General features: G+C 35.1%; 44 protein-coding genes and 2 tRNA genes (1 of these 46 running past the window's edge). 18 read left to right on the top strand and 28 right to left on the bottom strand.

The window, feature by feature from the left end:
* Window positions 1–71 carry the 3' end of a sigma-70 family RNA polymerase sigma factor gene (locus tag H7F21_RS15705; RefSeq protein WP_185790266.1) on the top strand. 484 nt of this gene lie to the left of the window's left edge, so 71 of the gene's 555 nt are visible here — the last part of the coding sequence; its start codon lies off the left edge, out of view; its stop codon occupies window positions 69–71.
* Between the two features lie 3 nt (window positions 72–74).
* A complete protein-coding gene (locus tag H7F21_RS15700) occupies window positions 75–326 on the top strand; it encodes a hypothetical protein (protein WP_185790265.1) in 252 nt (83 codons plus the stop codon).
* Here H7F21_RS15700 and H7F21_RS15695 read toward each other — a convergent pair.
* Window positions 309–1,139 carry a UbiA prenyltransferase family protein gene (locus tag H7F21_RS15695; RefSeq protein ID WP_221892497.1) on the bottom strand — a complete coding sequence of 277 codons (831 nt, stop codon included), beginning with the start codon at window positions 1,137–1,139 and terminating at the stop codon, window positions 309–311. The genes H7F21_RS15700 and H7F21_RS15695 overlap by 18 nt on opposite strands.
* A 124-nt stretch (window positions 1,140–1,263) precedes the next feature.
* On the opposite strand from H7F21_RS15695, the gene gcvP reads away from it, so the two are divergent.
* The 4 genes from gcvP (at window position 1,264) to H7F21_RS15675 (ending at window position 6,725) form a co-directional block, all read left to right on the top strand.
* Entirely contained in the window at window positions 1,264–4,113 is a 2,850-nt protein-coding gene (gene gcvP, locus H7F21_RS15690; RefSeq protein WP_185790264.1) for an aminomethyl-transferring glycine dehydrogenase, read from the top strand.
* Between the two features lie 106 nt (window positions 4,114–4,219).
* Window positions 4,220–5,275 (top strand): 3-oxoacyl-ACP synthase III family protein, encoded by a 1,056-nt coding sequence (locus H7F21_RS15685; RefSeq protein ID WP_185790263.1) that lies wholly within the window; start codon window positions 4,220–4,222, stop codon window positions 5,273–5,275.
* 55 nt (window positions 5,276–5,330) lie between these two features.
* On the top strand, window positions 5,331–5,852 hold the full coding sequence (locus H7F21_RS15680) for a class I SAM-dependent methyltransferase (protein WP_185790262.1): 522 nt from the start codon (window positions 5,331–5,333) through the stop codon (window positions 5,850–5,852).
* Window positions 5,853–5,876: 24 nt separating this feature from the next.
* On the top strand, window positions 5,877–6,725 hold the full coding sequence (locus tag H7F21_RS15675) for a glycosyltransferase family 2 protein (RefSeq protein ID WP_185790261.1): 849 nt from the start codon (window positions 5,877–5,879) through the stop codon (window positions 6,723–6,725).
* A 12-nt stretch (window positions 6,726–6,737) separates the two neighbouring features.
* Here H7F21_RS15675 and H7F21_RS15670 read toward each other — a convergent pair whose 3' ends face one another.
* Complete coding sequence (locus H7F21_RS15670; protein ID WP_185790260.1) at window positions 6,738–7,520, bottom strand: tetratricopeptide repeat protein; 783 nt, start codon at window positions 7,518–7,520, stop codon at window positions 6,738–6,740.
* A gap of 1 nt (window position 7,521) precedes the next feature.
* On the bottom strand, window positions 7,522–8,085 hold the full coding sequence (locus H7F21_RS15665) for a sigma-70 family RNA polymerase sigma factor (RefSeq protein ID WP_185790259.1): 564 nt from the start codon (window positions 8,083–8,085) through the stop codon (window positions 7,522–7,524).
* A 95-nt stretch (window positions 8,086–8,180) separates the two neighbouring features.
* Between H7F21_RS15665 and H7F21_RS15660 the strand changes: the two genes are divergently transcribed.
* The 7 genes from H7F21_RS15660 to H7F21_RS15630 all read left to right on the top strand — a co-directional run bounded on the left by H7F21_RS15660 (window position 8,181) and on the right by H7F21_RS15630 (window position 17,976).
* The gene (locus H7F21_RS15660) at window positions 8,181–8,861 is read left to right on the top strand and encodes a hypothetical protein (protein ID WP_185790258.1); all 681 of its coding nucleotides are present in this window, start codon (window positions 8,181–8,183) and stop codon (window positions 8,859–8,861) included.
* 123 nt (window positions 8,862–8,984) lie between these two features.
* Entirely contained in the window at window positions 8,985–11,675 is a 2,691-nt protein-coding gene (locus H7F21_RS15655; protein ID WP_185790257.1) for a CHAT domain-containing protein, read from the top strand.
* Window positions 11,676–11,860: 185 nt separating this feature from the next.
* A complete protein-coding gene (locus H7F21_RS15650) occupies window positions 11,861–14,920 on the top strand; it encodes a T9SS type A sorting domain-containing protein (RefSeq protein ID WP_185790256.1) in 3,060 nt (1,019 codons plus the stop codon).
* A gap of 218 nt (window positions 14,921–15,138) precedes the next feature.
* Window positions 15,139–16,761, top strand: coding sequence for a vitamin K epoxide reductase family protein (locus tag H7F21_RS15645; protein WP_185790255.1), 1,623 nt, complete (start codon window positions 15,139–15,141; stop codon window positions 16,759–16,761).
* Between the two features lie 118 nt (window positions 16,762–16,879).
* Window positions 16,880–17,104, top strand: coding sequence for a hypothetical protein (locus H7F21_RS15640; RefSeq protein ID WP_185790254.1), 225 nt, complete (start codon window positions 16,880–16,882; stop codon window positions 17,102–17,104).
* A gap of 194 nt (window positions 17,105–17,298) precedes the next feature.
* Complete coding sequence (locus tag H7F21_RS15635) at window positions 17,299–17,544, top strand: hypothetical protein (RefSeq protein ID WP_185790253.1); 246 nt, start codon at window positions 17,299–17,301, stop codon at window positions 17,542–17,544.
* A gap of 237 nt (window positions 17,545–17,781) precedes the next feature.
* The gene (locus H7F21_RS15630) at window positions 17,782–17,976 is read left to right on the top strand and encodes a hypothetical protein (RefSeq protein ID WP_185790252.1); all 195 of its coding nucleotides are present in this window, start codon (window positions 17,782–17,784) and stop codon (window positions 17,974–17,976) included.
* Window positions 17,977–18,017: 41 nt separating this feature from the next.
* Here H7F21_RS15630 and pafA read toward each other — a convergent pair whose 3' ends face one another.
* Entirely contained in the window at window positions 18,018–19,685 is a 1,668-nt protein-coding gene (gene pafA, locus H7F21_RS15625) for an alkaline phosphatase PafA (RefSeq protein WP_185790251.1), read from the bottom strand.
* A 280-nt stretch (window positions 19,686–19,965) separates the two neighbouring features.
* On the opposite strand from pafA, the gene H7F21_RS15620 reads away from it, so the two are divergent.
* On the top strand, window positions 19,966–20,703 hold the full coding sequence (locus tag H7F21_RS15620) for an MlaE family ABC transporter permease (RefSeq protein ID WP_185790250.1): 738 nt from the start codon (window positions 19,966–19,968) through the stop codon (window positions 20,701–20,703).
* Window positions 20,703–21,470, top strand: coding sequence for an ABC transporter ATP-binding protein (locus H7F21_RS15615; RefSeq protein WP_185790249.1), 768 nt, complete (start codon window positions 20,703–20,705; stop codon window positions 21,468–21,470). The genes H7F21_RS15620 and H7F21_RS15615 overlap by 1 nt, the downstream gene beginning before the upstream one ends.
* Here H7F21_RS15615 and H7F21_RS15610 read toward each other — a convergent pair whose 3' ends face one another.
* The 15 genes from H7F21_RS15610 to porU all read right to left on the bottom strand — a co-directional run bounded on the left by H7F21_RS15610 (window position 21,471) and on the right by porU (window position 45,535).
* The gene (locus H7F21_RS15610; RefSeq protein ID WP_185790248.1) at window positions 21,471–22,952 is read right to left on the bottom strand and encodes a DUF389 domain-containing protein; all 1,482 of its coding nucleotides are present in this window, start codon (window positions 22,950–22,952) and stop codon (window positions 21,471–21,473) included.
* Between the two features lie 74 nt (window positions 22,953–23,026).
* Window positions 23,027–24,103 carry a mannose-1-phosphate guanylyltransferase gene (locus H7F21_RS15605; RefSeq protein ID WP_185790247.1) on the bottom strand — a complete coding sequence of 359 codons (1,077 nt, stop codon included), beginning with the start codon at window positions 24,101–24,103 and terminating at the stop codon, window positions 23,027–23,029.
* On the bottom strand, window positions 24,093–24,695 hold the full coding sequence (locus H7F21_RS15600) for a SprT-like domain-containing protein (protein WP_185790246.1): 603 nt from the start codon (window positions 24,693–24,695) through the stop codon (window positions 24,093–24,095). Before H7F21_RS15600 ends, H7F21_RS15605 begins: the two co-directional genes overlap by 11 nt.
* Before the next feature lie 30 nt (window positions 24,696–24,725).
* Window positions 24,726–28,772: an FG-GAP-like repeat-containing protein gene (locus tag H7F21_RS15595; RefSeq protein ID WP_185790245.1), complete on the bottom strand. Its 4,047-nt coding sequence runs from the start codon at window positions 28,770–28,772 to the stop codon at window positions 24,726–24,728.
* 28 nt (window positions 28,773–28,800) lie between these two features.
* Window positions 28,801–29,448 (bottom strand): HAD family hydrolase, encoded by a 648-nt coding sequence (locus tag H7F21_RS15590; RefSeq protein WP_185790244.1) that lies wholly within the window; start codon window positions 29,446–29,448, stop codon window positions 28,801–28,803.
* A 27-nt stretch (window positions 29,449–29,475) separates the two neighbouring features.
* Complete coding sequence (locus tag H7F21_RS15585) at window positions 29,476–31,524, bottom strand: OmpA family protein (protein ID WP_185790243.1); 2,049 nt, start codon at window positions 31,522–31,524, stop codon at window positions 29,476–29,478.
* Window position 31,525: 1 nt separating this feature from the next.
* A complete protein-coding gene (locus H7F21_RS15580; RefSeq protein WP_185790242.1) occupies window positions 31,526–32,437 on the bottom strand; it encodes a PorP/SprF family type IX secretion system membrane protein in 912 nt (303 codons plus the stop codon).
* 10 nt (window positions 32,438–32,447) lie between these two features.
* Window positions 32,448–35,219, bottom strand: coding sequence for a T9SS type B sorting domain-containing protein (locus tag H7F21_RS15575; protein ID WP_185790241.1), 2,772 nt, complete (start codon window positions 35,217–35,219; stop codon window positions 32,448–32,450).
* 103 nt (window positions 35,220–35,322) lie between these two features.
* Entirely contained in the window at window positions 35,323–36,006 is a 684-nt protein-coding gene (locus H7F21_RS15570) for an SDR family NAD(P)-dependent oxidoreductase (protein WP_185790240.1), read from the bottom strand.
* Window positions 35,999–36,982 (bottom strand): M28 family metallopeptidase, encoded by a 984-nt coding sequence (locus H7F21_RS15565; RefSeq protein WP_343067661.1) that lies wholly within the window; start codon window positions 36,980–36,982, stop codon window positions 35,999–36,001. Before H7F21_RS15565 ends, H7F21_RS15570 begins: the two co-directional genes overlap by 8 nt.
* A 91-nt stretch (window positions 36,983–37,073) precedes the next feature.
* Entirely contained in the window at window positions 37,074–38,717 is a 1,644-nt protein-coding gene (locus H7F21_RS15560) for a pyruvate dehydrogenase complex dihydrolipoamide acetyltransferase (protein WP_185790239.1), read from the bottom strand.
* 3 nt (window positions 38,718–38,720) lie between these two features.
* On the bottom strand, window positions 38,721–39,722 hold the full coding sequence (pdhA, locus tag H7F21_RS15555; RefSeq protein ID WP_185790238.1) for a pyruvate dehydrogenase (acetyl-transferring) E1 component subunit alpha: 1,002 nt from the start codon (window positions 39,720–39,722) through the stop codon (window positions 38,721–38,723).
* 112 nt (window positions 39,723–39,834) lie between these two features.
* Complete coding sequence (cdd, locus tag H7F21_RS15550) at window positions 39,835–40,317, bottom strand: cytidine deaminase (protein ID WP_185790237.1); 483 nt, start codon at window positions 40,315–40,317, stop codon at window positions 39,835–39,837.
* 78 nt (window positions 40,318–40,395) lie between these two features.
* Window positions 40,396–41,622 (bottom strand): type IX secretion system outer membrane channel protein PorV, encoded by a 1,227-nt coding sequence (porV, locus tag H7F21_RS15545; protein ID WP_185790236.1) that lies wholly within the window; start codon window positions 41,620–41,622, stop codon window positions 40,396–40,398.
* A 64-nt stretch (window positions 41,623–41,686) separates the two neighbouring features.
* The gene (gene porU, locus H7F21_RS15540; RefSeq protein ID WP_185790235.1) at window positions 41,687–45,535 is read right to left on the bottom strand and encodes a type IX secretion system sortase PorU; all 3,849 of its coding nucleotides are present in this window, start codon (window positions 45,533–45,535) and stop codon (window positions 41,687–41,689) included.
* Between the two features lie 325 nt (window positions 45,536–45,860).
* On the opposite strand from porU, the gene gldJ reads away from it, so the two are divergent.
* Together gldJ and H7F21_RS15530 are read left to right on the top strand one after the other, a co-directional pair.
* Window positions 45,861–47,546 carry a gliding motility lipoprotein GldJ gene (gene gldJ, locus H7F21_RS15535; RefSeq protein WP_185790234.1) on the top strand — a complete coding sequence of 562 codons (1,686 nt, stop codon included), beginning with the start codon at window positions 45,861–45,863 and terminating at the stop codon, window positions 47,544–47,546.
* A 66-nt stretch (window positions 47,547–47,612) separates the two neighbouring features.
* Window positions 47,613–48,893: a UDP-N-acetylmuramoyl-tripeptide--D-alanyl-D-alanine ligase gene (locus H7F21_RS15530; protein ID WP_185790233.1), complete on the top strand. Its 1,281-nt coding sequence runs from the start codon at window positions 47,613–47,615 to the stop codon at window positions 48,891–48,893.
* A 179-nt stretch (window positions 48,894–49,072) separates the two neighbouring features.
* Here H7F21_RS15530 and H7F21_RS15525 read toward each other — a convergent pair.
* The 9 genes from H7F21_RS15525 to H7F21_RS15485 form a co-directional block, all read right to left on the bottom strand.
* Window positions 49,073–49,147, bottom strand: a tRNA-Val gene (locus H7F21_RS15525).
* Between the two features lie 117 nt (window positions 49,148–49,264).
* A tRNA-Val gene (locus tag H7F21_RS15520) sits at window positions 49,265–49,339 on the bottom strand.
* Window positions 49,340–49,402: 63 nt separating this feature from the next.
* The gene (locus H7F21_RS15515; protein ID WP_185790232.1) at window positions 49,403–50,620 is read right to left on the bottom strand and encodes a bifunctional folylpolyglutamate synthase/dihydrofolate synthase; all 1,218 of its coding nucleotides are present in this window, start codon (window positions 50,618–50,620) and stop codon (window positions 49,403–49,405) included.
* A 3-nt stretch (window positions 50,621–50,623) separates the two neighbouring features.
* Window positions 50,624–51,472, bottom strand: a complete 849-nt coding sequence (locus H7F21_RS15510) for an energy transducer TonB (RefSeq protein WP_185790231.1) — start codon at window positions 51,470–51,472, stop codon at window positions 50,624–50,626.
* 44 nt (window positions 51,473–51,516) lie between these two features.
* Window positions 51,517–51,909, bottom strand: coding sequence for an ExbD/TolR family protein (locus H7F21_RS15505; protein WP_185790230.1), 393 nt, complete (start codon window positions 51,907–51,909; stop codon window positions 51,517–51,519).
* A gap of 1 nt (window position 51,910) precedes the next feature.
* Entirely contained in the window at window positions 51,911–52,606 is a 696-nt protein-coding gene (locus H7F21_RS15500) for a MotA/TolQ/ExbB proton channel family protein (protein ID WP_185790229.1), read from the bottom strand.
* Window positions 52,607–52,669: 63 nt separating this feature from the next.
* Window positions 52,670–54,061, bottom strand: a complete 1,392-nt coding sequence (gene nhaD / locus H7F21_RS15495) for a sodium:proton antiporter NhaD (protein ID WP_185790228.1) — start codon at window positions 54,059–54,061, stop codon at window positions 52,670–52,672.
* Window positions 54,062–54,073: 12 nt separating this feature from the next.
* Complete coding sequence (locus H7F21_RS15490) at window positions 54,074–55,300, bottom strand: Glu/Leu/Phe/Val dehydrogenase dimerization domain-containing protein (RefSeq protein ID WP_185790396.1); 1,227 nt, start codon at window positions 55,298–55,300, stop codon at window positions 54,074–54,076.
* Window positions 55,301–55,372: 72 nt separating this feature from the next.
* Entirely contained in the window at window positions 55,373–56,440 is a 1,068-nt protein-coding gene (locus tag H7F21_RS15485) for an anhydro-N-acetylmuramic acid kinase (protein WP_185790227.1), read from the bottom strand.
* A 91-nt stretch (window positions 56,441–56,531) separates the two neighbouring features.
* Here H7F21_RS15485 and H7F21_RS15480 point away from each other — a divergent pair.
* A partial coding sequence (locus H7F21_RS15480) for an acyl-CoA dehydrogenase (RefSeq protein WP_185790226.1) occupies window positions 56,532–57,671 on the top strand: 1,140 nt, incomplete at its 3' end.

Genomic DNA, 57,671 nt, shown 5'->3' with positions numbered 1-57,671 from the left:
CTAACCTTTGGGTTATCATCCATAGAGCACGTGCAGCCCTTGCAGGCTGTATGGAAAAAAATTGGTTTTAAAGTATGAGTAAATTGAAGTTAAGTTGTCAAGAAGCGAATCATGTTTGTGACAAGAATCAGTATAAAGAGGCTAACTTTTGGGAAAAAGTAAAGCTGAATATACATTTGATTTACTGTAAGGCCTGCCGGAAATATTCAGCCAACAACGGAAAATTGAGCAAACTCTTTAAAGTAAGTAAGGTCGAAGCCATGGACCACAATTCCAAAGAAAAGCTAAAATCTACTTTCGAAAAAGAGTTAGCCAAGCATCAATAAGCTTACTAACCAAATAACGGGGAGACTCTCTACCCAGAAAGCACTATAATATCTCGATTGATTCTTACGCGAAAACACTAAAAGCAATAGGGTTAAAACTAGCATGATTAACATTGACAGAATTGAATTCCCTGTTAGTTCATCTTTAAAATATTCCAAGAAAAAAAATACCATTAAAAGCATGACACCAATGATCTTGGTATTCTTAATACCTATTTTTTGGGGAATAGTTCCGAGTTTTAAACTATCATAATTTAAGTCCCTAATTTCAAAAGGTAACATCAACACTATAACCAACAAAAAGCATTGTAAACTTGCCAGTAAAACGTCCATAGTTAATGCCATACCATTGTCAACAAAAGGCAAAATTACTGTAGTAAAGGCCCAAACCAGAGCAATAACGTAAATTTTCATGCCACTAATCTCCCTCAAATTCATTTGACTATCCCTAAAATAACGCATCGGCAATATAGGAATAGCATATAAAAAGGTAATTAATCCAAATCCAGACAGAAAAAGCAATGTTTTAACACGAAGTTGAAAACCATAATAACACATGCCAATAAATGCAATAAACGAGAATATTTGAATAGCTCTAAGCCGGCCGGCCAAACTTCTATGATGAAATTTTGCAATACCAAAATACTTAACAAAATTATAGCCAGTAATGGTTGCATAAAACACGAAATACAACACATTAGCATCATAGGGCAATTCAAATTGAATCAGTGTGATCCACGTCATTGCATAAACCGCTAAAGCTACATGAATACTAGCATTAATATAAAAATCCAGAAGTCGCTTTAAAATCATGATAACACAAAAATAGGCAATGTGTTAATAACCCTTGATTATGGTTAAAAACTTTAGTTTTCCTTAACTAATTAAAATAGGTATTTCCGTATTTTTGCATATCAAAAAATTCATGAAATAGAGAATGGACACAACCTCTTTTGCACTTAGGCATATTGGCCCAAATTCAGACGAACAAAAAGCCATGTTAAACACCATTGGTGTTACAAGTATTGAACAATTAGTTTCTGAAACCATACCAGCTGGCATTCGTCTAGAAGAAGACCTAGAGCTCGATGCCGCTATGAGTGAGCAAGAATATTCCAACCACATCTACAAGCTGTCCCAACTTAACAAGGTTTATAAATCTTATATAGGTTTAGGCTATCATCCTTCGAATTTACCAGCTGTTATTCAGCGTAACATTTTGGAAAATCCAGGGTGGTATACAGCATATACGCCTTATCAAGCAGAAATTGCACAAGGACGTTTAGAAGCTCTGTTAAATTTCCAAACTATGGTCATTGACCTTACAGGTATGGAAATAGCAAATGCTTCTCTTCTAGACGAAAGTACTGCAGCTGCGGAAGCCATGAGCTTACTATTTGCTGTAAGGGACAGGGCACAAAAAAAAGCTGGAGTTAACAAGTTTTTCGTTTCAGACTTAGTACTACCGCAGACTATTGCACTTTTAGAAACCAGGGCAACTCCTATTGGCATAGAATTGGAAATAGGTAATGAAGCTGAATATAACCTATCTAATGAGTATTTTGGTGCATTACTCCAATATCCTGGAAAAAATGGTCAGATTACAGATATCAAATCATTTATTGAAAAAGCAAATGCCGAAAACATAAAAGTAGCAGTCGCTGCAGACATTTTAAGTCTTATCAAACTTGAAGCACCTGGTAAATTTGGTGCTGATGTTGTTGTTGGAACTACACAACGTTTTGGAATTCCTATGGGTTATGGCGGACCACATGCTGCTTATTTCGCAACTAAGGAGGCTTACAAGCGTGATGTTCCTGGTAGAATCATTGGTGTCACCAAAGATACTAACGGCAGCAGGGCATTACGAATGGCGTTGCAGACAAGAGAACAACATATTAAACGTGATAAAGCAACTTCCAATATCTGTACAGCACAGGTACTTTTGGCCGTAATGGCAGGAATGTACGCGGTGTATCACGGACCAAAAGGTTTAACGTTCATAGCTGACAAGGTGAAAAATACAGCATCCACACTTGTGAGTGCTTTGGAAAGTCTAGACCTAGAACAGGTGAATACACATTATTTTGATACGCTTCAAATTAAAGCAGATCCTGTAAAGGTGAAATATGAAGCTGAGAAAAGAGAAGTCAACTTTTACTATCCAGACAATAATACGGTAACCATTTCTGTAAATGAAACCACTTCCATTGCAGATCTAAATGAAATTGTTTCAATTTTCGAAGCCGTAACTGGTAAGAAAGGTGACAAAATTGCTTCAATATCTGAAGTTGATACTATTCCAAATGAATTAAAACGCCAATCAGAATTTTTAACGTTTGATGTTTTCAATACTTACCACTCAGAAACTGAGTTGATGCGCTATATCAAGCGTCTAGAGCGTAAGGATTTGGCACTGAATCATTCCATGATATCATTAGGCTCGTGTACAATGAAATTGAATGCAGCGGCCGAAATGTTGCCTTTAAGTTTGAGCAGTTGGGGAAATGTACATCCTTTTGTTCCAGAGGAGCAAGCTGCTGGCTATCAATTAATGCTCAATGCTCTAGAAAATCAGCTAACAGAAATAACCGGCTTTGCCGCAACTTCTTTGCAACCTAACTCAGGTGCTCAAGGCGAGTTCGCTGGTCTAATGGTTATTAAAGCCTATCATGAATCTCGTGGTGATCACCATAGAAATATCTGTTTAATTCCGTCTTCAGCCCACGGAACAAATCCTGCTAGTGCTGTTATGGCTGGCATGAAAGTCGTGGTGACCAAAGCATCTGAAAATGGGAATATCGACATTGATGATTTAAAAGAAAAGACAGAATTACATAAAGATAATCTAGCTGCTTTGATGGTAACTTATCCGTCGACTCACGGTGTTTTTGAATCTGCCATTAAAGAAATCACCGCTATTATTCATGAAAATGGTGGACAGGTTTATATGGATGGTGCCAATATGAATGCTCAAGTAGGTCTAACCAATCCTGGAAATATAGGTGCAGATGTTTGTCATCTTAACTTACATAAAACATTTGCTATTCCACATGGTGGTGGTGGACCTGGTGTTGGTCCAATTTGTGTTGCAGACCAATTAGTGCCATTTTTACCTGGCAATCCAATTATAAAAACTGGCGGGCATCAAGCGATTTCGGCGATTTCAGCAGCGCCATTTGGATCTTCCTTAGCCTGTATTATTTCATACGGTTACATAAAAATGTTAGGAGCCAAAGGCCTAAAAAAATCTACAGAAGTTGCTATTCTTAATGCCAATTATATCAAAGAACGCTTAGAGGGCTATTATGACACGCTTTATACAGGGGAGAATGGTAGAGCTGCTCATGAAATGATCATTGATTGTCGTGATTTCAAAACAAATGGTATCGAAGTCACAGATATTGCAAAGCGTTTAATGGACTATGGTTTCCATGCGCCTACCGTATCTTTCCCGGTAGCAGGGACTATGATGATAGAGCCTACCGAAAGTGAAAGTAAAGCTGAAATGGATCGATTCTGTGATGCTATGATTGCGATTAGAAAAGAGATTGACATGGCTTCAAAAGATGATGCAAATAATGTTTTGAAAAATGCACCACATACTATGGAGATGTTAACTTCAAATGAATGGTTATTACCCTACACGAGAGAAGAAGCTGCATTTCCTTTAGATTACGTTAGGGACAATAAATTTTGGCCAAGTGTGAGACGCGTTGACGATGCTTATGGAGATAGAAATCTTATATGCAGCTGTGCTCCCATTGAGGAATACATAGACGCATAATTTTACGCGTTGGACATCGTAAAAGAAACGTGCTTTCATTTTTAGTGAATCTAAAATATGGTTATCTTGCTTTTTAGTTTAAAACACAACTATAGAAATAGTATTTATGAATGTTAGAATAACCGGAACAGGCAGTTATATTCCAAGAGGTATAGAGACAAATCAAGATTTTCATGAGCATGAATTTCTAAATGCCGATGGATCTTCAATAGACTACCCAAATGAAGTTATTGTAGAAAAATTTAAGGCCATAACTGGTATCGATGAACGTCGTTATGTTGACAAGGAATTAACCTCATCTGATATTGGTTTTTTAGCGGCACAAAAGGCCATTGAAGATGCGAATATAGATCCTGAAGACATAGACTATATTATCTGCGCTCACAATTTTGGTGATGTTAGAGCAGACACTATTCAAAGTGATATTTTACCATGTTTGGCATCTAGAGTAAAACACAGTCTTAGAATTAAAAATCCTAAGTGCGTGGCATACGATATCTTATTTGGTTGTCCTGGTTGGGTGGAAGGTGTTATACAAGCAAAAGCATTCATTAAAGCAGGAATGGCAAAACGATGTTTGGTCATTGGCTCAGAAACTTTATCACGTGTAGTCGACAAACACGATAGGGACTCTATGATTTATAGTGATGGTGCGGGCGCAACAATTGTTGAAGCATCAGAAGAAGAAGGTATTATTGCTCATGAAACTGCAAGTTTTACCTATGATGAAGCTTATTACCTCTATTTCGGAAATTCTAACAATCAAGAGCTCTGCAAGGATACGCGCTATATAAAAATGCACGGCCGTAAAATCTATGAATTTGCATTGAATAACGTTCCGCTTGCTATGAAAAGCTGTTTGGATAATAGTGGTATTAGTATTTCTGAGGTTAAGAAAATATTGATTCACCAGGCTAACGAAAAGATGGATGAAGCCATCATAAAACGTTTCTACAGATTGTATAAAACACCAGTTCCCGAAGGTATTATGCCTATGAGTATCCATAAATTGGGAAATAGTTCAGTGGCCACCGTACCTACCCTTTATGATCTTATTATAAATAACAAGTTAGAAGGACATCGTATAAATAAAGGGGACATTATCATTTTTGCTAGTGTAGGTGCTGGTATGCATATTAACGCTATTGTTTATAGATATTAATCGATAAGTTTACTGCTGAAGTTTATCTTGAGCGAAGTCGAAAGACAGCAATATAATGTACGAAAAGACTTTTCCCAACAAGCGCTTTAAACTAACACTAGAATTTTTAAAGAAGCACGTCTCAACCTCAGAAACGATTTTAGATTTAGGTGTTAAAAATCCGTTTTCTGAAATTATGCTATCGGAAGGGTATACTGTTGAAAATACGACAGGAGAAGATTTGGATGAGGATCGCTCTGCTATTGAAAGTTCTTCGGCTGAAGTCGTCACTGCATTTGAAATTTTTGAACATTTACTTTCACCTTACGAAGTTCTAAAGTCCATAAAAGCCAACAAACTTGTAATTAGTGTGCCTATGAGGTTATGGTTTTCTTCTGCATATAGAAGTAAAACCGACAAATGGGATAGACACTATCACGAATTTGAAGATTGGCAGCTCGATTGGCTTTTAGAAAAAACAGGCTGGGTCATTAAGGACCGACAAAAGTGGACTAATGCTGTCAATAAAATTGGTATAAGACCCATCTTAAGACGATTTACAAACAGATATTACATCGTTTATGCCGAAAGAGTTTAAATTTGAATAAATATCCTTTCAATTTTGAACTTCTATATTATTATTCCCGCACATAACGAAGAAGATTACATAAGTAAAACCTTAGATTCTTTAACACAACAAACGTTGTTGCCAAAGCGAGTAGTTGTAGTCAACGATAATTCGTCAGATCATACAGCACCATTGGTTAAAGATTACGCCTTAAAGCACAAATGGATTTCGTTGGTTAACACGACCTCATCTGACAAACATTTACCTGGTTCAAAAATCATAAATGCCTTTAATAAAGGCTTTGATACTTTAGATAACAATTATGACATTATCTGTAAGTTTGATGCTGATCTTATTTTTCCTAATACCTATTTAGAAGCTATTGCTAACCATTTTAAAATTAATGATAGACTAGGTATGGCATCAGGTTTCTGCTATATTGAAAAAAATGGGAAATGGGTTTTAGAAAACCTCACCAATAAAGACCATATTAGAGGTGCACTTAAAGCTTACAAAAAAGAATGCTTTCAACAAATCGGCAGGCTCAAATTCTCTATGGGTTGGGATACTGTCGATGAACTTTTAGCAAAATATCATGGTTGGAAACTACTGACCGATGACTCATTACATGTTAAACATTTGAAACCTACAGGACAATCTTATAACAAAGCTTCAAAATATTTACAAGGAGAGGCAATGTATAAAATGCGTTATGGCCTTTGGATTACGCTGATTTCCGCGTTAAAATTGGCATATAAAAAGAGGAGTTTCAGACTATTTAAAGATTATATGTCTGGTTATTTTAAAGCAAAATCCAATACAACTGAATTCCTAGTTTCTATAGATGAGGGCAAGTATATAAGACGTTTACGTTGGAAAGGTATTTTGAATAAACTAACCTAGGAAAGGACACTTCTAAAGTTCTTTCAGCAGATCTCTGGCTTTCTTACTATTGAAGAAGTTTTCAGACACTATGGTTTCCAAAATACCCTCTGTTTCCAAGACCTTATCTTGTTTTAAGTATAACAAGGCTTTATACCAATAGCCTTTTTCGGCATCTAAAAGGTCACTAGTCACTAAGTCATTAAATGCTTGTTCTGCATTTTCATAATCCTCCAATTCCACATAAGATAATCCTTTATATATCAAGAGGTTACTTCTATTCTCGATTTGACTTTCAAACACATTGAATATGTCCAATGCATCTGCATACTGGCCTTTTTCAAAAAGCTCTTGTGCATTAGCCAATTTATTAGAACCATCACTTCTCGACACAAAAGATGGCAAATCATTTAGACCCACATACTCTTCATATAAGTCTTGATTGGAAATGTTTTGATTAAAGAACATTTGAAATCCTAATAGAACAATTATTGAAGCTGCAGCCAAATAATAAAAAAACCGCTTATTACCAGTATTCGTCTTTTTTGAATTGAACCCTGTACTAGTCTCAGCTAAAGTTTTTTTTAAATTTTTTATATCCTTAGAATTTAGAATTTCCAAATATTCATTGGCTTCATTGGTATTACGCTCTGCGAAACTCCAACTTTCTTCATCCAGAGCATCAAAAAGTTGTTTCTCCAATTGAAACTTCTCATTAAAGTCAATATCAGATTTAAGCCGCTTTAAAAAAGATTGCTCCTCGTCTTTAGACAACAGGCCTCTTAAATAATTATCTATTAAAATATCGTCTTTCATCTTACAATTCAGTCAGAGCTTTATATCGTTTATCGTTTCTAACTATTGCTTTTAAACTGTTTTTACATTTAAATACGCGCTGTCGGACCACAGTCTCAGAATTATAATTAAATCTTTCCATAATTTCTGCATAAGCTGTTTTCGCAAAAAATAACTTTAAAATCTGTTTACAATTCTCGGAAATTAAATCTAGACTTTCTGTAAATAATTCCCAGCGTTTTTGTTCTAAAACTGCTAAAGCAATGTCTTCATTATCATCCTTAAGTTCTAAATTGTCATTATTTGTTACCCTGATTTTGTTAGTATTTAGTTCTCTACGCCATAAATTTTTGCAGACCGTGAATAAATACGCTTCAAAACTCGTATTAATAATAAACTTCTCCTTTTTATAACGTACGGCTAATTGCAATAAAGCTTTCTGAAAAATATCTTCTGCATCTTGTTCCTGCCCTCTATTTTTTACTATAAAGGATCTAACTTTAAAAAAGTTAGCTTTATATATATCCTTAATAGCCTTAGAGTCATTTGCTATTAAGGCTTTTAAAAAGAAGGAATTATCTGTCACTCGTCGATTTTAATCTCATAAACAAAAATAAACTTTTATATTTATTGGGTAACAATGTTATTATTTTGGTAACTGGAGGTTAAAACAAATATATTATGAAAACAAAACAAATTAAATTTTTAAGTCTATTACTCATAGTATTGGCTTTCGGTTGCTCTTCTGAGGAAATGCAGACGAATCCTACCCAAGAAACTGAGTACGAATCTAAGAACCTAAAAACTGACGTAATATCTAACAAATCAAATCCAGATAATCCTCTAGATGGTCCATTAGAAACACAAGCTAACGCAATAGCAAAAACCTTAAATGGAGCACCTTCATTCACCGCAAATTCAACTACTCCATTACCTGGAAGCGACACAGATGTTTATTACTTGTATCTAAATATGGATACTATTGAAAACGAATATAATAGTGACCCAAACAATCCAAGTTATAATGGGCCATTTAATATTTACTATAGAAACTTAATGTCTAATCACTTTACGATATATCATGTTATCGAGAGTACAAATATGTCTTGTGGCAATGTGGAACGTTGGATTGTTGATTTGGCAGAATTTAACCAACATTTAGTTTCCATGGGCTTACCAGAAGTAGATGCTAATGGGAATGATTGGTATTGGCATCTGCAGAATCAAGGTGCAGGTGGAGGTGGAACTAGTACAACAATGCTTGATGTTAATGGTAATAGAGTAAAGCGCACACCTCCGCCCCCGCCTCCGTCCAACTTACCTCGATGGTTGGTTAATTATAATGATTGCTTTACTATGTAAAATTTAGTTTAAATTAAAAAAGGATAGGCTGTGACAGCCTATCCTTTTTTTTATATTTATACAATGAGAGTTTACTCCTTTAAATTACTAGCTTTAATTATTTTATCCATTCACTTAAATTGTTTGTCCCAAGCAACATCTCAAGAATTTACTCAAATAAAAAATTCTGATAGTTTGACCGCAGAAGAAAAGAACAATGAATTCTATAAGTTAATAAAAAAGCATAAACAACAAGGTGAAATCGATTTTTTAATAAACGATACTTTCGAAATTACAAGATGGCAATGGATACAACAAATGAACTGGGAAAACAACGCCATTGAACTTTGTAGAATGAATGTAGCACTGATGGATTCGCTAAAAATGAAAGACAGCATCTCCTATAGGCGCAATCTTTATGGCCTAGGGTACTATCAACTTTACAGTTATAGACTTGAGGATGCCTTGGTCACCTATAAACAATTGTTAGCTCTAAATGAGCAAGATGGTTATGTGCTGCGCGGAGCTCATGATATTGCCGAAATATATTTTATTACTGACCGGTACTATTTATCAAGAGACTATTTTAAGCTATCCCAGAAAATTGCTGAAAACCGCAATAATTTTATTTACGAGATAAAAAGTGTACTAGGCATTGCTCAGGCAAATAAATTAATAAACTCACCACAAAGTCTGGAAGAGGGCATAAATACCTTATCAGAGGTTATAAAAAAGGCAGAAGAAATGGATAGTGATCCATCTTCAGAATTAATTATTGATCTTACCTATTTTCATCAAATGTATATTCAACTCGGCAATCTTTATATCGATAGAATTGATTATGATTTTGAAAATGGCAAAAAACACCTCGACAAAGCACTAGAAATCGCATTAGAAATAAACAGTCCTGAACTTTTAAATAAAACTTATAATGACCTCGGCGTACTTTACCTGAAAGATGAAAAAAAAGAAGCGCAATTCTATTTGAAAAAAGCATTACGTTATGATGCAGGACCGAACATGAAATCTCTGGTTCACCGAAACTTGAGTAAGCATAATTTATTTTTCAAAAACTATGAAGAAGCTTTATATCATATTCAAAAATCATTAGGCACATTAATTAAAATAGATTCATCTAACTCTAAAAGTTTACCTACAAAATCAGACTTAATAAAGAGTGAGACAAAATTTCAACTAATTTCTGGTCTAATGCACAAGGCAAACATTTGGATTGAACTGAGCGAGCAAAATCTGAATAGTAAAGAATACCATAATGATATTTTCAAAACTTTGAATTTAGCCGATTTCTTAGCCGATCAAATCCGCTTGGAAAATATAGATAATCGGTCAAAATTATTTTGGAGAAAGACAGCTTCAGAAATTTATCTTAAAGCCACAAAAGCTAGCTTTTTATTAAACGAGCCTGAAAGAGCATTTTATTATATGGAGAAAAATAAAGCTCTGTTATTACTAGAAGATATCTCATTAAAATCAATTAGAAACAGCACTAAGGTTCCTGAAAACATAGCCAAACAAGAGCTAAAACTAAATAGCAATATCATCGAGCTCGAAAGACTAAGGGTTAAAAACAATTCAGACTCAATTCAACGTCATCTACTTTTAGCGAAAGAAAATTATAGTGAATTCTTAAATGATTTAAGCCCAGAGTACAAATTTTATTTTAAAACACTTGAACCAGCCAAAGTTATTGACTTTAATAACTTTAGAAAGGATTTCTTAAAAGCGCCTAAGGTCTACATAGAATATATAATACCAGAAGATGAAGATGACGAAGGCTATGGGCTTATCCTTACCTCATCTAAAACTCATCTTTTTGAAATAAAAGATTGTAAAGAACTTAAAGAATTAGTAATTGAATATCGTAATCTTATTGACACGCCTTTTAGAGATAAGGAATCCATAGAACGTTTTAAAAAGGTTTCAAACAGCTTATATCGGCTCTTGTTTCCGGATGAGATTAAGCCTTTTATAAAAGATAAGACGCTAACAATAGTCCCAGATTATTATCTACAAAACATTCCATTTGAGTCACTCACAACTTCTGACAAGGAATTAAGTTATCTTATTTATACCTACGAAATAAACTATTCCTACTCGTTAACTTTTTTAAGTGAGAACAGAAAAATTGAAAGAAACAATGCAAATAATATAGTAGCGATTGCTCCATTAGAATTTCCCGAAGGTCTAACGTCGTTACCAAATTCTAAAGAAGAATTACGCTTTATTGACCAAACGTTTGACGCCAAAATTCTTTTGAAAGAGAATGCTTCTAAAGCCAACTTTTTCAAAGAAACTAATAATTATAACGTTTTACATATTGCATCTCATGCTAATGCTAATGACAGTATAAGCCCATGGATTGCTTTATATGACCAAAAAGTAACTTTAGAAGACATTTATAAATTAAAAACTTCGGCAGAATTAGTAGTTCTTAGTGCATGTAATACATCATTGGGAGAGCTTCATCATGGTGAAGGTGTTATGAGTTTATCAAGAGGCTTCTTTAACTCGGGATCCCACAGTGTTATGCCTACACTTTGGGAGGTAAATGATAAAGCAACATTGAAGTTAGTGAATTCATTCTATACAAACTTGAGTCAAAATCAGGATAAGTCATTAGCACTTCATAATGCAAAACTTGAGTATTTAAAGACTAATTCATTGAGTAATGCCTCACCCTATTACTGGGCTTCCTTTATTTTAATAGGTGACACAGGAACAATAGAAATGAAACATAACTTCCCTGTCTTATGCTATTATCTCCTAGGGCTTTTATGTCTAATACTTGTCTTTTTTCTTTTCCGAAGAAAATAACTAAAAATTATTGGGTAACAAAAATTAGGTGTTGTGCACAGTAGAGAAATAATTAATCTCTATTTCTGTGAAATACATATTCTGTAATATAAAAAATCCATTAATTAAAGAAAGAGAATTTCCTTAATGTGATTGTTTCAACTAAAATCAGACAAAAAATATAACAATCATAAAGACATTCAATAATGAGAAATTTTCTGACTCTATTCACAATCATATCTTCTATTTGTTTTGGCTATAGCCAGACAAAAGATGAACTACAAGAACCTAACATAGATAGTATGTTAGTAAATATTGACAAAACCCATCTTACATCATCGTTCTTATATGAACGCACCACGCCTATTTCTAATTTAACCAGTTTCAATTCTGAAGATAAAAACATAGCTGTATTAAGCTATTTTGAGCAAGCACTTCAAGAACTCTATAAATCTTCAAATAAAAATAAGTTTATGTCATATAAAAATGCACGTAAATTCTACAAAAAAAGTGAAGATTTAACAACTGTAAATATTGGTGTAATATCTGCTAAACTGAACAGTATAAATTATAATCCGGTAGATGAATCAAAAGGTGCTTTACATTTTGAAAATAATACTTTTACTAGAAGAAATGATAACCCAGCATTTTTAGAGCACGACATTTTAGTAATCTCTCCATTATTAGACTTTGCTCATGGAAATGAACTGACTTATACATTCGATTCAAATTTATGGTTCGAAGATAATGTTGACGAAATCAAATCAATTTCAGCAAACTTTGGTACAAATCAAGATTATTTAATTTATGAGAATGGAAATTATCAGAGAAAATCTCTAAAAATTTCTTACGATGAAACTGGATATAAAACATTAAAGTTCGTAGTTACATATACAAATGGAACAAAAAAAACAACCTACGGAAAGCTTCATGTTAAATTAAAAAATCAATATCAACAATTAAGAAATGATCCATTAATTGAAAATGTCGAAGAATTTACTTGTACAATTCCGTTTCAAGGCTATGACGAGTCTGCTCCAATATGCGGAGAGATTGATTTTCGCATTTTCTACCATACCAACAATGGAAACACACAACCAACTTTATTAAAACCTATTGTAATTATTGATGGTTTTGACCCTGGGGACAAACGTAAAATACAAGATAGTGATTCAGATCTTCCAAATGACATGCATTTTTCAATAGAAGAGTTCATGGTATATGATAACGGTCAGCCACTAATTCCTACCTTAAGAAACCTTGGTTACGATGTAGTTTTAGTAAATCATCCTACTTATGAAAGAAATGGAGTAACAATTGATGGTGGTGCAGACTATATTGAACGTAATGCAATGAATCACATAGCACTATATAACTATCTTAATGGAAAATTAGAAGACAATAATAGTGATGAAGAATTGGTTATTGTCGGCCCTAGTATGGGAGGTCAAATTAGTAGATACGCTCTAGCTTACATGGAGAAATATAATATAGACCATAACACACGTTTGTGGGTGAGTGTTGATAGTCCTCATTTGGGAGCAAACATCCCTCTTGGAATACAATCTATGATAAATTTATTGGATGTTTTTGGAGATAGTGTTGCCGCTCAAGACTTTTACTATGACCAACTTAAATCAACTGCAGCAAATCAACAATTAATTGAACAACACAAATCTGGACATAGCTCAGATTATCAAAACGGAGGTTCACCGGTGTATCAAGAATATTACAGCAGGTTGTTTTCAAATGGTTTACCAGGTTCTAATGGATATCCGCAAAATTTAAGAAAAATTGCTATTGTCAATGGATCACTCAATGGAATAAATTTAGGCAGGGAAGGGACGGAAGACTTTAGGATTCATGGATTTGCCGATCAATTATGGTGGGATACTAAAATTGCCGAGATGAATACTAAATATATGCCTAAAAGTGGGCAGCATCAACAATTAGCTAGACTGTGGCGATTATTTAAACCTCTTAGAACAGCCAGTTATACAAATATTAATCCTAACGGAAGCATGGATAATGTTCCTGGAGGCTACTACAATAGCGAAGATCAAATACACGCAGCAGTGATGGGAGACAACCCTGACATATTTGGTTTTAATAATGGTATTAGCTTCGGAAATGTCTTAGGAGCTTATGGATTTGCCCTACTTGGTATTCATGGTGATCATTTTGAATCTAGAACAAATAAAAAGATACATTCATTTATACCTACAGTGAGCGCATTAGGTTTTTATAACAGTGATTTTAATTGGGGAAATAGTCTTAATAGAAACTTACTTTGTGACAATGAGATTCCTTTTGATAGTTATTTTGGCCCTAGTAGAAATGAAAGACATACCTCTTTTACAAAGGCAAGTAAAGATTGGCTTTTAGAAGAATTAGCAGAGAATCCACAAGACCCACATTTCCCTTTTGATGCTAGAAGATTATCTGGTAGTAGTTCTTTATGTTACTTTGAAGTAGAAACCTATAGTTTTGATGAATGTAAAGTCCCTGGCGATGTTGTTAACTGGGAAGTGTCTAATAGTTTACAAATGCTAGATAACACAGGAACAACCATAACAGTGAAAGCTACTAATCTTAGTAGTGTAGGTTGGATCAAAGCAACCTTTAATAATGGTATAGAAATTATTAAAGATCTTAGTTTAGGAGCACAACGTCCTATTATTTATGGCGAAGATGGAGAACAGGAAGCTACATTTTCTTTCTGCACAGACCATTATGGTAATATTAATTTCACAACACCATCAAGTGCCTTGGAATGGGACTGGAATATAGTATCAGGAGATTTTAATATGTTAGCAACTAATAATCGGGCGCAATTTTTTAGTTATAGACCTACCTCAGGTATTGTGACGGTTAGAGCAAGGGGCAATTGCGGATGGAGTGTGCCTACGTTCTTAGTAATTCAATTCACAAATTGCTCAGACGATGGTGGTTTTACCAACTTTAGAGTTGCTCAAAATCCGGTTAGAAGTGATATATTAGAAATTATAGAAACCGAAGAAAGACAGTCTAATCTTAATATAACTTCTCAGGATGAAAACAATGATAAAGGTAAAAATTCAAATACCATGGTTACTATGGAGTTTTACGACTTTAGCGGCAATTTGTTAAAAACCCAAAAAGACAATAGAAATCAATTGGATGGAAAATATAATTTAAACCTATCTAGATTTCCAAATGGTAAATACTTTATAAAAATAATACACGATAAAATTGAAGAAATCCATCAAGTAATTCTTGATAAATAAAATCATTTGACATAATGAAAAAGCCTCTTGAATTAATATACTCAAGAGGTTTTCTTTTAAGGAACTTGCTTAATGATTAATTATATTAACTTTTTAAGAATATGTTCATTCGTTGTTTTTTATTGCATATATGATTTTTATTTAATTACATTTTTTAAAAAAATGGGTAACAAAACTTTAATTAAGGAACAGTAAGGAAAACTAAAAATTTCTTTACCGTGAAAAATCCACTAAGTTTTCTTGTACAGCAATTACTAAAAGCAAATAAAATAACTGTAGATTTTGATGAATTGGATTTTCAAATTCAAAGCCATCCAACATATCCAAGCTTACATGCAGTAACTGGAGTCCTAGACCACTTCAATATTGAAAACTTAGCTTTAGATGTTCCTAAAACTATTGATACATTCAATCAGCTACCAACTACATTTTTAGCACAACTGGAAATTGATTCCCAAAAACAGTTTGTTGTTATTACTAAGATCAAAAATGGTTGCAAAATAACACTTAGCGAGACACAAAAGAAGACACTATCCGAATTCGAGTTTTTAAATCAGTTTACCGGCATATTATTGGCTGTAGAAAAAGATACGACTACAACAATGTCTAGTGAATCCCTATTAAATCCGAATCTACTCAAAGGTTTGGTCTTAACAACTCTCATTGCGTTCGCTTTGATGCTGATACTTTCTAAACCAAGTACAATTGACCTTGGTTTCTTATGTCTATCCATAATAGGAATCTATATATCCATAAGTGTTTTCAAGCAAGAACAAGGAGAAAGCAATATTCTTGTAGATGCGTTTTGTTCTAATCCAAGTGAAAAAAAGAGCTGTAATGCCGTTCTTAACTCTAAAGCTTCAACAGTCTACAAAAATTTGAAGCTTAGCGATCTCAGTATCACATACTTCACAGGCCTTGCTTTAGCCATTTCTTTTTTGTCATTAAGTAGCAAAGCAATCTTTATTCCTAAACTAATAAGTCTAATGGCATTACCGACAACCATTTATTCTATTTACTTCCAGTCCCTAGTTATAAAAAAATGGTGCTTTCTCTGCCTAAGCATTGTAGCAGTTATGTGGTGTCAAGCTTGTATTGCACTATTAAATTTCGAGCCAATATATAATTTAGAAAGTACACTGATCGTTGTACTTTCTTTTTCTTTTGTAAGCGTACTATGGCTATTGGCCTCAAGATTTTTCAAAGACAATAAAACACTCAAGAAAACCAAAGTTGATTACTATAAGTTTAAAAGAAACTTTGATTTATTCAGTAACCAATTAGACATAAACAAAACAATCAGTACGTATGTAGCATCCAAGAAAGAAATGATTTATGGCAATTCTAACAGTAACCTAAATATTGTAATAATAACCAATCCTTTATGCGGACACTGTAAACCCGTTCACAAAACTATAGAACAGATTCTCAGTAACTATCCTCAATTAACTAAACTTACTATACGATTTAATATCAATCCTGAACACCCAGAAAACACAGCTGTAAAAATTGCAGCTCGACTTTTAGAAATATATCATATAGAAAATATTGAAACTTGCCTAGATGCCATGCACGATATCTACGGGGACTCTTCTCCGAGTGAATGGCTAAAAAAATGGAACGAATGTTCTCAACCAAATAATTACCTGCCCATACTTAGAGATCAATTTAATTGGTGTAGCGATAATAGTATCAATTTTACTCCAGAGATTCTAATCAACGGTAAATCTTATCCCAAAATGTTTGACCGTAATGATCTTATTTACTTCATAGAAAATTTAGAAGAGCTTTCTGAAGTAAACAACCCACATATCCCTTTTATAAAAGCTGAAAAGGCATAACAACAAAGCCCTTAAAAAAGGACTTTGCATTGAACAATATTCTCTCGCGAAGAATAGACACAAACTGTGAGTGTCTTTAAATGTTCACGGCTAATTTAATTTTTATAAATAATTAATTATGAAAAATTTATTGAATTTAGGAAAGGCTTTAGACAAAGCTGAACAAAAACAAGTTTTTGGTGGTGGCAAAGCTTACATTACTCATGCCAGCAATGAAGGATCTGGCAGCGGTTGCTCATATGAACATCATGACGTGTGTGCAAATGGCTCTCCTTGTGATTCTGGGGACTTTAACGCTTGTGGACCATATGATGGCTGTGGCCATTGGGTTATGGTTTGTTAATTTTTGAATTAACAAATATTTATAATAGGTCGTCTCTAATTAGAGGCGGCCTATTCAGAATCGTTAAAAAGCTATTCTTAATGAACACAATCAAAAAGTGAATCTATCATAAAATATTCTCTCGCGAGGAATAGACATAACCCTTGGGTGTCTTTAAATGACCAAGGTTAATTTAATTTTTAAATATTTTAATTATGAAAAATTTATTGAATCTAGGAAAGGCCTTAAACAAAGCTGAACAAAAACAAGTTTTTGGAGGAGGTGGAGCAAGACTAACAAAAGATTGTGGAGAACAGTGCGAATGTCAAACTAATTCTGACTGCTCTGGTTTTGGTCTTCCCGCAGGATATGAGCCAATAGACTGTATGCAAGTAGGTTGTGGCGGTACCGGAAATGGATATTACCAAGGATCATGCGTTTCAGGTTCATGTCAATATTAATGAGCATTTTAATTTTATTGATTAAGGCTGCCAATCAAGGCAGTCTTTTTCTAAACCGATCCAAAAAAGACCAAATAGCATAAAGAATTGCAAATTTTGTGTCATCTCTTTTAATACAAATATTATTGGTAAAAAATATAATACAATCTAGCTTCTAAGATATTTTCTCGCGAGGAATAGACATAACCCTTGAGTGTCTTTAAGTGATCAAGGTTAATTTAATTTTTAAATATTTTAATGATGAAAAATTTATTAAATCTAGGAAAAGCACTAAACAGAACTGAACAAAAACAAGTTTTTGGAGGTGATATCAACAGAATTAAAAAAATCGGTGATTTTTGTTCTGATCACTATTATGCTCAACCTTGTCCTCACTTCACTTCAAACAGTGATGGAGGATGCTGGGTAATAGAATTATTACCTGACTGTTAAACATTAAGCAAAGGATCTTTCTTTATAAGGTCCTTTGCTCACTAATCTATAACAAAACCCAAAGGTTTACCTGTAGAACCGTTAGGAAAACTGATCCCTAACAAAGCAGAAATTGTAGGCGCAATATCTGGAATCACTGTTTTATCAAAAGTCTCTCCGTGATTTATACCAGCTCCAAAAAACAATAATGGTACATGCGTATCATAATTTAATCCACTACCATGTGTAGAACCTGTTCTACTATAAGCAATGTGCGCAATATCATCTACAACAATGACATCACCAGAACGTTTCTGATTAAATCCATTTTGTAATAAAGCCTCAATACCAGTGGTGTAATTAGTACTATTCATTGTAGTTGCCGTATAAACTTTGGCTATATTAGGATAACTAATCTGCTCATCTACTAAGGCCTGTTCAACGTCGTGAATGTTTAGATTTAGTTCTTTCAGCTTAGCCTTATTAAAGAATATTTGGTTATTACTCACGTTTTCCACAACATCTTTGCTCCCGTAGTTACTTTCTAAAAATGTTACAAATCTTTCCTTTCTATCATTATAATCTAAATAACCAGAAGGTATATTTACAGATTGTAAATAAGCAGGCACATGCACAGCACCATGGTCTGCTGTTAAAAAAACCGTGTACGCTCCTTTACCAACTGTCTCGTCTAAATAGTTAAATAAACGCTCTAAATCTCTATCTAGTCTAACATAGGTGTCTTGGATTTCCTTTGAGTTCACACCAAAATTATGACCTACATAATCCGTACTTGAAAAACTAACAGCCAATACATCAGTATCATTATCTTGACCTAAAGACTCTCCTTTTAGTGCTGCTATGGCAAAATCCACGGTTAGACTATTTCCATAAGCGGTTGCCTTTAAAATGTCAAAGCCACCATTTTCAGATTTTAACGCTTCCAAATCATAGGGGAACGTAGCTGTTTCTTTTCCCTTAAAACCACGTTCAAAATTGTTGAGATCACTTCCACTTTCTTTATAACTTTCAATAGGTTGATAAGTATTCCAAACCTTAAAATAAGATTCAGCAGTATCAGAATCATTAAAATCCTTTACCCATTGCGGTAGAGCTGTTGTATAAAATGTACTTGTTATCCAAACACCTTCATCCTTGCCATGGAACCAATAGGCAGCATTTGCGGCATGACCTGCTGGTAATATAGCACCTCTGTCCTTAATTGCTACACCAATACTTTTACCTCGCATTTGTGTGAATAAACGGTTTTCATCTGCAAAGCTCGTGGTTAACATTCTGTGAGGTGACATCTTACCAGCATCACTTTCAGTACCTACCGAAGCAATAGAATCATCTTGCGCACAATATACAGTTTCCTTGATGTCTTTATCGTACCAGTTGTTAGAGATGATACCATGGTATTTTGGAGTTGTTCCTGTATAAACAGAAGCATGTCCTGGCCCTGTATAGGTCGGCACATAATTAAAGTGATTATTTTTACAGTTAAATCCCTCTCGAATCATACGCTTGAAGCCACCTTCACCAAATTTAGATGCAAATCGTGTTAAGTAATCATAACGCATCTGGTCTACAACAATACCAACAACCAACTTAGGCTTTTCATCAAGTGGAGTGGAATTTATCGAGGTCTTAGCTATGGCCACTTTTTCTTGAGATCCACAAGAAAAAAACAAGGTTATAGATATAATTAAAGTGAAGATTTTTTTCATCTGTTTATTTTTATTGTTTTCCAATGGTCAGATGGAATTCGCCAATGATCATCTCTGTTGGTATGAAGATTTATTATGGCTCATTTCATAATGACATCGTCTTTAGTCTAAGTTTCAAAAATACAGTTTTTAGATTATCTTAATTTTAATTTAATGTAATTTCATGTGATTATATTCATTTTTAATTATTCGTTGCATGCAATTCGCCATTCCAAATTATTATACATATAATACTTTTGAATTTGCTCGAGTCCTAATCATTTTTTATACTTTAGCATTTATGAAGTATCTTCATAATATTGGCACTTACTTTATAATGATTAAAGATATGTTTCGTAAGCCCACGAAGTGGTCTGTACTGAAAACTTTAATCCTAAAGGATATTGATGACCTTATTATAGGTTCATTGGGCATTGTAGCTTTTATTGCTTTTTTTGTTGGAGGTGTTGTTGCCATTCAAACTTCACTGAACATCAGTAATCCATTGATCCCGAAGTATCTGGTTGGTTTTGCCACTCGCCAATCCATAATTTTAGAATTTGCACCAACATTTATTTCCATTATAATGGCAGGTAAGGTAGGTTCTTTTATCACATCTAGTATTGGCACTATGCGCGTTACCGAACAAATAGATGCTTTGGAGGTGATGGGAATCAATGCTATTAACTACTTGGTGTTTCCAAAATTTATCGCCTTAACATTATATCCTTTTATTATCTCAATAGCCATGTTCTTAGGGATTCTTGGCGGATTAGCGGCTTGTGTTTATGGTGGATATGGGACATTAGAAGATTATATTGAAGGTGTGCAAAATGATTTTATTCCGTTTCACATGGCTTATGCCTTTATAAAAACTATGGTATTTGCTTTTATTCTGGCAACCATTCCATCTTTTTACGGTTACTTTATGAAAGGTGGCGCCTTAGAAGTAGGTAAGGCAAGTACAACGTCTTTTGTATGGACCAGTGTAGTTATTATTTTAGTTAATTATTTAATAACCAGTTTACTCCTAGGCTAATGATAGAAGTCAACGATTTACATAAATCATTTGGTGATGCGCATATTCTAAAAGGTATTACAACATCTTTCGAAAAAGGAAAGACCAATCTTATCATAGGTCAGAGTGGTTCTGGAAAAACAGTTTTTCTAAAGTGTCTATTGGGTTTGTTTGAATATGAACAAGGCAGTATTTCTTATGACGGTAAGGTATTTAGTAATCTAAGTAATGATGAGAAGACCGAAGTGAGATCTCAAATTGGAATGGTATTTCAAGGCAGTGCACTTTTCGATTCCATGACCATTGCCGAAAATGTTATGTTTCCTTTACGAATGTTTACCAAACAGAGTAAAAGTGAAATGCAGGATCGTGTAGACTTTGTATTGAATCGTGTTAACTTGGATGATGCCCATCATAAAATGCCTAGTGAGGCTTCTGGTGGAATGCAAAAGCGTGTTGCGATTGCAAGAGCAATTGTGAATAAGCCAAAATATCTATTTTGCGATGAACCAAACTCTGGATTAGATCCAAAAACGGCTATAGTGATAGACAATCTGATCCAAGAGATTACAGATGAATATCAAATTACAACAGTAATCAACTCTCATGATATGAATTCAGTTATGGAAATTGGTGAGAAAATCGTCTTCTTAAAAGATGGTCTCAAGGCGTGGGAAGGCTCTAAAGAGACTATTTTTAAAACAGATAATGAGGTTGTAACTGACTTCGTTTATTCTTCTGAATTATTCAAGAAAGTCCGAAAAATGTATATTGAGGAGAACCAATAATTAATCTCTTTTAACTCTTACCTTTTCAGTTTTTAATTCCTGTTTTAACCACTGCAACAATTCTCCTTCTTTCACTATAACCAAACTATCATTTAGATTAACTTTCCATTTTACATTAGCGACTGTCAAAGTATCAATTTTTATAAAATCTCTGGATTCCAACATTTTCGCATAACCAAAATACTCTAAATCCTTAAACCTAATTTTAGCATCTTTGGCTAAAGCAGAAAACGCCACTTCATTCTTGTTTGACGCATTTTGCGCTTCAATTTGTTGATTTAGTCCACTAATGTTTTCTTGAAGTTCTACAATCTCTTTTTGCAAGCCAGAGATAATATTATCTTTTCTATCTAATTCTGCAATGGCTCTGTCATAGGCATCCGAAATTTTATCTATACTTCTATTTTTATTACCGCTTATGATTAATTCGAAATCCTTAATTTTTTCATAGCCTTTGAGTTCATTTCGCAAATCAGCTTCAGTTGCATCCGTAATTTCACCATTAAAATAAAGCGTTATTCTCTTTTCTTCATAGTTAGGTATACCATCCTGAAACCAAAGCTCTCGGTTCTCTGTTATCTCATTTTTGACAAAATTTTTATAATCATTTTCAAATCTTGTTTGATTTAAAACTTTTATAAATGTTATGGTTGGATATATCATAACAACAACTGCTACCAAAGCTGCAAACCTTGCTATACGCTTTCTTTTTATAGAATTTGCATACTTTAGCATTGGAAATCTTAATACCTTAAGTACAATAAATGTTGCTAGGGCAATAAAAATTGTGTTGATGGTAAACAGATTCATCGCTCCTAAAAAATAAGACCAATTACCTTTAGCCAATCCATAACCAGCAGTACATAAAGGTGGCATTAATGCTGTTGCGATAGCCACACCAAAAATCACAGAAGCTATTGTTCCCTTTTTAGTTCTAGCTATAATTAAGGCCAAACCACCGAAAAATGCAATAAGTACATCTCGGATATCTGGCTGTGTTCTACCTAAAAGCTCTGAAGTATCTTCACTTAATGGAAAGAATTTAAAAAACAGAAATGCAGTTAACAAACTCAGTACAATCATAATCGCCAAGTTTATCAACGAGCGTTTGAGTGTATCAATATCATTAATCGCAATAGAAAGTCCTACTCCTAAAATTGGCCCCATCAAAGGAGATATTAACATGGCACCAATGACCACTGCCGTAGAATTGGCATTAAGACCAACAGAAGCGACCATTATCGAACATACCAAAATCCATGCGGTAGCACCTTTAAAAGAAATATCAGCTTTAATAGCATCTACCGTGGCATCTCGATCTGTATCGTCTCTAAAATCAAGAAGCTCGCTTAAAAAATTAGAAACACTAGAAAATAGACCCTGAGCATCTTTTCTAACAGCTTCTTTCTTTTCTTCAACAACTTTATCCTTTTCAATTTGCTGCTGTTCGTCTTCTTTAAAGTCGAATTTACTTTCTTCCATTATGCATTGTTTACCATGAGCACACTAATATAAAGATAAATTTTTGTAACTCTGTTTGGTAATATTCCATAAAGTTATAGATCACCATATTTATTCTTAATACGCTGTTGTATTTGCTTTATATCTTGTTCTTTATTTTTAGGATAAATAAGAAGTGTATTATCGTGATCTACAATAATATAATCGTTTAAGCCGTCAATAACCACAAGTTTATCTTTAGGTGCTCTTACAATATTCCCTTCCGCATTTTCTGCTAAGCTTTTGGCATTTAAAATAGCATTATTGTGACCATCTTTATCTAATTTGTCGTAAAGACTTCCCCAAGTACCTAAGTCATTCCAATCAAAAGTTGCAGGAATCACATACACATTATCACTTTTTTCCATTAGGGCATAATCCACAGAAATGTTTTTTGCCTTTCCATAATTATCTTTTACAAAATCATCCTCAAATTCGGTATTGTAGACTTTATAACCACTTTCAAAGAGCTTAAATAATTCTGGTTGATTGTTTTTAAAAGCGGAGATCACGGATTTGACACTCCACATAAATATGCCTGCATTCCATAGAAAATTACCTTGATCTATAAACGATTTTGCCGTTTCGTAATCTGGTTTCTCACGAAATTGATTAACGGGTTTAATTTCTAAAGCTGATGATTTATCAAATTCTATATAGCCATAACCTGTATTAGGAAAGGTTGGTGTTATACCTAAAGTCATTAGAGCATCATTTGATTCGCAAAAATCAAAAGCCGTCTTCACATTATTAGAAAATGCGTGTTCGTTTTCAATCCAGTGATCACTGGGAGCCACAATCATTACAGCATCTTCATTCTCCTTTTGTATTTTTAAAGACGCATATAATATACAAGGTGCTGTATTTCGCATGGCAGGTTCCAAAACCACTTGTCGCTTAGTTACACCTGGTAATTGTTCAAACACCAAATCATTATAGCGCTCATTAGTTAAAATGAATATATTCTCCTCAGGAATAAGCTTCGCCAAGCGGTAAAAGGTCTTTTGAATAAGTGTATCACCTGTTCCTAACATATCGTGAAATTGCTTAGGAAAATCCTGCGTACTCACTGGCCAAAATCTTGAACCTACACCTCCTGCCATTAATATGGCGTAATAATTTTTATTTTTCATCTATTAATTCTACTTCTGCATTTGGGTTAAACAAATATAACCTACCTGTTTTAACCTCTATACACTCTATACGTTTTCTTCTCTTATCACCTTTCTTAAATACCCTACCATTGTAAAGCATAAAATTATGTCCCAAAGGTACTTCAAATACATAAGTCTTGTCATTAGGTTCGTCGAATCGCTTTAAGGCTAAGGCGAGTTGCGTATCTGTATCGCTGGAAGCTTTTGGATTCTTGAAGTGTTTGGCTAAAAGCGGCAACAATTCCATGGGGAAAACCTCTGGTCGTATAAACGGTAACATTAAATGCTGAAAGGTCATTTTCCATTCTTTACCATGAGGTTTAATAGAACGCCCATAATTCTTATAGGCTTCAAAATGCGCAATCTCATGAATCAGTGTTATCAAAAATCGATACTTATTTAGATTTGAATTTACCGTAATTTGATGCTTACCATTTGGTAGTGCTCTGTAATCACCATGTTTGGTCTTTCTCTCGCTCTTAACCTTGACTACTAAATTATCTTTAGCCAACAATATCTCAACCTTAGGTTGCGCGCTTTCTGGAATACAATCTAACAGTCCTGTTCGCATGGATGCAAAAATAATGTAATTGTGGAATCATCAATTATTAACAACAACCATTTTAGACGTATCACCAACTTTCAACAAGTACAACCCAGAAGCTGTACTGTAAAACTTTAATGATGTTGTATTGTTTGACTCATCATATGTTCTATTTGCCAAATTTATTCTTTTGCCTTGCATATCAAAAACTTCTATATTTTCTCTACCGTTTGTATTATCTATAAAGATTTCCTTATTAATTGTTGGATTAGGGTAGATCTTAATAGGTTCATTAAGACTTTCATAACTCAGGCTTCCTTCAAAATAAGGTACTGCAAAATCAAAAACGTCTTCAGCCACCGCTTGTCCTATAAACCGCCCAGGAATATCATCAGCCGGTGGGTGAATTCCCCCCCAAATTCTACTTAAACTTGTCTGATCAGATGCATCTCTATAGGTTGCCCACTGTAAAATCACATCTTGCGATGGGCCTTCTTCAAATACTAAAAATTCATTGGCTTTAGCCGTAAATTCCCCCAGCCCACCAGGAAAGAAAGGACTTCCTGTCATCTTGGTCATTAATTCTGCCGCTGCTCTAGAATAGGTTGAATGTCCAGAGACATAACCAGCAAAAGGTGGTGTTACAAAAGTAGGTCTCTGGTAAGGGTACCAATCTTCAGCTAATATCCAACCCACACCAGCCTGATCAATCTCGGTATTATTTATAAAATCGTGCCCTCGCCAAGTATAAAGCTTTATTTTGTCTAAGTTTTGATTAAAAGAACCTGCTAACGGATCACCTACTTCGACAACTTCAATATAATTATCAATTAATGGAATACCGCCAACATGATAGTTATCTAAGGTGTTATCAGTACTTTGTCCACGTTCAGCCATAGAACGAATTGCCGATATTGGTCTTATATAGTCGTACCAGCCTTTCACACTCCATGCAGAAATTGCAGCATCATGCATACCTCCTCCAAGAATAAAATAGGCTTTTACATCCCACTCTAATGGATTTAAAATGTCGCCTTCCCCTTGAAAACGTTTTTCAAACTGAGGATGATCATTCACATAATTCAAGATAGTAAACCAATGACCTGGAGGTGTTTCAGACTCTGGTCCATCTGCCCAAAACTCTGCAAGTACTCTGGCGTAATCACCTCTAGGAACCATCTTAGTTTCATATGGATTGCCTGTTACTGGATTTAAATTATGTCCGTTACTATTTGCTCCTCCTTCAAAAAAATTATAAAAATTTGGATAATCTTCATAGTCTGCTGGAAAGGTACTAATGTCTACATTTCCTATAGAATTAGGTGAAATATCCCACATTACGCCATCATTTGGATCTAAATGTGATTGCCAAACAGAGACCATTGAAAATCCCCATTTATAGGCGTCACTACTTGCATTAGGTTCTGACAAATTAATATACGGAGGGTCTGATGGATCATGAAATACACGGTAATCATGTCCACCACGCTGATACGTAACTCTATCATCTTCTGACAGGGCAAAACTAAATACATTTCCCCACTCTGGACTTAAAAAAGGAGGTGTGTCATCGTCAATAATTACCCCACCTTGATCTATAAATATTTCTAAAGCCAACGGTTGCCATCGATTTGGATCATTAATTGGAAGATTAAAACTTCCTATAATAGGATTTAAGGCATAGGGTACATTAACGGGTTCATAATATTCATTATCATATCTAGTTGCCTCCCTAGAACCATCTTGCAAACCATAGTTTATAATAGTTTGAGCCACAAAATTCCCTAATGCTGCCGAATCTCCATCTTCATATAACAACGATGTTATAGTAATATCATAACCCAACTTTTCCATTAATAAATCGAATCTTGCCTGAGTTCCCAATACTCCAGGGGAATTTTGAAAACGATGGGTCAGCAATCGATACATAGCATAGCTTATAGCTTTGTGTAATGAAATGTCTATAGCTTCATTTGGAATTAGTTCTTCTAGGACACTTGTAAATCCATTCACTGTATTCCCAACTAAATATGGACTAGCAACATCATCATAAATTGCCCAGATATCATACATAGCCACACTTGTATGAAATAAATTTCTAGCATGCACAGTTGGTCTAGCAAAATCATCTCTTATGGCTTCCAATAAGGCCTCGTTCCATAGTCTAGCAATGGAGATATTATCTGGTAAGTTATCCACACCCAATGCTACATTAATAGAAACTTCTTGACTAGAACATTGATTATTCGACTCAGTCACAGCGACGCTACCAAAATCTTCTAAATGCCACCTTACTGAAATACTATTAGTGCCTTGTCCACTTAAAATCTCACCACCAGATACTTCCCAAAGCAAATTTGATCCCGATGATGCATTATAAGTATAAGTTTCTGTTCTTAAAAATGATGAGCTTGTATTACCAAGGAGATCTTGTGAAGTTATATAGGAACACGACCCATTATCTACTGTTGCATCTGGATCATAACTACACGATACAGGGTCTGTACAACCGTAAATTTTTTGACTAGGTTCTATATCTAGTACTTCTAGGCCCTGGCCCTCAATGACCCGAACTGTATTGTTGGTATCTAAATCATTGAAAGTCTCCACTAAACCTGATGGCCATTTGATTTCTAAAGTATTTATTTGATTAATATCACCCAAACCAAAATGAACACCTTGAAGACTCTGACTTAAAAATCCAACTCCAGAATAATAGCGCTTTAAGCTACCACTATTTGTTGTTAGAGTTAAGATAGTTCCAATGGCATCACGATTTGATGTAGTGCCTTGTAACTGAACCTTAAACCAATTCAAAGTACTTTCGGCATCGTCAAAATTTAGAAGTTTATTTTCATAAAATATAACTGGACCATCTCCATTGGTGATCAATAAGTCCATATCTCCATCATTGTCGTAATCAAAATCAGTAGACTCAACACTTTCGGTATTTTCGTTCAAACCTAATTCCGATGAAGCATCCTCAAACATATTCTGCCCTTGACCATGCAAATTTCTATAATATACATTTTGTTCAGGTCCTCTGGCTTCAAAATCGTAACCATTGGTTATAAATAGATCTTCATCGCCATCTAAATCAAAATCTACAAATCGTGCTCCCCAAGCCCATCCTGTTGCATTAATACCATAGTTCACTGATGTTTCAGAATAGTTGTTAGAACCGTTATTTTCTAAGAGCGCATTTTCGTCTATTCCTGTAATGAAAAAATCGAAATCGTTGTCTAAATCAAAATTACCAATGGCGATTCCCATATCATCAATCATACTATCCAATCCATAGCTTTGAGCATCTTCAATAAAGGACGCACCAGATTGATTAATATAGAGATAGTTAGCATCTTCGAGATCATTGGTGACTAAAAAATCCATCCAGCCATCATTATTGAAATCAAATGGAAAAGGCGTATAACTATAATTAGACTCTACTTCTGTAAGCCCTAACGCTTCAGTAACTTCAGTAAAAGTTCCATTGCCATTGTTTCTATGCATTGAGTTGGAATCGCATCGGCTCCAATCCGTAACATAAATATCAAGGAAACCGTCATTATTATAATCGAACCAAGTGGCTCCAATATTAAGACAATCGTTAGAAGTTTCAAATCCAGAGGCCTCAGTTACATTAATAAAGGTGCCATCACCTAAATTTCGCCATAGTTGCACTTTTAAAGAGTAGGTTAAGAACAAATCAGGAAATCCATCATTATCATAATCACCCCAAGAAGCGCTAAATTTATAGCCTTGCTGAGCCAGTGTAAGCTGAACCTCATCTTCTGAAGTAAGTAAATCAGTAAAACCAGCAGCCTCAGTAACATCCGTGAAAGAGCCATTATTATTATTTCTAAGCAATCGGCTAAAACTAGAATATTCTGATGAATCCTCTATGGCATTGGCAACTACAAAAATATCAAGGTCATTATCCCCATCATAATCTGCTACTGCTACGCCATTGTTTTTTTCAAGTGCTCCTAAACCAGCGAGTGTCTCGATATGCTCAAACGTTTGACCGTGAAGTGTGAAAGTTAAAAGGACATATAAAACGATATAGAAACCTAAAGATTTACGATGGAGTAATCTCTTTATCATTCCGCATTTTTTTTTATAAATATAAAAATTAGCTATGACTTTCTAATAGCTTAGGCAAGTTTATCATGCTATCAAAAACCTTAGTAGCATTTTCTTTCAACTCATCCTTGTAATCATGAGCAGTAAATCCGAATACATCAAAGCCTCCATTGACTGCAGCTTTAACGCCAATCGGACTATCTTCAATAACCAGACATTCATTCGGCGAGAACCCCATCGTCCTTGCTGCCCATAAAAATACCTCAGGATCTGGTTTCCACTTTTCTATTGCATAACAGCTAAAAATTTTACTTTCGAAATAGGGTAATAAACCGGTGAGCTCAAGATTAAGTCTTATTTTGTTCTCTGGTCCACTAGAAGCTACACAAAAAGGAATATCTAATTTATCTAAAAGATTATTCACGCCCTTAATGGGTTCAATCTCATCCTTAAACTTCTCAAAAGATCGTTTCCTGTACTCATCTTCAAAATCAAATGGAATGTCTTTTCCAACGAGTCTCTTGATTTTATCGATACAGTTTTTAAGTGAATTTCCTTTAAAATGTGCATAAGCATATTCTAGATCTATATTGGCACCAAATGTGTTCGCCATATCCACCATGACCTGATTGCCAAGAGGTTCACTATCTACTAAGACACCATCACAATCAAAGATGATACATTTATATTGAGACATACTGAGTACAAAAATCTAAATTTAGCACTAATATTTCACGATTTCAAACTCACTTCGCCTATTAATCTGAAACTCCTCATCTGTACATTGACTCTGGGGGCAATCTACTAATGGCCAAAGTTCTCCGTATCCTTGAAACTTTATTCGTCTCGCGTTAACATAGCCTACTAATGCTAAATAGTTCCTTGTTGATTCTGCGCGTCTTTCAGAAAGAATTTGATTATATCGCTCAGAACCTCTGCTGTCTGTGTGAGCGCTAATTTTTATATGGATATTAGGATAGCGTTCTAGTTTTTCCGCTAATTCATCTAAAATTACTTTTGAATCTTCTCTAATATCCCATTTATCAAAATCAAAATAGATAGGCTCTAGCTCAAAAAATAATTTTCCCTCTTTCTGGACAATAGGTGGACCTTCAACATCTGTCAACATTTCGAATCGTTTAGGATCTTCCTCTTTTAGGTCCTCATCAATATTTTTTTCCGCGATTATAACCTCAATAGGGTCTGGTGGGTCTGGTGGATCTGGTGGTTTTGGTGGTGGCAATTTCTCTAGATATAATAGATGTTTCTGATCCTGCTCTTCTAGAACCTTAACTCTTAAAACACCATTATGATAACCTTGACTTGAAGCATTAAGAACATAATTATTCGCTAGGAGATTTTTACTAAAACTAGCAATGGAATCAAGTGTATTTTCATAAATGAGATTCCCTTTTCTATCTATCAATGTAACGGAAACATTCGATACAAAATCTTCAGTTTGCTGATCTCTTATCTCAAATTTGTTGATATATTCCCTAATAAAAATCTCACCTGTTTGATCAAAACTATAAATATTATCATCTTTATACTTTCTGTTTGATGCGAAAAAGCCCTGAGTCTTATTAGTGTAATTAAGACTGAAATCATCATACTGAGAATTAATTGGAGCACCTAAGTTTACAGGCTTGGTAAATGCGCCATCTACAAATTCGGACACAAAATTGTCTAACATGCCTAAACCCAGATGTCCGTTTGATGAGAAAAATAAGTGACCATCATCCGAAATAAATGGAAAATGTTCCCTATTCACTGTATTGATTGTAGTACCTAAATTAACTGGTTCTCCAAAAGTACCATCGTCGCTTATATCTACATAATATAAATCAAAGCTACCTATACTATCATCTTGGTTTGAAGAAAAATACAGTTTTTTCTCATCAGGACTTAAAGCAGGATGCTGGTAAGAGTATTTTTCTATATTAAAAGGTAACTTCTCTAAATTTGACCAAATACCCTCATTCAGTGTAGCTTTATATAAATGAATATTGTTCTTGTCATCTTCGTCAAACTCCTTTTTGCCATCTACAAAATTACTTCGTGACACATATATAGTAAGACCGTTTTTACTGAAGCAAAAATTCCCTTCATGTAGTTTTGAATTAATGCTTTCAGGCAATTTTACTACACCTCCAATAGTATCGTTCTCTTCTGATACCCTAACGGAATAAATATCCAAAAATGGTCTATGCGTCCATTTGAATTTTTTCTCTAATAGCTTACTTTCAGACTCTCTATCTGAAGTAAAATATACGCTTTCATTATGCTTTACAGCTCCAAAGTCTGAAGCAGATGAATTGAATTTAGCCAACTCAATCTTATAATCAGAGTCCATTAATTTAAAATCCTCTATTGTACTTATAGCGTCATCTTTATTGAATGCGATTGAATCATTCCCTTTATAACGTTCTAAATAATCGATACCTTTTTCATAGTCACCTAAAGCCGATAGCAATTGATAATATTTAAAATTAAATTCATTGTCATAAGTCTTATCATCCTCCACAAATCTCCCATTAACCAATAGTCTTAAGTAGCGTGTAGCTTTTCCATATTCAAAAGTATTATAGTAAGAGATTACAATATTTTCTAAATCTTTTTTATGATTTGAAGACTCTAGATCAATCTCATAATATTTTGCGGCATTCGTATAATCACCTTTCTCGAAAAAGCGATCCGCTCTAGATTTTGCCTGAGAAAATACAAACTGCGAAACAAAAATCAAGTTTATAATTAAAACAACTCTTTTTAACATATCAATAAAATCTCGGAGATGAATATTTTTTACTCAAACCTAGCACGTCAAACTTATATGTCAATATAAATTCGTGACTGCCATTATTAAAATCATTTAATGCGCTAGTATTAAAATCGTAAGCATAACCAAATCTCAAACCAGAAAACACCTCGATACCTGCCATAGCAGTAACTGCATCATTGTATCTGTATGAAACGCCTAATTCAAATTTTTCTTGATATAAGGCATTAGCAGAAATATCAAATGACAATGGTGCTCCAAAAACATGTTTAATAACTGTGGATGGCTTGAGCTTTATATCTTGATTAATATCAAAAACATAACCTCCAATTAAAAACAAGTGAAGTTTGTTTTGATAAAATACGTCGTTGTTGGCATCTATTTCGTTTGGTAATAAATTTGGAGATGATAAGCCAATGTAATAATTGTCGTGATACATAAATGCACCTGCGCCTATATTGAGTACTGTCTTTCTCGTATTATCGAAAAAAGGATCTCCACTAACATTACTTTCGAAGACATTTGTGCTCAGATGATCAAATCCAACTTTCATTCCAAAAGACATATCTAGTGTCTCGGTGAGTTTAATCTTATATGCAAAATCAACATTAAAAACGTTCTCCGTTTGTTTAATATTATCACCTATTTCATCATTAAGATAATTAAGACTTATCTCAATCTTATCACTTAATGGTATATTAGCAAAGGCATTTGCCGTTTTCGGTGCTCCATCAATTCCCACCCATTGGCTACGATAAAGTGTCCCAACCTCTACGATACTCATTTCGTTAATCATGTAGGCAGGATTAATAATGCTCATATTATACATGTACTGCGTATAATGAGGCTCTTGCTGTGCATATAAGGAAGCACCACATAAAAAGATTAAAATGTATAGTTTTAGTTTCATTCTATTACTCTTATCTACTTAAATACACACTTCCTTGAAAAGGGTCTGTTAGGCCATCATTGGGATTAAACACATAAAAATAAGTGCCTGAAGGTAATTTAGAACCAATGGTCAATGATACATTTGACGTACCATCAAATAGCGATGTATTGTTGTTTCCTTTATATACTATGCTACCATAGCGGTTGTAGATTTTGATTTCAAATTCAGGGAATATCACTGGTAGATTACACAAATCCAATACCTCATTTTCATTATCGTCATTATCTGAAATACCATCATTAATTTCGCAATCATTGCAAGAGCTATCATTAAAAGGCAGTAGATTAACGCTTATTTGTATTCGATCGGACTCACAACCATCACTATTAATTGCAGAAACAAAATAATCTTCACCATCGACTAATAATAAGTCTGATGGTAAAGCATCTGTTGATGTTGACGTATCATACCACATAAAATCAAAGGCTGAACTGAGTATTTCTAAATCAGAGATTGTAGCTGCATCAGCAAGACAAAACGTTTGATTTTCAACATTTGGTGACATCACATCAATTACATCTATGGTAAGAATTGCAATTGATGGGGTACATTGAGGATTATCTTGTATTGTATATTGAAAACTATACATACCTTCATTTAGTAAAGATAAATTGACTATACTACCATTTAAGGCATTTGTACCATCAATATCTTGAAATGTACCTCCAGAATCAGCAGCAGAATCAAGTATAGATTGTAAATCTAACTGGTCATCTGATCTACAAACTGTAGCTTGCATATCGGAACCAGCACTACCATTCTGTAGAATAGTGACAGTTACAGTTGCCTGACCACCAGAACACATAATGGATGTACCACCATTATCTGGCACAGAATACATATAATCACCTGCTTCAAAGGTAGATGGATCAAAAATGACATCACTTACATTCGAAACAAAACCGTTCGGTCCTGTCCAACTTCCAATTGTACTGGCATTGCTCCCCAATAAATCAAATAAATTAAAACTGCTATCATCACTGCAAATCTGGGTTGTACTATTTGTGCCTGCTTGATATTGCTCAAATACAGTAAATGACAAGGTTGCTTCTTCATTACAATTATTCGCATTTGTAATATTATATTGAAAATTAAAGGTTTGCTGATCGTTTATTACCGGTAAAACAAATGGACTAGTTATGGCACTACCCGTATCTAAATCAACCCAGGTTCCAAATGGACCAACATATATTGGGTCATCAATACCATTAGTATTTAGTAATGAAATTAAATCTATGGTGTTCCCTAGATCTCCTGAACAAAATGAAAGATCTACTGTATCTTCACCAGCATAGTTTTTAGGATGTACTACAATAACTACCTCTGCTGATTCTGAACCACAAAAACCAGAAGTATCAACTTCAGATGTACAAGCATCTATGTAATTCAACACTTCAAAATTATCTGGATTACAATTTATTTCTGGACTAACCGTATAACGAAAAACATATGTACCAGGTTCAGCACCTGTTAAATTTACTGGAGCCAAATAAGAATAATCTATAGAAGGTGCACAACCTCCTTCATTACTCACTAGACCCAAATCTGAAGGTCCTGAGACAAAATTCCACTGTGTACATGAATCAGATGGATAATCATACACAACACCGTTATCGTTAGAGAAACCCAATTGATCGTACAGGTTAATAGTTGCTGGTATTGACTCATCATCTTCACAAAACTCTGGAAAGGTGGATTGAGAAAAAGGCCTTAAGTATTCGTAGATTTTAAAACTGATAGTTGATTGTGAATCATCACAAACACCAGATCGTTGATCTACGGAATATGTAAAATCAACGTCAACACATCCAAATCTTGGATTATTCGATATTATTTGCTGATAGATGGCGTTTATATTTATCACAGAATCTCCCAAGGTAGAAATCTGACCAAACATATCCATTGACCATGTCCCTTCTATGTCTTCAAATAATAAATAATCATCATCAGTCAAATCAATATCATTATCATACACTCCATTTACAATTAGATCTTCGCAAATTCTTTTGTTTTGGGCTAGTCCAGAGAAAACTTCTCTAACCACCGAAATTTTCACTCTTGTTTCTTGTTCAACATTACAAGGCGCTATACCTGGAACCGTATAAATAAGTTCAAACGTTTCTTCATCAACTAACGGAGGTCCTGCTTGGTAGGGTACCGTAACGAATAACTCAGACCCAACAACTTCTATAAAGTTTGGACTACTACCCTCATAAGTCCATTGACCATTAGCATGTGGACTTGGAAGCGATTCTAGTGCTTCGAAAAGATCGATATCAGGAAGCGGAATACATAAATCTAAAGGTGTGGAACCCGAATCACAGACTTGCACATTAACATCCTCCAAGTTTGTAGGCAATGCAATACCAGAAAATGGGCCTAAAACTAAATTAATGGTCAAGGCGATATCTGAACCACAATCAGCGTTGGTCAGTTGAAATTGGTAATCTGTAGTAGTTGTTGAAGACTCGTTTAAGTCCCATAGAAATAAATCACCTGTAATTGCATTTAGTGCAAAATTAAAACCTGGATCAAACCAAGTTCCAGCTTGAATCGTGTTTCCGGTAAGATTGGTGTATTCATCATACAAATTAATGATGCCATCTGGTGTGCCATCGTTGTTACTGTCTATTTGTGTCATATCACAAATAACAATGGTCTCCTCTAAATTACATTGTGCATGCAAGACTGCAGAAAAAAACACAATTATAGCTAATGCTATCCCCCTAATAATGTTCAATGCTGTTAATTTGTCGAAAGGTAAATGTTAAATTTAACATTTGTAGTCATAATCTTTCAATTTATTAACAAATTAATGTTAATAGAATCTTAATTGACTAAATTCAAGGTGTGGAATTTGAAACCTGAAGCACTTTGCCATTGTAATATTTATTTCCAGTAAGTGCAAAATCGTGAATATAAGTTGCCATTTGTACAGCCGATGTAGGGGCATCAAAACCTGGAAAAGCTTCCTTTAACATTTCTGTTTGTACTGCGCCTAAAGCTAAAACATTAAACTGTGGTCCAGTCTCTTTATACTCCTCTGCTAATAATTCTGTTAACGCAATTACTGCACCCTTACTAGAGCTATAGGCCGAAAGCCCAGGGAATTTAACACTCCCCTGAATGCCTCCCATACTACTGATGGTAACGACATGTCCATCTTGTTTCATGAACGGCAGTACAATTCTAGTCATTTCAGATACTCCAAAAACATTGGTTCGATACACGTACTCAAAATCTTCAAACGTTGTTTCGGCGAAAGGTTTATTTAATAAAGTACCTGCATTATTTACTAGAATGTCTGCATACTTCCATTCTTCAGCAATAAATTCTTGGACTTTTTTATAGTCTTCATTGTTGCATAAATCAAACGCAAACGAAGTGATGTTCTCAAAATGTAAATTGTTCACAGGTTGAGCATTTCTTGATAATGCTAAAACATTGTGACCTTGATTAGCAAAAAGGTGCACTAGTTCAAAACCAATCCCTCTACTAGTACCTGTAATGATTATATTTTTACTCATCGCTTAAAACAACTTCTTTGGTGGGTGCATTCATCATTCCTTCCAATGCAGGAATCATTTTGTTGATAAAACTAGCCATATGATCATAGTCCATCTTATCTGCTTCATCATCTACATGATGGTAATAATCAAAATTTGTAAAGTCAAAAGTTGAAATAGCATGAGCTGGCATATTAAACTCCTTAAAGAATGGGAAATTATCTGACCTAAAAAACAATTGAAATTCTTTTGCCTTAGGAAAAAATCCAACAACTTCTTCGCCGGCATATTTATTTAATATTGGCGCAAAATTGGAGCGGTTATAACCACTCATATAAGCCATGGATTTATCTGCCGCTCTTGGCACACCAATCATTTCAAAATTTATCATAGTGTAGGTATTCAAACCAGATTGTTTTAATCGTTCTGCCAAATGCCCAGAACCTTTTAAACCCATTTCCTCAGCTGAATACAACGTAATTAAAATACTACGTTTATTAGATTTTGATTTGGAAAAATATCTCCCAAACTCCATAGCTGCAATGGTACCTGAAGCGTCATCATTAGCACCATTAGCAATACTATCGCTGTTAACCTCTTTACCTTTACCTATATGATCGTAGTGCCCACCTAAAATGATAAATTCATTTTTTAAGTTAGGATCGTTACCTTCTATCATTCCAACCAGATTATAGCCAATCAACTCACCTAATTTAAATGTGTCCCTATAGGTTTCAAAATAAGGCATTATATCATTAGTCTTAAAATAGTTTTCAATAAAGACAGCAGCCTTTTCAATACCTTCACTTCCAGTAGCTCTTCCGTCTAGCTCGTCCGAAGCTAGATATTCCATACTTGTTTTAATATCGGTAGCAGTAATTTCTATTTTCTCTGCGCTGGTTGCGTCTTTACCATCTTCGCCATCTGCTCCCTTTTTTTTAATTGCACAAGACACTAGTAATATGATAATGAATATTGAAAGTATTTTTTTCATCATGAAATTTATTAAGTTTTAAAGATAAAAAAATCCTGTTTCAAACAATTGAAACAGGATTTATAATATTATAAATTCTGAACTTCAAAATAGTCTAAACCAACATGGTCACAGGATTTTCGATATAACCCTTTAAAGTCTGAAGAAATTGCGCTCCTGTAGCTCCATCTACCGTTCTATGATCACATGCCATAGTAAGCTTCATAGTATTCCCAGGAACAACTTGACCTCCCTTAACTACAGGCTTAGACACAATAGCACCTACAGATAATATTGCCGAATTAGGTTGATTGATAATCGACGTAAAACTCTCTATACCAAACATACCTAAATTAGAAATTGTAAAGGTACTACCATCCATTTCATCTAAAGTCAACTTTTTGTTTCTCGCCTTACCAGCAAATTCTTTAACAGCTGCACCAATTTGCGTTAAACTCTGCTCGTTTGCAAATTTAACAACTGGCACCACTAAACCATCTGGAACAGCAACTGCAACACCAATATGTACATGATTATTTAATTTCATTCTATCATCGAACCATTGCGAGTTAACTTGTGGATGCTCACGTAAAGCTAAAGCACAGGCCTTAACAATCATATCGTTGTAGGATATCTTTGTGTCTGGTAGAGAATTGTATTGTGCTCTAAAAGCCATGGCATTTTCCATGTCAAACTCCACATTTAAATAATAGTGTGGTGCTGTAAATTTGGACTTCGCCAGATTCTTGGCAATCGCCTTACGCATATTTGAGTTTGGAACTTCATCAAAATCTTCTTGTCCTGATGGCACAAACTTCGCTACAGTAGCAAGCGAATGGGCTCCAGGCGTAAAGTTCTCGATGTCTCGCTTCACAATTCTACCATTTTCTCCGGATCCACTAACTTGAGATAAATTGATGCCTTTTTCCTCTGCCATTTTTTTGGCTAGAGGTGAAATGAAAAGCCTACCGTTAGAAGTTGAAGACTTCTCGACTCCGCTCGAAGTGACAGAAGTACTTGGTTTTGAAATTTCTTTTTTTGTTTCTTTATTTGATGAGCTCGTCACAGCCTTAGGTTCTGGTTTCGACTCCTTTTTTGGTTCGTCTCCACCTACTTTAAAGTTTTTAGCTATACCTGAAACATCAGTACCTTTTGGGCCAATAATTGCCAATAACGCATCGACTTTTGCAGAATCTCCCTCTTGCAATCCTACATGCAATAAGATACCTGACTGAAAAGATTCAAACTCCATAGTCGCTTTATCTGTTTCAATCTCTGCCAAAATATCACCTTCTTCTACCTCATCTCCTACTTTCTTTAACCAAGTGGCAACGGTTCCTTCTTCCATGGTATCACTGAGGCGCGGCATAGTTACAATAGTAACTCCCTCGGGTAACTCTTCATTAGACCCAGAATCAAAATCAACATCTGAGATATCTTTTTCTTCATCTTCAGCTTCTGGAATAGTGTCTGATTCTTCAGCACTCGCTCCTGCACTCAATAAAGCAGAGATATCCTCGCCTTCTTCACCAATAATCGCCAAAAGTGTATCTACTTTTGCTGTGGCACCTTCTTCAATTCCAATATGTAATAAGGTCCCCTCATTGAAGGATTCGAATTCCATAGTTGCCTTATCAGTCTCGATCTCTGCCAAAATATCACCCTCTTCAATCCTATCACCAACCTTTTTTAACCAGGTAGCAACAGTGCCCTCTTCCATGGTATCGCTTAATCGCGGCATGTTAATTACTTCTGCCATAGCTTACTTTATTTTATGGTCTATAAATGGATAATCTTCTTGTTCGTATACCGCATCATACATCACACTTTTCTCAGGATATGGAGATTCCTCTGCAAATTTCTCGCATTCAGATACACGCGTTTTTACGCGCTTATCAATCTCTTTTATCTCATCTTCAGTTGCATATTTCTTCTCTAGAACGATGTCTTTTACTTGTGTTATTGGATCTATCTTCTTGTATTCTTCCACCTCATCTTTTGTTCTGTAATGTTGTGCATCAGACATGGAGTGCCCTCTGTAACGATAGGTTTTAACCTCTAAGAACGTAGGCCCGCCTCCTTTTCGCGCTCTTTGAATAGCCTCATCAAATGCTTCTGCAACCTTAATAGGGTTCATACCATCAACGGGACCGGAAGGCATCTCATAACCAAGACCCAATTTCCATATATCTGTATGATTTGCCGTTCTCTCCACGGAAGTTCCCATGGCATAACCATTGTTTTCACAAACAAAAACTACAGGCAAGTTCCAAAGCATCGCTAAATTAAAAGTCTCATGCAAAGACCCTTGTCTTGCAGCACCATCACCAAAACAACATAATGTAACGGCATCACTACCATGATACTTATCACCAAATGCAATACCTGCTCCCAATGGAATTTGACCACCAACAATACCATGACCACCATAAAAACGATGCTCTTTAGAAAAGATATGCATTGAGCCACCTAAACCTTGAGATGTTCCGGTTGCCTTGCCATACAATTCTGCCATAACACGTTTTGGATCTACACCCATACCAATTGGCTGGACATGATTACGATAAGCAGTAATCATTTTATCTTTCGTTAAATCCATAGCGTGTAAAGCACCAGCTAAAACCGCTTCTTGCCCATTATATAAATGAAGAAATCCTCTGACTTTTTGTTGGATATAGACTGCCGCAAGTTTGTCTTCAAACTTTCGCCAGAATAACATATCCTCGTACCATTTTAGGTAAACTTCTTTAGTGATCTTTTGCATTTTTTGATTTGTTCTTTAAACAGAAAAACAAAAATAACACTTTAGAAAGTAATGAAGAAACTGTAATTCGCAAAAAATAGTTACGAAATTTAAATTTTATCTAACAAAAACACTATAACACTGAATTATCAAAAAGCAATGGCAATAAGTTGACCAAAGACTCGGACTTTACAACTTCCCCCTTAGCTCCCGTGAAGAAAATTTCGATGGGTTGATCTTGTTTGATTTCATATTCAGCGATTGACTGTCTGCAAGCACCGCAAGGAGGAATTGGCTTATCGGTAATTTGATTTTGAGAGGAGGCCGAAATAGCCATTTTCAATATTTTAGTATTCGGATATTTTGCACCAGCATAATATATTGCTGTGCGTTCTGCGCATAAACCCGATGGGTAGGATGCATTCTCCTGATTACTGCCAATAATGACTTCATCGTTTTCCAACAGTAGTGCTGCTCCAACATTAAATTTGGAATAAGGAGAATAGGCATTATCTCTTGCCTCTACGGCAGACGCCAATAGTTTTTGAACATCAGCAGGGAGCTCACTAATATCATCATAAACTTCTAGCTTAGTTTCTATATTAACTTCCTTCATGCTCCGATGTCTTTTTTAGACAAAAAACTATTGCTTTTTGCAAAACAATAGTCTTTAAATCTCGATTAGTTATAATTTCTAATATTCATCATATTCGCCATCGCCAAAATTAAACGTCAACGAAAAACGTAATGTGTTTTCTAATGGGCTTTGTACTCTAGATGCTGAAAATAAATACGATAAATCAATATTGATTGTGGTGTACTTGAATCCTGCACCAAGGGCAAAGAATTTACGCGCACCTTTATCTTCTGCTTCATTGAAATAACCTGCTCTAAAAGCAAAATTTTCTTGGTATGTGTACTCAGCTCCTAAAGACCATGTAAACTCTCTAAGCTCTTCACTAAATCCTCCTGGCGCATCACCAAAAGATTGAAATATGCCACTTAAGAAACTTACATTGTTATCTTGACCTTGTGTAATAATTGTTGGTTCATTTTCGTCTTCTGGAGTTGTTGGGTCATCATCGGTTTGCTCACCGTCACCATTAGTATCCACAAAACCAAATTTTGGCGGTGTTGGTACTAGAAGTTTAGACACCTCGGCAGTTATACCCAATTTACTATATTCATCAAAAATAAAATCGAAACCAGCTCCTAATCTTAAGTTTGTAGGTTGAAAATTTTCTCTCCCACCATCATCATAACTAAATTTTGGTCCCAAATTCTGTATTGCAAAACCGGCTCTCCAACGACCATTAAAGTCATTATAGGCTTCTTCTTCACTCTGGTAATATCCTGTGATATCGGCCCCAAAAGAACTAGCTGCATCGGCATTTGGATCAACTTGATCTATTCTTAAATCTGATCTAAGATACCTAACGGCGACGGCCATAGAAAATTGATCAGCTAAACGCAGGGTATAGGCAATATCAGCTGTAAACTCATTAGGCTTCACGTTGATTCCCGGATCATCCTCACTTTGCGTTAATGTTATCTCTCCTAAACTGAAGTATTTAAAACTGGCGGATACCGCACTATATTCATTCAATCGATTAAAATATGTAGCATAGCTAATAGAAATATCATTGACGAGTTTACTCAGGTAAGGTGTGTAACTCAAACTCACACCAGATTTGGCTTCGGAAAATACATATTTTGCAGGATTCCATTGCTGTGAAAAACCATCTACTGATGTGGCTACACCCATGTCTCCCATCGCTGCCGACCTAGCATCTGGTGCGATAAGCATAAATGGTACTCCCGTAGTTATTACGGAAGATTGATCAGGAAACGTTATAGTTTCTTGCCCAAATGAGAAACTAAGTGTTGCAAAAGCTAAAAGGGTTATTGCGTATTTCTTCATGTTCATTATTAGATTATTAACGCCAAATACTTAGTGTTAATTCGTTAGCAAATATAATTTATTATTAGAGTATGACAAGTTTTTGAATCTTTTCAACTTGCTTATTTAAACGGTTAGATTTCACTTTTAGTTTATAGATGTAGACACCTTTTCCTATTTTATCTCCAAAATCGTCTCTTCCATCCCAAACAATATCCTTAGAAAGTGAACTTACGGATTTACTTCCGCCCGTAGTTTGCCCATTCAATGTTCTCACTAATTTACCAGAAACTGTAAAGATCTGAACTGAGACATCCAAAGGTTCTACACTATTATGATTGAACCAAAATTCGGTATAGTTAACAAACGGATTTGGATAATTAAGAACATTCCTAACAACTAATTCCTCGTCTTTATCGAAAACTGTAAACTGGATTTCTGCTGTTGCTGAATTATTATAAACATCCCAGGCTTTTAAAGTAAGGGTATGCAAACCCGGTTCTAAGTCACGAAATGGATATGATACTGTTCCATTTGTATAATCATCTACATTCGCTTGATAATAATCATTTAAGACGATAGGATTGGTTTCATCACCATCAATAATTGCGGTAATATCGTGTCCAATACCACTTGCCGTATTTATTCCATTATCATCTTGAAGTTTTGCCAATAGTGATGGCGATTCGTTTGTAATACCACCAGAAACAAAATTTTCGTCATTCATAAATAAACTAATGACAGGTCCAACGCTATCTTCAGGAGCATTCTCGTTTATTCCTCCTACTTTAATGTCAAAATTTGAACCAGCCTGATCTGATAATGGACTGGTAGTTTGCGCATAAAAACTAACCTTACCTTCTCCAACAGGAATTCCAATATCCCTTGGCACAATAAAATCAAATTCAAACTGGCCATTGGTAACACTAGCCTGACCTTTAAATATGATTTCACCTAAAGTGGTAAAATCCAAGATAATTGTCCCATTGCTATCCGTGGTACCGTCATTTGCCAAAGTTTGGCGCTCGATTCGTTTGTCATATACTGTAGCTGTAAGAGTACCGTTATAATTGGATAATAAACTACCATTTAGGTCCGTAACTTCACCTTCAAGTTTTGTGTAACTCAATGCTTTAAGTGTATCGATTGGTTGGGTGATATCCACATCATTAACTTTAGTTAGTCTAATATTAGGTTTTGCAACTGCTAGTTTCATGGCTGGATCACCAATAAAAAAAACCAAACGTTTTGAGCGCCTGCCTGCCACACTATTATCGATTTTAGTCAATCGCAGTGCCTCGCTCATGCTAGGGTACTCGTTGGAGCCGTATGCAAAAAGATAGTCGTCCAATACTTCATTTATGATTCTACCCGTAACGACATCTATTTGTCGCGTGGTCGTTATTAAGCTAATAGAACCACCGTTTTTATTCCAGAATGTAAACTCTCCTGCCGTATCCCTATTAGGATCATCGAACTTGGTATACTCGCAAGTAATTGTGATGAAAAGATTGAATTTGCAAACATTGTTAACCTCTTGAGCATCAAATTTGTCGTAAATACGTTCTTTGGCCAAACCATCTTCACCACCATGACCAAAGTAATTAACGACCAACGCCCCTACCTCAATGGCATCTTTAATGGCTTCATTGACCTCCGGATAACGATTACCTGCTGAAGATGATTCTTGTTCAAAAGCATCGGAATGAATCTTAACAACGTTAAAAAAAGATTTTTCATCTTCAATTCTAACACCCAAACCATCTGTGGTTTCCTGTAATTGCTTTTCCCAAGCTTCATCGACATCGTCAGAAATCAACAATATATTATTTCTCCAACTCCCATATGCTTCTGCTCCATAATAGCCCTCAACCTTATCTACCATTTCTCTGGCGCGCTGTATATCTTCTGCTAAAATTCTTCCTACTGCAATATCCATTCTGTCTGCAAGACTCATTGAACCCTCGTTATCATCGAGCATGGCATAAAAATCATCAGACACGAATGAACTCCCAAGGCTAAAGCTTTCTGTAGAATACCAAGACGGTACAAGATTGGTGTTATTCCTAATCCTATCTTTATAATCGTAAGAGCCTTCACCAAACAAGCAAAGATATTTCAGTCTTTTACTTGGTTCACTAGCATTATCATAGACATATTTAATAAAATTCCTCAAGGCTGCTATATCTTGACTACCTGTACTAAATTCGTTATAAACCGTCTGAAGATCAACAACCTTTACATTTAAGCCATACTGATCTCTATTGATTTGCGCCAAACGTTCTGCTTGCGATTGTAATTCGTTAGGTGTTAAAATGATATAGTCTACATCTTGGAAATCGCCTTGGTCACCATTAAAAATTGTTCCTTTTAAATTTTGATTGGCAACGGCCGATCTTGAATCTTTTTGTGGCAAGAATGTATCCGAACCCGAAAATGCAATATAAGTTCTGTCTATACCAGATTGTGCTTTATAAGACAAATTAGTTTGATCATCAGGATTAGACATATTTGACACATTGAATCGATCAGTGATGTCCCAAACTTCGAAAACACTGGCTGCATTGGATATAATATATTCCGCTATTCCAGGCGTAGTACTTACACTTCTATTTCTAAATCTTAATTGTTCGCCAGCATAAGCCAAACTTCGTGTTGCTTCAATATTAATGTAATCTAGATAGGCACTAGATGATGGATTACCATTATTGTCATAGTCTAAAGTAACAGTAACAGCATCGGATGAGATATTTATATCACCATTAAAGGATCGTGCAGATGCTAGCACAGAATCTGAAGTCGGGGCAAAACCTAAAGTATTCACTACATTGCCATTTACAGTAACTCTTAGTGTAGTTCCTGAAATTTCAGAAACAGACCCAGCGGCTATACTAAAGTCAACTGATTCACTTGTTACTAAATTAGGAAATAGAAATTGGTAGGTGCGCTGAGTTTCTATATCAAATTCATCACCAAACCAACGACGTCCTAGCCTTGCCAAGTTAAATTCATCAACCTCATAAAATTGATAATCTTGGAAAGTATTTATCTGAAAATCTGGAGTGGCATCTATATTCGCCATAGGTTGAATACGTTTTCCATTACCTGGACTAATATTTATATAATAATAGGTCTTATCTGTATACAGATTAATATTGGTCTGACTCTCTTGATTGTAAGTGGTTGGGCCTTCACCATAAAATAATATGTAATCTCCATTATCAAAACTACCGTCTTCTTCGCCTATGAAGCGTACGGCATTCTCAACGATATCATAAGGATAATTTACAGAATTGATTAGAGGTAACATTCTTCCTCCATTACCATATAATTTAATGGTTCTAGGATCTATGCTATTAGTATTAATTCCCAGACTCCCTAAAAAACCCTTTGACAAACGAAAAATACCAGACTTTTCAATGTAAAAACGATACCATTCTCCAGTGCTTAGCACAGAATTTGTAATTTCTCTTCTCGAACTACTTTGAGTTCTAGCTGCCACTCTATTATATTGTATGGAAAAAGATAATATTTTTTTATACAAACCTCTGTCCTTAATAATGGGACTAAGTTCAAAATAATATGTTCGGCTTCCTCGTGCGTTAGTATTATACAATTTATATAAAGGTGCACTAGGAATTAATTGTGGGTTCAAGTCCTTTATATCAGATGGACTAATTGTCTCGTAGGTCACATTAGTTAATCTTACTGAATTTTCGTCCACAAAACCTCCATCGCTATTCCACTGAGCAGAAAACATTAAACCGGTTTCGTCATCATAATTAAAATGTTGAGTATCAAAAGAAGGTACTTCTATTTTTCTATATTCATTTTCGAGCGTCTTGAATCCATCCCACCGAATATTGAATTGCTTTTGTTGCCCAAAAACAAACATGCAAGAACAGAGAAAAAGAAAAATATAGCAATTTTTCATTTAGAACGATATTGGTTTTAGTTGCTAGTAAATTTAATTTTCAAAACCACTAACCTGATTATGCCAAAATTTACTTTAAAATAACGCCCATAATAATACCTTATTATAAGGACACTATTTTTATTTCAAAAATACAACAATAATTCATTTTAATGCTCGTTAATAGAGGTGTAAAATACATCGATAAATTGCAAAAAATCCGTTATATTGCTCAAAAAAAAGGATGAAATGCACATTTTTTTGCATTTTGATGCAAAAAAAAGTTGTCAGTTTACCTTTAATTGTTATATTGCGGAACTAAATTTAAACGAGCTTACTTAAACGTATGGATATGAAAAATGTCTCAAACCTAAAATTTTTAATAGCAATAACGCTTTGCGCTAGTATAGTTAGCTGCAAGCGTTCGTCTAATTCTGGTAATGTAGATAGCGCCACTGGTTGGAAAATCAACGATAAAAATGGCGGCTTTCAATACAATACCGATTTTAAAGAACAAGAAACACCTCCTGGAACCGCTTTTATAGAAGGCGGAACTTTTACCATGGGTAAAGTACAGGATGATCCGATGCATGACTGGAATAATACGCCTAACCAGCAACATATTCAGTCTTTTTACATGGACGAAACTGAGGTGACCAACTTAAATTATCTAATTTACTTAGATTATCTAAAAAGAGTTTATCCTCCAGACGATCCAAATTATGCCTTAATATATAACGGAGCAGTACCAGACACTTTAGTTTGGAGAAACCGTTTAGGCTACAATGAAATGATGACCGAAAATTACTTACGTCATCCTGGATATGCAAATTATCCTGTTGTAGGGGTAAGTTGGATTCAAGCAGTTGAATATGCTAATTGGAGATCTAACCGTGTGGCAGAAATGTCTTTGCAAGAGGCTGGTTATATTAAAAGAGATGCTCAGTATACTGATTTAAGTGCTGATAGTACTTTTGATGTTGATACTTATATTAATGCTCCATCTCAGACCTATGGTGGCAGTGCTGAAGTTAACGCTAACGAAGGTGGTAAGAGAAGACAACAAACGGATGCAGATGGCAACCCTATCAATGTTTACGCTAATAGAGAATCTGGACTGATTCCTGTTAAATATAGACTACCAACTGAAGCAGAGTGGGAATATGCGGCATTAGGGATGAGTGAACTGAGAAGTTACAACGTATATAGAGGACGTAAAAAATATCCTTGGGATGGGCAGTATACAAGATCAGGTAAGCGAGTAAATCGCGGTGATCAATTAGCCAACTTTAAGCAAGGTAAAGGTGATTACGGAGGAATCGCTGGATGGTCTGATGATGGTGCAGATATTACTGCAGAAGTAAAATCTTACCAGCCTAATGATTACGGTCTATATGATATGGCAGGCAATGTTGCTGAATGGGTGGCTGATGTTTACAGACCTATTGTAGATGATGAGTTTAACGACTTTAACTACTATAGAGGTAATGTTTATACTAAAAACGCTATAAACGATGATGGTTCAGTAAAAATCGTTACTGTAGATGAAATTGTTTATGATACCTTAAGTAATGGTAAAATTGTTGCAAGAGACTTACCTGGTGAAATAGCTAGAATCCCAGTCGATGACGAGGACACTTACCTGAGAACTAATTTCAGTCAAAGTGACAATAGAAACTTTAGAGATGGTGATAAGCGTTCATCACGTTATTATAGAGAGAGTTTTGATGAGGGAGATGCTAGAACCAATGTTACAGGAAAAATGTACAACTCTCCAAAGCACAGAGTAGAAGTAGATTCTTCTGAGGGTAAATTGGTTAGAGAATACGATAAATCCAATAACAGAACATCGTTGATTAATGATGAAGTTAGAGTTTATAAAGGTGGGTCATGGAGAGATAGAGCGTACTGGATCGATCCAGCTCAACGTCGTTACTTCCCACAAGATATGGCTACAGATTACATCGGATTTAGATGTGCGGTGTCTCGAGTAGGTTCCAAATCTGTAAAATCACAGAAGAAACGTAACTAATAAATACGTTAAATAATATTAAAAAAGTCCTGATAAAATTATCAGGACTTTTTTATTTTTAGGCTTATGAAAATAGAAGCATTATACGAAAGATTTAAGGAAAGTAGTTCAGTATCTACGGACACAAGAAAATTATCAAAAGATTGCATTTATTTTGCACTTAAAGGAGATAATTTTGATGGCAATAAATTTGTGTCTCAAGCTTTTGAAAGTGGTGCAAAATATTGTGTTGTAGATGACAAGAATGGGGTCCTAAATAACAATTGCTTTTTGGTTGAAGATGTGCTTAACACACTTCAAAAATTAGCAACTTACCACAGAAACAACATTGGTGTTACCATAGTCTCTTTGACGGGAAGTAATGGCAAAACCACAACAAAAGAGCTTATAAATGTTGTTCTTTCCACTACTTTTAAAGTTAAGGCGACCAAAGGAAATTTAAACAATCACATCGGTGTGCCATTGACCCTGTTGTCCTTTACTGAAGATTTAGATTTTGGTATTGTAGAAATGGGTGCCAATCACCAAAAAGAAATAGAATTTCTTTCTAATATCGCACAACCAGATTATGGATTAATAACCAACTTCGGAAAAGCACATCTAGAGGGTTTTGGTGGTGTTGAAGGCGTCATAAAGGGTAAATCCGAATTATATGTTCACCTTAAGGAACATCAAAAAACCGTCTTTATAAACACTGATGATTCAAAGCAAGTCAAACAAATTGAAGATTTTGAGAATATCATCACGTTTGGTTCAAATGAAAATAACGATTGTATCGTAGAGTTTGTTGAAGCTAACCCATTTGTATCCTTAAAGTATGATGGTGTTGATATTCATAGCCAACTTATTGGTGATTATAATTATGGGAATATTGCAGTTGCAGTGGCCATTGGCCGATATTTTAAGGTTTCTACTGATAGTATTAAAAAAGCTATAGAAAATTATCTACCAGATAATAACCGCTCTGAGATTATTGAGAAAGGTAATACTAAAATTATTCTAGATGCCTATAATGCAAATCCTACAAGCATGCTGGCAGCTCTTAACAACTTAAACCAGTTAAACGCAAAAAATAAGCACCTATTTCTTGGAGATATGTTTGAGTTAGGTAAGGACGATCAAAAAGAGCATCAAATTATTGCTGATTTCGCTGAGGATAATTTTGACGACAATATCTTTTTGATTGGAGAGATTTTTTTTAAGACAAAAACCAACAACAAAACTTCGAAATTCAAGAGTTTCGATGAGCTTAAGGCTGTTCTAAAAAACTTAGACTTAAACGATTCTACAGTTTTAATAAAGGGTTCTAGAGGTATGGCTTTGGAGCGAATTTTGGAATTCCTATGAATCTAAAGTGTCTTGAATGAGCTAATGTTGATTCAAACTAAACCCTCTTCTGCAAATAAAAAACCCAAAACTCATTGTAAGATTTTAATATTTTGTTTTAGGAAAATCCTGTAAAGCTGAAATTTGACATATTCCTAAAACAAAAAATCCGAACTAATGTTCGAACTTTCTGATTAATGTGGGTCATACTGGATTCGAACCAGTGACTTCTACCCTGTCAAGGTAACACTCTAAACCAACTGAGTTAATGACCCGTTGTGTTTCAAAAATACAATTTCTTTTACAAAAAAGAGATTAAACTTCCCCAGACAAAACCACTTTTAAAACAAAAATTCCGATTTGAAAAAACAAATCGGAACTGTGTTTGGATGTGGGCGCGAAGGGATTCGAACCCCTGACCCCTTGGGTGTAAACCAAGTGCTCTGAACCAACTGAGCTACGCGCCCTAATTATTAGGACTGCAAATATAGACTAGTTTTTAAAATCTCAAAAGGTTTTTTATAAAAAAATCAAATAATTTCAGCCACTACAAAAGTACTTCCTCCGACAAAAATTACGTCCTGTTCTGATGCTCCAGACTTAGCAATTTCAAGTGCCTCTTTTACACTATTATAAACTTCACCCTCTATATTATATTGCAAGAACTTTTTCTGTAGATGTTTTGCTTCAAGACCTCTCTGAACGTTTGGTTTACAAAAGTAGTATTTCGCTTTTTGTGGTAATAGAGGAATAACTGTATCTAAATCTTTATCATTAACAACTCCAAAAACGATGTGAAGATTTTCAAAAGCTTCAGAATACAACTGTTGTATCACAGAAGTCAAACCCTCTTTATTATGAGCCGTATCACAAATTACTTTTGGATTATTGCCCAATATTTGCCATCGTCCTTGTAAACCAGTATTGGTGACAACATTCAGCAAGCCTTTTTTCAACTGTCTATCAGAAATTTTGAATCCTCTATCCTTTAAAACTTTTACTGACTGTATAACTGTTTTTATATTGTGGGTTTGATAAACTCCCTTTAAATCACTCTTGAAAGCTTCATCTATTAGTTGATCTGCAAAGTAGATAGTAGAACATGTTGATTTTGCTTTTTCCCTGAATACAAGATGTGTTTCGGCTTGCGTTTGTCCTACTACAACTGGGATTTTTTCTTTTATGATTCCTGACTTTTCTCCGGCAATCTTTTCTAGAGTATCACCCAAAAACTGCATATGGTCAAAGCCTATGTTCGTAATTATTGATAATTCTGGAGTAATGATGTTCGTCGAATCCAATCGCCCTCCCAGTCCAACTTCAATAACAGCAATATCCACCTTTCGTTTTGCGAAATAATCGAAAGCCATTCCAACCGTCATTTCAAAAAAAGATAATTTATTGGTTTCGAAAAAAAGTTGATTTCGCTTTATAAAACTAATAACAAATTGTTTGCTTACAACTTCACCATTAATGCGAATGCGTTCCCTAAAATCTTTTAAATGAGGTGATGTATATAACCCAACTTTATAACCAGCTTCTTGAAGTATTGATGCCAACATATGGCTTGTAGAACCTTTACCGTTAGTACCAGCAACATGGATGGATTTAAAGCGCCTCTCGGGTTCTCCTAAATGTTTTGAAAGTTTTAAAGTATTAGATAAGTCCTTTTTAAAGGCAGATCTGCCCTTGTTTTGATACATTGGGAGTTGTTGAAACATCCAATTGACCGTATCATTATAGTTCATAAATTATTGACCAACATCAAAATTAATACTTACAAAACCTATCTGTTTTGCAGGTGCTTCTGGATTTGCAGGCCACTTATGAGATAAAGCTATTTTCTTAGCCGGTTCCAATAAACAAGGATGTGTATTGGTTGTACCTCTAATTCCTGGTTCTGCTTTAACCACTTTACCTTGTCTGTTCACTTCAATACGCACCACCACTAACCCATACTCGTTACATTCTTGTTTGTAAATGCGCTTTGATGGTCGTCCTCTACCACCTAAACCATAGCCGACTCCACCTTTTCCAGGTCCCGAACCTCCAAAGTAACTTGGTGCATAAGGATCTCCATCTAGTTGCCCTTTATTTCCTGCTTGACTATCAGGCCCTTCGCCACCATCGTCATTTCCGCTAGAATTTTTGACGCCACCTATAAGATTATCCAGTTTTTTCCGTTTTTCTTCCTCTTCCCGTTTTTTTCTTTCTTCGGCTTCTCTCTTCTGACGTTCTATGCGTTCAGTCTCTGCCTTGGCTTTTGCCTCTGCTTCCTTTTGCTTTTTTATGGCAATGGCTTCAGCATTTTCCTCAGTCATTACCTCTTCTGCCTTAGTATTAGTTTGGGTAGGTTCAGCTTTGGAAGTTTCTGGTTGTGATTCCTCCACAACCTTTTCTTCGAGAGCTTTCCTTGGCTGTGCTAATGGTTTGCTGCCACTACCAAAATCCGTAGTTCCAAAATTGACTGCAACACCATATTCTTCTGGTGGGTCTAGATATTGAGGCCCAACAAAAAATAACAACAAGAATAAAATCAAGGCAATCAAGCCTGTGATTCTTGCAGAATTACGTTCATGTTTGGTCTCTAAATACTTCATTTAGTCAATCTTGTATAGTCTGGTAGTTTCAAAAATGATGCCGTTTAATTCGGCTTTACTGCCAATATCACTTTAAACTTATTTCTATTAGCAATATCCATGACCTTCACAACATTTTCTACCGGCACGGATTTTTCTGCTCTCAAAACAATTGTTGGTGATTCTTGTTGAGATAAAATAGATACCAATTGGGTCTCTAATACACTTTCTCCAACACGCTTCTGATCTATGTAATACGTTAAATCTTTTTTAATACTTACAGCCGTTGATTTCTTATTCTCAGTTTTGCCACTTGCTTTTGGCAGAATGATATCAATGGCATTAGTAGTTACTAATGTGGATGCTATCATAAAAAAGATCAATAACAAAAATACAATATCAGTCATTGATGCCATATTGAATTCCGGAGTTACCTTATTTCGTCCTCTAATGTTCATATTAGATAGGTTCGTTTAAGTGATCTAAAAATTCAGTAGAGTTAGCTTCCATTTGGTGAACCACCTTATTCGTTTTTACTACAATATGATTATACGCTACATAAGCAATGATACCTACTATAAGTCCACCTACCGTCGTGGTCATTGCGGTATATAAGCCACTCGCTAACACATCCATTTGAATGGTTCCTCCTGCGTTTGCTAATTCAAAAATGGAGAGAATCATACCTACAACAGTCCCTAAGAACCCAATCATTGGGGCGACACCAGATATTGTAGCTAGTACACTTACATTTTTCTCTAAACTATAAATTTCCAAACGCCCTGCATTTTCAATAGCTGTATTGATATCTTCAAGAGGCTTTCCAATTCTTGTAATACCTTTCGCAATTAATCTCGAAACTGGAGAATTTTGTTGTGCACATAACATTTGGGCCGAATCTATTTTACCATTACTTACGTGATCTTTGATCTGATTCATAAAATTAGAATCCTCCTTTGAGGCCGCTTTAATAGCAAAAATTCGTTCAAAATAAATATATGTTGCTACTATTAGCAACAAGAATAAAATCAGAATGATGACCATACCCGAAGTACCACCACTCGTGATTAATTCAATGATTGATAATGTTTTTTCTACGGATTCACCATCGGTTAGAATCTCCGCTTCATCTTGAATATTACTTAGTAATATCATATAATAAGTTTTAAGTTTAAAAGTTTCTGTATGTTATAACGTTAAGTTTTTCACTTAAGTATGTTAGAAAATAGCTCTAGTCGCCATAAAAGCAATCGCACCTGCAATAAACCCAACCAATGCCAACCATGATATCTTTTTAAGATACCAGAAGAAATCAATTTTTTCCATTCCCATGGCAACAACACCAGCAGCTGAGCCAATAATCAACATACTTCCACCTGTACCAGCAGAGTACGCTATGAAATGCCATAATTGATTATCTAGAGGCTCTGAAAACATCCCTAAACTGGCGGCTACCAGAGGCACGTTATCAATTACCGCTGAGCCTACACCAAGCAAAAGCACAACTAAATCTGATACAATCGTTCCAGCAGGTTCAGTACCTACAAGTCCAATATTTTCCTTTAAGCTATCTGCAAATCCGAAAAGTATACCTAAGGACTCCAAAGCAGCTACAGCCATTAAAATTCCTAAGAAAAACAAAATGCTAGGTAATTCAATTTTAGAAAGCGAGTAATGCACAGGACTATGACTTGCATGCGCATCGTGTTCTTCCGCATGTGCCGCAGAAATCGCAAACTTCGAATTACTGTAAATCTCTGCAAAAATTGCAACAACGCCTAAAGACAGCATCATACCAACATAAGGTGGTAGGTGCGTAATAACTTTAAATATAGGAACGAACACAATTGCTCCTAATCCTAAAAACAGCATTGTAGAACTAAATTTATTTTTTGGCTTATCATCTGCTTCTTGCAGTTCTAGAGTCCCTTTAAAGGGTTGTAATAGCGAAGCGATAAATGTAGGTACTATCATACACAGCAAGGACGGTATAAAAAGATAGATGAACAATTTTCCAGTGGAAACCTTATCACCTATCCAGAGCATAGTAGTCGTTACATCGCCAATCGGAGACCAAGCACCACCTGCATTGGCTGCAATGATTATTAAACCTGCGTACCAAATTCTAACACTTCTATCCTTAACAATTTTTTGAAGTATAGATATTAAAACAATAGTAGCCGTAAGATTATCTATTATAGCCGAAAGGATAAATGCCAAGATTGAAAACATCCATAATAACTTCTTTCTACTATTGAAGTTTACCGCTGACTTAATAGTAGAAAAGCCGTCAAAATAGTCTATGATTTCTACAATAGTCATAGCTCCTAAAAGGAATACTAGTATTTCTGCTGTCTTTCCTAAATGGTGTAACAGTGTTTCTTCCATCAGGTGCATCTTTTCCTCATGACCTAATCCACCAAAATTCTCCATTAAACTATGCTTGGCCGAATCGAACCATTGCGAAAAGTCATCAATGCCTAAGGAAATCAATGCCCAACTTATGGCCATCATTACCAAAGCAGGAATTAGCTTATCGATTTTAATATTATGTTCTAATGTAATGGCTAAGTAGCCAAATACGAATACGAGAATTATTACGGTTTCCATAGTAAAGGATATTTATATTAATTGTCTTAGTGCAATCTCAAATGCGGCTTCACTAACACCAATTTTTGTTGGATTATTTTTATGTACCTCTTTTAATGCTCTTCGAATAACTCTTGAAGTATCTTTAAAAATGGCTTCATCTGTCATTAGTACTTTACGTTCCATAAAATAAGCAAAAACTCTTGCCATACCACAATTTGAAATAAAATCTGGTATTAAACTTACTTTTTGGTCGGTATGCTCCATTATGGATCCAAAGAATATTTCTTTATCCGCAAAAGGAACATTAGCACCACAACTAATAACTTCAAGACCTGTTTCTATCATTTGATCTATTTGATCTTGGGTAATTAGCCTCGATGCTGCGCATGGTGCGAAAACTTCAGTTTGAAGCGACCATATTTTCTCATTGATTTCATCAAATGGAATAATATCGTCTGAAATCAAAGTATTTCCGTTTTTCTTTAAGTATAAATCCGTGATTTCTTTAAATGAAAATCCTTCCGGGTTTATCAAGCCGCCAACTCTATCAATTATTCCTACAATTCTCGCCCCCATTTGAGCAAAATAGAAAGCTGCTGCTGCACCTACATTTCCAAAACCTTGAACAACCACTCGTTTCCCTTTGATAGAATCACCATTTATATCATAAAAGTGTTTTGCTGCAACTGCAACACCATAACCTGTAATCATATCAGCTACAGTATATTTCTTGGATACATCTGGAGAATAATTAGGATTCTCAATGACCTTTATAACCCCTTGTCGTAATTGACCAATTCGGTTTATTTTATCGGCTTGAGTTGGTTTAAAATGCCCCTCAAAAACACCTTCTTGAGGATGCCACACACCACTTTCTTCGGTAATGGGAATAACTTCATGAATCTCATCCACATTTAAATCGCCTCCGGTTCCGTAATAGCTTTTAAGTAATGGCGAAACGGCTGCATACCATCGCTCCAAGACACCTTTTTTTCTTGGATCTTGTGGATCGAAGTTAATACCTGATTTAGCACCTCCTATGGATGGTCCAGAAACAGTGAATTTTACCTCCATGGTTTTTGCCAACGATAAGACTTCATTCTTATCCAGACCTTTTCGCATTCTTGTGCCTCCACCAGCTGCTCCCCCTCTTAAAGAGTTAATGACAGTCCATCCTTCCGCATCGGTTTCAGGATCGTTCCAGTGAAAGACTATTTCTGGTGATTTATTTTCGTACTTCTGAAGTAATTCCTTAATCAATTCTATAAATTAGTTAGTTATAACAAATATAAAAAACTCTAAAGCCTAAAAGTGAATTAAAGATTAATTTTAAATTTTTGGAATTAAAATTTTTCCTGAAGAATGATCTTTTTTAGCTCCAGTAACACTTTTTAGGCAATTGACCTCATTTCTTTCCCTTAAGACTGCTAGTAATCCAAAAACCAGAGCCTCTTTAAATTCAATAATGCTTTTATTAGGAATAATAACTTTGGATCTTGAGAGCTCAGATATCCTACCTATAAGAAAGTTATTATATGCGCCTCCACCTGTTATCAAAACATTTCTCCCTTTCTTATTTATGACCCTCGAAATTTGTATCGCAATATGTTCCACAAAAGTTCTAAGTATATCTTCTGTTTGAAGATCACAAGAATCAATTAATGGAATGATGTACTCCTGCACCCATTCCAAACCCAATGATTTAGGTGGTTCTTGGATATAGAATTCAATAGTATTTAATCCTTGTAATAAGCTGGAATAAATATGCCCTTTTGAGGAAAAATATCCTTTATCATCGTATTCCAAATTTAATTTCGAAACATAATGATTCAAAACAATATTAACAGGACAAATATCAAAGGCAACTCTTTCTTCATGACTTTCAAACGAAACATTCGCAAAGCCACCTAAGTTTAAACAAAAGTCATATTCGCGAAACAATAATCTATCGCCAATTGGAACTAGAGGAGCACCTTGACCGCCATAAGCAACGTCTTGAACTCTAAAATCACAAATAACTTTTAGTTTTAACATATCGGCAAAAATCTGTTGATTCCCTATTTGAAAGGTCAAATCATTTTCAGGTTGATGCAATGCAGTATGTCCATGTGAAGCTACAAAATCTATGTCTTTGAGTTTATTTTGATTAATAAAATTTAAAACTACCGATGCCAAATACTCAGAATAGTCGTTATCTATTCCTGATAACTCTTCTATTGAGTTATTCGTTAGTTGACTTAAAGTCAATTTCCAATTTTCAGGATATTTTACAGTTTCTGAAAGGTGAATTTTAAAGTTCAATTGATTATCATATAGGTAGCTTGCGTAAATGAGGTCAATGCCGTCTAAGGACGTACCAGACATTACCGCAACTACTTTATATTCGCACTTTATCATATTAGTAAAAATACTATTCCTTATTGAAAATACCGCAAGAAAGAGTTATCTTTGCATGAATTTTTTAACAAATCAATAATCAAATTGCTTTATGGATTTTAGCCTAACAGAAGAACATATAATGATTCGTGATGCAGCAAGGGATTTTGCACAAACCGAATTATTGCCAGGCGTCATACAACGCGACAATGCGCAAACCTTTCCAGATGAATTAGTACGTAAGATGGGTGACTTAGGTTTTATGGGAATTATGGTCGACCCAAAATATGGAGGGAGTGGTATGGATACTATTTCTTACGTTTTGATAATGGAAGAATTGTCTAAAATAGACGCTTCTGCATCTGTTATGGTTTCTGTAAACAATTCGCTAGTTTGTTATGGACTAGAAGCTTACGGTACGGAAGAACAAAAACAAAAATACCTAACCAAACTAGCAACAGGTGAGCAAATAGGCGCATTTTGTTTAAGCGAACCGGAAGCTGGTAGTGACGCAACCTCTCAAAAAACCACGGCTATTGACAAGGGTGACCATTATGTAATTAATGGCACAAAAAACTGGATAACCAACGGTGGGCGTTCAGACGTGTATTTGGTCATTGCACAAACGGATAGGGAAAAAGGACATAAGGGAATTAATGCTTTTATAGTAGAAAAAGGAATGCCTGGCTTTGATGTTGGACCAAAAGAAGATAAGTTAGGAATCAGAGGAAGTGATACACACACACTTCAATTTAACGACGTAAAAGTACCGAAAGAAAATAGAATTGGTGAGGACGGCTTTGGTTTTAAATTCGCTATGAAAACTTTGTCTGGTGGTCGTATTGGTATCGCATCGCAGGCCTTAGGTATTGCTTCTGGCGCTTACGAACTGGCTTTAAAATATTCTAAAGAGCGTAAGGCTTTTGGCACAGAAATTTGTAATCATCAGGCTATTGCATTTAAGCTAGCGGATATGTATACAGAAATAGAAGCTGCCAGAATGTTAGTGATGAAAGCCGCTTGGGATAAGGATCAAGGCAATAATTATGATATGGCCAGTGCTATGGCGAAACTATATGCTAGTAAAGTTGCTATGGAACAAACTGTAGAAGCCGTGCAAATTCATGGTGGCAATGGTTTTGTAAAAGAATACCACGTTGAGCGTTTAATGCGTGATGCAAAAATTACCCAGATTTATGAAGGTACCTCAGAAATTCAGAAGATTGTAATTTCTAGAGGAGTTATTAAAGGT

It is taken from the genome of Winogradskyella flava (assembly GCF_014243395.1).
Classification (GTDB): domain Bacteria; phylum Bacteroidota; class Bacteroidia; order Flavobacteriales; family Flavobacteriaceae; genus Winogradskyella; species Winogradskyella flava.
The sequence above is the reverse complement of the archived record's forward strand: the minus strand, read 5'-3'. Positions and strand labels throughout refer to the sequence as shown.

Excerpts from the sequence above, each read along its gene's own strand:
- H7F21_RS15700 (WP_185790265.1), top strand. The coding sequence starts at position 75 with ATGAGTAAATTGAAGTTAAGTTGTCAAGAAGCGAATCATGTTTGTGAC.
- H7F21_RS15695 (WP_221892497.1), bottom strand. The coding sequence starts at position 1,139 with ATGATTTTAAAGCGACTTCTGGATTTTTATATTAATGCTAGTATTCAT.
- gcvP (WP_185790264.1), top strand. The coding sequence starts at position 1,264 with ATGGACACAACCTCTTTTGCACTTAGGCATATTGGCCCAAATTCAGAC.
- H7F21_RS15685 (WP_185790263.1), top strand. The coding sequence starts at position 4,220 with ATGAATGTTAGAATAACCGGAACAGGCAGTTATATTCCAAGAGGTATA.
- H7F21_RS15680 (WP_185790262.1), top strand. The coding sequence starts at position 5,331 with ATGTACGAAAAGACTTTTCCCAACAAGCGCTTTAAACTAACACTAGAA.
- H7F21_RS15670 (WP_185790260.1), bottom strand. The coding sequence starts at position 7,520 with ATGAAAGACGATATTTTAATAGATAATTATTTAAGAGGCCTGTTGTCT.
- H7F21_RS15660 (WP_185790258.1), top strand. The coding sequence starts at position 8,181 with ATGAAAACAAAACAAATTAAATTTTTAAGTCTATTACTCATAGTATTG.
- H7F21_RS15650 (WP_185790256.1), top strand. The coding sequence starts at position 11,861 with ATGAGAAATTTTCTGACTCTATTCACAATCATATCTTCTATTTGTTTT.
- H7F21_RS15640 (WP_185790254.1), top strand. The coding sequence starts at position 16,880 with ATGAAAAATTTATTGAATTTAGGAAAGGCTTTAGACAAAGCTGAACAA.
- H7F21_RS15635 (WP_185790253.1), top strand. The coding sequence starts at position 17,299 with ATGAAAAATTTATTGAATCTAGGAAAGGCCTTAAACAAAGCTGAACAA.
- H7F21_RS15630 (WP_185790252.1), top strand. The coding sequence starts at position 17,782 with ATGATGAAAAATTTATTAAATCTAGGAAAAGCACTAAACAGAACTGAA.
- pafA (WP_185790251.1), bottom strand. The coding sequence starts at position 19,685 with ATGAAAAAAATCTTCACTTTAATTATATCTATAACCTTGTTTTTTTCT.
- H7F21_RS15620 (WP_185790250.1), top strand. The coding sequence starts at position 19,966 with ATGAAGTATCTTCATAATATTGGCACTTACTTTATAATGATTAAAGAT.
- H7F21_RS15615 (WP_185790249.1), top strand. The coding sequence starts at position 20,703 with ATGATAGAAGTCAACGATTTACATAAATCATTTGGTGATGCGCATATT.
- H7F21_RS15610 (WP_185790248.1), bottom strand. The coding sequence starts at position 22,952 with ATGGAAGAAAGTAAATTCGACTTTAAAGAAGACGAACAGCAGCAAATT.
- H7F21_RS15605 (WP_185790247.1), bottom strand. The coding sequence starts at position 24,103 with ATGAAAAATAAAAATTATTACGCCATATTAATGGCAGGAGGTGTAGGT.
- H7F21_RS15600 (WP_185790246.1), bottom strand. The coding sequence starts at position 24,695 with ATGCGAACAGGACTGTTAGATTGTATTCCAGAAAGCGCGCAACCTAAG.
- H7F21_RS15595 (WP_185790245.1), bottom strand. The coding sequence starts at position 28,772 with ATGATAAAGAGATTACTCCATCGTAAATCTTTAGGTTTCTATATCGTT.
- H7F21_RS15590 (WP_185790244.1), bottom strand. The coding sequence starts at position 29,448 with ATGTCTCAATATAAATGTATCATCTTTGATTGTGATGGTGTCTTAGTA.
- H7F21_RS15585 (WP_185790243.1), bottom strand. The coding sequence starts at position 31,524 with ATGTTAAAAAGAGTTGTTTTAATTATAAACTTGATTTTTGTTTCGCAG.
- H7F21_RS15580 (WP_185790242.1), bottom strand. The coding sequence starts at position 32,437 with ATGAAACTAAAACTATACATTTTAATCTTTTTATGTGGTGCTTCCTTA.
- H7F21_RS15570 (WP_185790240.1), bottom strand. The coding sequence starts at position 36,006 with ATGAGTAAAAATATAATCATTACAGGTACTAGTAGAGGGATTGGTTTT.
- H7F21_RS15565 (WP_343067661.1), bottom strand. The coding sequence starts at position 36,982 with ATGATGAAAAAAATACTTTCAATATTCATTATCATATTACTAGTGTCT.
- H7F21_RS15560 (WP_185790239.1), bottom strand. The coding sequence starts at position 38,717 with ATGGCAGAAGTAATTAACATGCCGCGATTAAGCGATACCATGGAAGAG.
- pdhA (WP_185790238.1), bottom strand. The coding sequence starts at position 39,722 with ATGCAAAAGATCACTAAAGAAGTTTACCTAAAATGGTACGAGGATATG.
- cdd (WP_185790237.1), bottom strand. The coding sequence starts at position 40,317 with ATGAAGGAAGTTAATATAGAAACTAAGCTAGAAGTTTATGATGATATT.
- porV (WP_185790236.1), bottom strand. The coding sequence starts at position 41,622 with ATGAAGAAATACGCAATAACCCTTTTAGCTTTTGCAACACTTAGTTTC.
- porU (WP_185790235.1), bottom strand. The coding sequence starts at position 45,535 with ATGAAAAATTGCTATATTTTTCTTTTTCTCTGTTCTTGCATGTTTGTT.
- gldJ (WP_185790234.1), top strand. The coding sequence starts at position 45,861 with ATGGATATGAAAAATGTCTCAAACCTAAAATTTTTAATAGCAATAACG.
- H7F21_RS15530 (WP_185790233.1), top strand. The coding sequence starts at position 47,613 with ATGAAAATAGAAGCATTATACGAAAGATTTAAGGAAAGTAGTTCAGTA.
- H7F21_RS15515 (WP_185790232.1), bottom strand. The coding sequence starts at position 50,620 with ATGAACTATAATGATACGGTCAATTGGATGTTTCAACAACTCCCAATG.
- H7F21_RS15510 (WP_185790231.1), bottom strand. The coding sequence starts at position 51,472 with ATGAAGTATTTAGAGACCAAACATGAACGTAATTCTGCAAGAATCACA.
- H7F21_RS15505 (WP_185790230.1), bottom strand. The coding sequence starts at position 51,909 with ATGAACATTAGAGGACGAAATAAGGTAACTCCGGAATTCAATATGGCA.
- H7F21_RS15500 (WP_185790229.1), bottom strand. The coding sequence starts at position 52,606 with ATGATATTACTAAGTAATATTCAAGATGAAGCGGAGATTCTAACCGAT.
- nhaD (WP_185790228.1), bottom strand. The coding sequence starts at position 54,061 with ATGGAAACCGTAATAATTCTCGTATTCGTATTTGGCTACTTAGCCATT.
- H7F21_RS15485 (WP_185790227.1), bottom strand. The coding sequence starts at position 56,440 with ATGATAAAGTGCGAATATAAAGTAGTTGCGGTAATGTCTGGTACGTCC.